This is a genomic window from Clostridium sp. LY3-2 (genome assembly GCF_024705715.1).
Classification (GTDB): Bacteria; Bacillota; Clostridia; order Clostridiales; family Clostridiaceae; genus Clostridium.
In genome coordinates this window covers 1-45374 of record NZ_JAMDLQ010000043.1, presented here as the reverse complement: position 1 = coordinate 45374, position 45374 = coordinate 1, and the positions used below count along the sequence as shown (strand labels likewise).

Below are 45374 nucleotides of genomic sequence, written 5' to 3'. Positions count from 1 at the left end.
ATGGTGAAAGTACTTCCGAAGGAGTGAACTAATGTGATTATTAATAAAGTAGAAATTTGCGGAGTAAATACAGCTAAACTTCCAATATTAAAAGAAAAGGAAAAGCGTGAGTTATTAAAACGCATTAAAAATGGAGACAAAGGCGCTAGAGAAACTTTTATAAATGGTAATTTAAGATTGGTTTTAAGTGTTATACAAAGATTCAATAATAGAGGAGAAAATGTTGATGATTTATTTCAAGTTGGCTGTATAGGCCTTATGAAATCTATTGATAATTTTGATTTAGCTCAAAACGTTAAATTTTCAACATATGCAGTTCCTATGATTATTGGTGAAATAAGAAGATATTTGAGAGATAATAATTCAATAAGAGTAAGTAGATCCTTAAGAGATATAGCATATAAGGCATTATTAGTTAGAGATAAATTAATAAAAGATAATAACAAAGAACCAAACATTTCACAAATAGCAAAAGAACTAGAGATACCTAGGGAAGAGGTTGTTTTTGCATTAGATGCAATTCAAGATCCTGTTTCTTTGTTTGAACCTATATACCACGATGGTGGCGATGCTATTTATGTAATGGACCAAATAAGTGATTCAAAAAACACTGATGAATCGTGGCTTGAAAATATATCTATAAAAGAAGCTATGAAAAAACTAAGCGATAGAGAGAAACTTATTTTAAACCTAAGATTTTTCAGAGGAAGAACACAGATGGAAGTTGCTGATGAAATAGGAATTTCGCAAGCACAAGTTTCAAGGTTAGAAAAAACTGCTTTAAAACATATGAAAAAGCATGTTTAAAAGAACTCGTTTGAGTTCTTTTTTTTTATGTGAATTAATATAATATAAGGACGAAATCTAAAGGAGGATTAGTATGGAAGAAAATTTACACTCAATTAACTCAATGAAAAATATGGAGATAATAGATATCAATAATGGAAGGAAAATCGGGTTTATCATTGATATAAAAATCGATTGTGAAAATGATAAAGTGCTATCGCTTGTATTACCTGGAGAAAGTAAAGGCTGGTTTAATAAGTCGGAGGAAATAGAAATTCCTTGGGAAAAAGTTAAGAAAATAGGTGATGATGTTATCTTAGTTTCACTAGATGAGTATAATTTTAATGAAACAGATAGGAATATATATTGATAACATCTAGTCAAGATAAAGAAAAATATGTATAATAACTGTATAGATTAGGAATTTATGTACAGAAAGGATGGGAAATTATGAAGTGCCCTTTTTGTTCTTTTAATGAAAGTAAAGTTGTTGATTCAAGGTCAACAGACGATAACACAACAATCAGAAGAAGAAGAGAATGTCTAAAATGTTCTAAGAGGTATACTACATATGAAAAAATTGAGGATATACCTATATTAGTAATAAAAAAAGATATGACTAGAGAAAATTTTAATAAAGAGAAAATTATTAATGGATTAATTATTGCATGTCAAAAAAGGCCTGTATCTAGAGGTCAAATTGAAAATATCGCAAATGATATTGAAAAAGCTATTTCTAATCAAATGATTGCAGAGGTCCCATCTCAGACTATTGGAGAGATGATTATGGATAGGTTAAAGGAAATAGACGAAGTTTCTTATGTTAGATTTGCTTCAGTTTATAGGCAATTTAAAGATATTAATACTTTCATGGAAGAAATTAATAGATTAATGAAGGAATAGTACATAAAAGACATTTCATAAATTGAAATGTCTTTTATGTTTTAGATAAGTATATTAAGTTAAACTTAGGTAAAAACTTAACTTAAAAATAGCATGAATAAATTATAAATGTTAAAATTATTTATATAGGTGTGGGAGGATATAATGGAAAAGGTAGAAGATTTTTTAGTAATTGATAATTTAGAAAGCAAGGTTGTTTTTTCTACAGCTGAAAAAAATAGAAGTTTTAATAGAAACACTGAAGAAGGAATAAAGGAATTAGAGAGTATTAAAAAAACATTTAACGTAAGTGAAGTATTATTTTTAAAGCAGATTCACTCTGATATAGTTAAAGTGTATAACGGTCAAAAAGATTTTAATGATAATGAAGGTGATGCTATAGTTACAAATAAGAGAAATGTTGTAATTGGAGCATTCACAGCGGATTGTGTACCAGTAATACTTGTAAATGAAGAAAAGTCTGCAATAGCTGCCATTCATAGTGGTTGGAAAGGAACTTTTAATTCTATAACAAGAAAGGCACTTAAGGTTATGGAAAGTGATTTTTCATGTGACCACAGTAAAACTAAAGCATATATTGGACCGCATATTATGGATTGCTGCTATGAGATTTCAGAAGAATTAAAAGAGAAATTTTTAAAAGAAAAAAAAGATGTTTTAAGTTTATTTAAAGGTAGAAATTTAAATATGCAAAATTGTATTTTATATGATTTAAAATGTGAAGGTGTGCTAAGTGAAAATATTATAACTATAAATAAATGTACATATTGTAATGAGGATGTAAAATTACATTCTTATAGAAAATCAAATGGATCTTATGGAAGATTATTTACATTTGTATTTTTAAAATAAGGGGGATATTCATGTCAAAAGATAGAATTTTAATAGTAGATGATGAAGAAAATATTTTAGAACTTTTAAGATTTAATTTAGAAAATTCAGGTTATGATGTTATCTGTGCTTCAAATGGTATTGATGCATTAAAACTAGTTAAAGAAAAAAGGCCAAAATTAGTTTTGTTAGATATAATGCTACCTGGAATGGATGGGCTTGATGTTTGTAAGGAAATAAAAAAAGATAAGGACCTTAAAAATACTTTTATTATAATGTTAACTGCAAAAGGTGAAGAACTTGATAAGATTCTTGGGTTAGAACTAGGTGCAGATGATTATATGACTAAGCCTTTTTCAATCAGAGAATTATTAGCAAGAGTTAAGGCGGTTCTTAGAAGGACAAATGTAGTAGATGTAAAAGAAGAAAATTTCTATGAAAAAGGAAGAATAAAAATAGACTTTGAAAGATACGAAGTATTAATTAATGGAGAGAAAATAGATACTACTTTAAAAGAGTTTGAACTTCTTGAAATGCTTATCAAAAATAGAGGGAAAATTTTAAATAGAGAGATACTTCTTGAGAAAATTTGGGGATACGAATATATAGGAGAAACAAGGACTGTTGATGTCCATATAAGATATTTAAGAAAAAAAATTGAAGAAGATGATAAGGCACCTAAATTCATAGAAACAATCAGAGGTGTTGGTTATAGATTCAACGGGTAGGTTATGAAAAAAAAGATTGTAACATCTGTAGTTATCACAGTCTTATTTGCACTACTTATTATAACTTCTTCATTTATGGCCCTTGTAAGTATCCAAGAAATTAAAAATACCAAAAGCATTTTAAAAAATTATAATGATATTGTTATTCATTCAAATAACTTAACAAAAGACTATTTAAAGACATTTAAGATTAATAATGTTGAGATTTCTTTTACTCTTATCGATAAAAGTGGAAAAGTATTATATGGTGATAAAGGAGATTTTTCTGATAATGAAATAAACGATGCCAGAAATAAGGGGCTTGGATACTCAGAGAGACATAATCCAGAAATCAAGCAAGACATGATATATTGTGCTACATCTTTTGATGATGGAATGGTTTTAAGAAGTGGGGTTCCAATTAAAACAATGGAATTTTTAGTTCATGAAGATATGAAATATTATTTAATCGTTTTAGGAATAGTGTTTTTATTATCGATTGCTTTAGCACTTAAATTAGTAAGGCTTATAGTTGAGCCTGTAAAAAATCTAGAAAATGTTACTTTTAAAATAGCAAATGGAGACCTAAATACAAGAGTTCATATTAATTCTAATGATGAATTAGGATCACTTGGTAAGACGTTTAATAATATGGCAGACCAACTGCAAAGCAAGATTCGTGAAGTTTTAGATAAGCAAAATAGATTAGAATCGATATTAAGAAGTATGCAAAGTGGAGTAATTGCTTTAGATAGAAAAAACAATATAATTACAATGAATCCTTATGCTAAAGATATATTTGGTATAAAAAAGAATATTGTTGGTGAAAATATTTCAAATTATATTGATGATAAAAATTTAAATAAAATAATGTTAAGTGATAACAATGAAGAAAAAGAAATAAAAATTAAAAAACCATATAAAAAAGTATTAAAAATAAAAAAGGATGCTATGATAAATGGTTATGAGCGCATTGGTGATGTTATAGCTATTCAAGATATAACTGAAATGAAAAGACTTGAAAATATGAGAACACAGTTTGTTGCTAATGTTTCTCATGAATTAAAAACACCATTAACATCTATAAAGGGTTTTTCTGAAACATTGCGTTTTGTTGAAGATAAAGAAACTCGAGATAAATTTTTAGACATAATAGATAAAGAGTCAACAAGGTTAACAAGACTTATAGATGATATATTAACTCTTTCAAATCTTGAAAATTGTGAAATAGAAGAACTTGAAGAGTTTTTACCAGATAAAATTATTGAAGATGCTGTAAATATTTTAAAAGATCAAAGTGAAAAGAAAAACATAAAAATTCATTTTGATAGCAGGAATAGACATAGCATTTTAGGGCGAGAAGATAAGTTCTTACAAGTTGCTATTAATTTAATAGAGAACGCTATTAAATATTCAGATGAAGATACTAATATCTATATAAAAAGCTATACAGATTCTAATGAATATATTTTAAAAGTAAAAGATGAAGGTATGGGTATTCCTAAAGAAGATTTACCTAGGATTTTTGAAAGATTTTATAGGGTAGATAAAGCAAGAAAACGAGGGGGAACAGGTCTTGGACTTGCAATTACAAAACATATAATAAAATCTTTTGGAGGAACAATAGAAGTTGATTCAGATTACGGTATAGGCTCAACTTTTACATTTAAGATTAAATATATATAGAATACGAAACTCTAGAGTTTAAACTCTAGAGTTTTTTTGTTAAATAAATTTAACAAAGTTAATTTTATTTAACATACAATATTTTGGAATTAACATTCGCATAATAATTGCTTAACTTTATGGAGATATTATATAAGTGTAAGATAAATAAAAATTAATTGGAGGGAAATTAATGAAAAAAAGAAGTTTAAAACTTATAGTTGGAGTATTATCGATAGCGATGATTGGGGGAATATTTGTAGGTTGTGGAAATGATGCATCTAAAGGAGAAGGAAGTTCTGAAACAATTACAGTAAGTGGTTCATCAGCTTTATTACCATTAATGGAACAATCAGTTGAAAAATATAAAGAAGTAAACCCTAATGCAATTGTTAGTGCTCAGGCTGGTGGTTCTGGTACAGGATTAACACAGGTTTTAGAAGGAACTGTTAATATAGGAAATTCAGATATTTTTGCAGATAAAAAATTATCAAAAGATCAAGCAAGTCAATTAGTAGATCATAAAGTAGTAGCACAAGGGTTTGGGGTAGTAACAAACAAAGAAGCTGGAGTTAAGTCATTAACTAAAGAACAAATACAAAAAATATTTAGTGGTGAAATAAAAAACTGGAAAGAAGTTGGCGGTAAAGATAAAGAGATTTTAGTTATTCATAGACCAGCATCTTCTGGTACTAGAGCCACTTTTACAGATAAAGTATTAGATGGTAAAAAAGAATTAGAAAATGATTCTATAGGAGCAACTCAAGATAGTAATGGAGCTGTTTTAAATGCTATGAAACAAAATGAAGGTGCAGTAAGTTATGTGGCTTTATCATATATGAATACTGAAGAAGCTAAAAACAGCTTGGATTTAGTATCAATAGATAAAGTAGAAGCTACAGCACAAAACATAATAGACGGAAAATACGATTTTTGGTCTTGGGGTCACATGTATACAAAAGGTGAAGCACAAGGGCTAACAAAAGAATTTATAGATTTTGTAGGAAGTGATAAAAATAAAGAGTCAATTGAAAGTTTAGGAATGATACAAGGTAGTTCAATAAAAGAAGATAAGTAAAAGGAATGAGTAATATGAAAAAAAGAAGTTTCAAAGAAAGGTTAATTAATGATTATATAGGAAAAGGACTAAGCAGCGCATGTGGAATCTTTATAATCGTAATAACGCTAGCAATAATATTCTTTATAGGATCTAAAGGAATTCAGACATTTACAAAAGGGAATTACGGGATAGCAGAGTTTTTATTTACAAATAACTGGAATCCTTCGGGATCGCCACAATCATTTGGAGCTCTTTCTTTCATATTAGGTTCCATATTTGTATCAATAGGTGCAGTTTTAATTGCAGCACCTATTGCAATAGCTCTTGGTATATTTGTAAATTTAATTTCAAAGAAATTAGGAGAGAGGTTTATTAAACCAACACTTGAAGTACTAGTTGGAATCCCATCAGTAGTATATGGTTGGGTTGGGGTTTCAGTTTTAGTTCCTCTTATTAAAGATAGTTTTGGTGGGATAGGATTTTCACTACTTGCTGGAATACTGGTTTTATCAATTATGATATTACCTACGATAGCAACACTTTCTATAGATGCGATAAAAGGAATACCAAATGAGCATATAGAAGCATCATATGGACTAGGGGCTACAAGATGGCAAACAATTAAAAATGTAGTAACACCAGGTGCTAAAAGTGGGATACTAACAGGAGTTGTTTTAGGTCTTGCACGTGCTTTTGGTGAGGCTTTAGCAGTACAAATGGTTATAGGAAATGCAATTAAAATACCAGATAGCTTAACTTCATCAGCTGCAACACTAACAAGTATCCTAACTATGGATATGGCAAACACTGTTACAGGAACTGCATGGAATGATGCCCTATGGACTATGGCACTGATACTACTTCTTATGTCATTTATATTTATATTGATTATAAGAAGAATTGATAAAGGAGGAAACTAAAGTGAACGCTAAGAAAATTGATAAAATAGCAACAGCTATATTTTATATAATAAGTGGATTTGTTGTTCTTCTACTTGCACTTTTTTTAGGATTTATATTTTACAAAGGAATCGGCATGATATCACCTAAATTTATTTTTAGTAATCCTAAAATGATAAGTGCAGGTGGAGGAATAGGACCACAAATTTTCAATTCACTATATTTATTAGTTATTTCTTTATTGATTACAGTTCCAATTGGAATTGGTGCAGGTATATACCTTGCAGAATATGCAAAAGAGGGTGTCCTTCTAAGGATAATTAGACTGTCTTTAGAGACTATGTCTTCACTTCCTTCAATTGTTATTGGGATGTTTGGTCTATTAGTATTTGTAAATATGGCTGGGTTTGGCTATTCTATATTAGCTGGTGCATTATCTGTCAGCATATTAAACATTCCGGCAATGACAAGAATAGCTGAAAATGCTATTAGATCTGCAAGTGTAAAGGTAAAGGAAGCGTCTTTAGGATTAGGTGCAAGTAAATGGCAGACTATTGTTAAAGTTACACTTCCAACTGCTATGAATGAAATTCTAACTGGAGTTATTTTGTCAGCTGGTAGAATTTTTGGAGAAGCTGCAGCATTACTTTATACAGCTGGATTAAGTTCAGGAAATTTAAATTTTGGAAATTTAAGCTTAACTGGTGAAACATCAGCATTTTCATTATTTAGACCTGCTGAAACATTAGCAGTTCATATATGGAAGTTGAATTCAGAAGGTGTAGTTCCAGATGCAGCAGCAATTGCAAATGGAACAGCGGCAGTACTTGTAATAATGGTTTTATTATTTAATATAATAGCAAAATATATAGGAAATAGAATGTTAAAGTCATATGGTGGACATTAGGAGGAACTTATGAGTATTATTGAAACTAAAAATTTAAACTTATACTACGGTACAAATAGAGCATTAAAAGATATTAATTTAAAATTTGATAAAAATGAAGTTACAGCTTTGATAGGTCCATCTGGTTGTGGTAAGTCAACTTTTTTAAGAACTATAAATAGAATGAATGATCTTATTCCTATAGTGAAAATAGATGGAGAAGTATGTTTTGAAGGACATAACATATTTGCAGATTACGATGAAATAGCACTAAGAAAGAGAATTGGAATGGTATTTCAAAAACCAAACCCGTTCCCAATGTCAATATACGATAATGTAGCTTATGGTCCTAGAATTCACGGAATTAAGGATAAAAAAACATTAGATCAAATCGTAGAAAAAAGCTTAAAAGGTGCAGCACTTTGGGACGAATGTAAAGATAGACTTAAAAAATCAGCACTAGGATTATCAGGAGGACAACAACAAAGGTTATGCATAGCTAGAACTTTAGCTGTTTCCCCAGAAATAATACTTATGGATGAGCCTACATCAGCACTTGATCCTATATCTACAATGAAAGTAGAAGAGCTTATAGGAGAATTAAAAAAACAATATACAGTAATTATAGTAACTCATAATATGCAACAAGCTGGACGTATTGCAGATAAAACAGCATTTTTCTTAAATGGTGAAGTTATAGAATACGGTAAAACAGAAGATATTTTTTATAAACCTAAGGATAAAAGAACAGAAGATTATATTACAGGAAGATTCGGATAATCGAGGTGAATTTATGACGAGGATAACTCAAAAACAAAAAATAAATTTAATTAATGAAAAATTATCTAATATGGCTACCCTTTTAAAAGAACAATTAGAAATGAGTATGGATGCTCTAGAAAAGAAAGATATAGCTTTAGCAAAGACAGCTATAAAAAAAGATGATGAGATAGACTCTCTTCAAAAGGAGATTGAAGAAGAATGTATTAAATTTATAGCGACTGAACAACCATTAGCAAAAGATTTAAGGCGAGTGTTTACAGCAAGCAAAATAGTTACCGACTTAGAAAGAATGGCTGACCACACGGTTGATATCTGCAAGATAGTCAGATTTTTAGAAAATTATAATAGAACAAACGATTTTAAAGAGTTATGGGATATGAAAGATAAAATAATCCATATGATTGATGTAGCAATGGAAGCTTATTTAAATCGAGATGCAGATAAAGCTTATGAAATATGTAATCTAGATGATGAAGTAGATGAAATCCATAAAAGGTTATTTAAAAAACTGCTTATTGAAATAAAAGAAGAAGACGAAGTTGAATCAGCAACAAGACTTTTATTTGTAAGTAAACATCTTGAGAGAATTGGAGACTATGTTACAAATGTTTGTGAATGGATAATATTCTCTAAAAAAGGGAAATATGTAGATTTAAATGATTAAAAGATAGGGTTACCTATCTTTTTTTCTTCTTAGATAAAGTGTGATTTAATAAATAAATTCAAAGCTTATATAAAACAGTCTAAAATATTTGACTAACAAGGTATATTAATGTAATATAACAAAGAAACACTAGTTTTGTTAAGGGAGTGAGAGACATGAAAAATATAATAAAAGAAGTACTTCCTGAAAGTATTGCAGAAGAAGTTGGAATCGAAGTTGGAGATATTTTACTTTCAATAAATGATACTGTAATAGATGATATTATAGATTATAGATTTTTAGCAGCTGATGAAGAAATAACTCTTCAAGTTCAAAAGGCTAGTGGTGAAATATGGGATATTGAGATTGAGAAAGATTATGGAGAAGAGTTAGGTCTAGAATTTGGCGGCGGTATTATGGATAAGGCAAAAAGTTGCAGTAATAAATGTGTTTTTTGTTTTATAGATCAGTTGCCAAAGGGAATGAGAGAAACTTTATATTTTAAAGATGACGATTCAAGACTTTCATTTTTACAAGGTAATTTTGTAACATTAACAAATATGAAAGAAGAGGATATTGATAGAATAATAAAATATCATATAAGTCCAATTAATATTTCAGTTCATACTACTAATCCGGAATTAAGAGTTAAGATGTTAACTAATAGATTTGCAGGTGAGATTTATGAAAGAATGGAGAGACTTGCAAAAAACGGTATAATGATGCATGCACAAATCGTATGTATACCAGATATGAATGATGGAAAAGAACTTGAAAAAACTATAAATGACTTGTATAAATTATATCCACAGGTTAATAATGTAGCTATAGTTCCTATTGGAATTACAAAATATAGAGAAAATTTACATAAAGTAAAAACTTTCACAAAGGAAACATCAAAAGAAACTATTAATTTAGTAAAGAAACTTCAAGATAAATTCTACAAAGAGGTATCAGAGCCGTTTGTAAGGTTATCTGATGAGTTTTATTTAGTAGCAAATGAAGAAATCCCAGATGCAGATTTTTATAATGGCTACTCTCAAATTGAAGATGGTGTTGGTGTAACTAGATACTTTAGAGAAAGTATTAATTCACAATTGAGTGAATTAGACTTAAGTAAAAAAGGAGAGTATACTGTAGTTACAGGAGACTTAGCTTATAATGAAGTTAAAAGTGCAATGGCATCAATAACTTCAAAAAACAAAAAAATCAAAATCACTGTAGAAAAAGTACTTAATAAATACTTTGGTGAGACTATAACAGTTTCAGGACTTCTAACTGGAACTGATATTATAAATCATTTAAAAAACAATATAAAAACTCCATATTTAATTATGCCAGATAACATGTTTAGAAGAGGATATGAATTAGCACCTGAAGAGTATATAATGCTTGATGATGTTACAATTCCAATGATAGAAGAGGCGTTAGGTGTTAAAGTAATACCTTGTGATTATAGTGGGGATGGTTTTATAGAATTATTAAATTCATATAACGAGGAGGAATAGAAAATGGCAAAACCGATAGTTGCTATGGTTGGTAGACCAAATGTTGGTAAATCAACTTTGTTTAATAGATTAGCCGGAAAAAGAATATCTATCGTTGAAGATACTCCAGGAGTAACAAGAGATAGAGTATATGCTGAGGCTGAGTGGTTAAATCATAACTTTACAATGATTGATACAGGTGGTATTGAACCTGAAAGAGGAGATATAATCCTTAAACAAATGAGAAGACAAGCAAATATCGCAATAGAAACAGCAGATGTTATTGTTTTTATTGTTGATGGTAAAGAAGGTTTAACAGCAGCTGATAATGAAGTTGCTACAATGCTTAGAAAAAGTAAAAAACCAGTTGTACTAGTTGTTAATAAAGTCGATTCATTAAAAGAAGAAGATAATGCTTGGGAATTTTATAACCTAGGAATGGGTGAACCTGTTACAATATCAGCATCACAAGGTTTAGGTCTTGGAGATATGCTAGATAGAATAGTTGAAAACTTTGACCCACACGCAAGCGATGAGGAAGAAGATGAATATATCAGAATAGCTATGATTGGTAAACCAAACGTAGGTAAATCATCACTAATAAATAAATTATTAGGAGAAGATAGAGTAATAGTATCTAACGTTCCAGGAACAACAAGAGATGCAATAGACTCATATCTTGAAACTGATGAAGGTAAGTTCATACTAGTAGATACTGCTGGTATTAGAAGAAAGAGTAAAGTTAAAGAAGAAATTGAAAGATATAGTGTTATAAGGACATATACAGCAGTAGAAAGAGCTGATGTTTGTATATTAATGGTTGATGCACAAGAGGGAATAACAGAACAAGACGAAAAAATAATAGGATATGCTCATGAATTAAACAAAGCTATTATGGTAGTAGTTAATAAATGGGATCTTATAGAAAAAGATGATAAAACTCTTGATAACTATAAAAAAGATATGCAAAGTAAGCTTAAATTCTTAAAATACGCACCATATCTATTTATTTCAGCATTAACTGGTCAAAGAGTACATAAGGTACTACAAATGGCTAGAATGTGCTATGATAACTATTCAAAGAGGATATCAACAGGTATACTTAATGATGTAATAAGTAGGGCTGTTTTAATGAAAGAGCCACCTGTTGTAAGTTTAAAGAGATTAAAAATTTACTATGCGTCACAAGTTGCTACAAAACCACCAAAATTCATTTTCTTTGTAAATGATTCTAACGCTAGACATTTCTCATATGAGAGATATTTAGAAAACCAAATAAGAGAAAGTTTTGATTTCGAAGGTACTGGGTTACAAATCGAGTACAGAGAAAGGAAAATGTAAAAATGAGTAAGGTAGCATTTATCGGTGGAGGTAGTTTTGGTACAGCACTTGCGATTCAGTTAGGAAAAAAAAATAACGATGTAAGGATATTTGATAGGGATAAATCAGTTTGTGACGATATAAATAAAAATCATAAAAATGATAAATATTTAAAAGATATCGAAATTCCTAAAAATGTTATTGCATTTAATAGTGCTGAAGAAGCTCTAAAAGATGCACAATATGTTGTTTTAGCAATACCATCTCATGTAATTAGAGATGTTTTGAGAAATATAAAAGACTTAATTGATGAAAAAGCAATAGTAATATCAATAGCTAAAGGAATTGAAGCTGGATCTAACAAAAGATTATCAGAGGTAATATCAGAAGAGGTGAAAAATCCTGTAGTAATACTGTCAGGACCAAGCCACGCTGAAGAGGTTGCAATTGAGATTCCGACTACATTAGTATCTACATCAACAGATATGAGATACGCAGAGACAGTTCAAGAGCTATTTATGACCCCAAGCCTTAGAATATACACAAATGATGATATTATTGGTGTAGAGATAGGTGGAGCCGTTAAAAATATAATTGCACTGGCTGCAGGTGTTGCAGATGGTGTTGGTTATGGAGATAACTCTAAAGCAGCACTTATGACTAGAGGGATGAAAGAAATCTCAAGAGTAGGAGTTGCATTAGGAGGTAAAGCGGAAACTTTTTATGGTCTTACAGGAATGGGTGATTTAATAGTTACATGTACATCAATGCATTCAAGAAACAGAAGAGCGGGAATTTTAGTTGGAAAAGGTTTAAAACTTGATGAAGCGCTTAATGAAGTAGGAATGATTGTTGAGGGGGTAAAAGCCTGCAAAGCATTTAATGAACTTAATAAAAAAATTAATGTAAGCATGCCGATTACAGAAGGGCTATACGAAGTTCTTTTTAATAATAAGAAACCTGATGAAGTTGTTACTGAACTTATGCTTAGAGAAAAGAAAAACGAAATACATTAAAATAAAAGCGTATCAGAGAAAAATCTGATACGCTTATTTCATATCTGAAAGTCGTGAATTGTAATATTTATAATATGATGATATATGAGATTTAACAAAAGAAAAGTACATTGAACTTCCAATGCGTAAAGAGTTAGGAAGTGAATTTTCAGTAAGGTTTGTACCTATAATTACTATCTTTTTTAATGATAAGGAACTTTTTATATATTTTCCTATAAGTTTTGGTTTAATAGAATTATACGGGAAAATAATTAAAATATCGTTTTCAAAAGTGTTATTATTTTTAAATAAATCTTTATTCAGTATATTAAAAGATAATGAATTGTTAAGTACAGAGTATTTAGTATTTTCTTTTATGTGATTTTTAAAGTTTGGAAAAGCTATGTTGAAATTAGCAATTTCATCCGAAAGAATTGTTATATTAAGATTTTTATTTGCATAATCTTTTGACAATAACTTAAAAATTATTTTAAAGATAGATTCTGTTTCTTTAAAGCTAGAAATATTAATTAAATAAAATAGTGACGAAGTATTTAAGAAATTTGTAGTTTCTTTTAAAAATTCAACCTTTGACTCCATATCATGAACCTCCTAAATGGTGTTAAATAAATTTTACCATATATTAATAAAATATGCTATTTATAGAAAAATATTTAAAGTTTAATTGGTAATTATTTTATAAATATTGAATATATATATATTGTTATAAAATAGTTAGGAGGAAACAAGGTGGATAACTTTAAAATTTATAAAGACATATCTGAGAGGACACAAGGAGATATTTATGTTGGGGTTGTAGGACCAGTTAGAACTGGGAAGTCAACTTTTATAAAAAGATTTATGGATATAATGGTAATACCTAAAATTGATAATTCTTTTAAAAAGGAAAGGGCAAAAGATGAATTGCCACAAAGTGGGTCTGGGAAAATGATTCATACTACAGAGCCGAAATTTGTACCAAATGAAGCCGTTGAAATAAATCTAGATGAGGAATTAAGATTTAAGGTAAGAATGGTTGACTGTGTTGGTTACATTGTTAAGGAGGCACTTGGATACTTAGATGGAGAAACTGCAAAAATGGTTAATACACCATGGTACGACTATGAAATACCTTTTGAAGATGCAGCAGAAATTGGAACTAGAAAAGTAATTACTGACCACTCTACTATAGGACTTGTAATAACAACAGATGGAAGTATTACAGGGTTAGACAGGGAAGATTATTTAGAGGCAGAGGAAAGAGTTATAAATGAACTTCAATCTATAAATAAACCTTTTGTAGTTGTTTTAAATAGTTCAAGTCCAAAATCTGCAGAAACTAAAAACATAAAAGATGAAATGGAAAAGAAATATAATGTATCTGTTAAGCCTATGGATATTTCGAATATGAATGAAGATGACATTGAATCTTTATTTAAACAAGTACTTAAAGAGTTTCCTATTAAAGAAGTAAATATTAATATGCCTGAGTGGCTAGAAAAATTAGAGGCAGATCATTGGTTAAAAAAGGATTTCTTCAACATAATTAAAGGAATGAGCAAAAACATATCAAAAATTAGAGATGTCAAAAACGTAATTGATGGTTTGTTTGACGAAGAAAATTTAGGTGATATTTCTATTAAAGATATAGACTTAGGTATAGGTACTGCAGATATTCTTATGAAGCCAAAGGAAGATATTTTCTATAAAATATTAAGTGAAATATGTGAATTAGATGTATCATCTGAAAATGATCTATTATCAATAATAAAAGAATTAAACCACGACAAAAAAGAGTATGATAAAGTAAAGGATGCATTAAAAGATGTTACTGAAACAGGGTATGGATTAGTTGCACCTCAGATTCAAGAAATGAAATTCGAAGAGCCTGAAATCGTAAAACATGGTAGTCAATATGGAGTAAAACTAAAGGCTAGCGCACCGTCATTACATTTTATAAAAGCTAATATTCAAACAGAGATAAGTCCTATAATGGGTTCTGAAAAAGAATCAGAAGATTTAGTTAAATCGTTATTAGAGCAATTTGAAAATGATCCTGCTATGCTTTGGCAAAGTAATATGTTTGGTAAATCTTTAGAAGTTTTAGTAAAAGAGGGTCTACAAAATAAATTATATAAAATGCCAGAAGATGTTCAAGTTAAAATTCAAAAAACATTACAAAAAATTATTAATGAAGGTAGTGGCGGATTAATTTGCATAATCTTATAGATATAAAAAAGTTACAGTTTTTGCTGTAACTTTTTTTATTTGTGTTTAAAAAGTAAAAATATGGTAATTATTATAAAAGGAGGTGATGATTTGAGTAAAGTCAATTTATTAGACTTAGATATAATAAGTAAATTACCAAAAAACAAAATCAAAGACATTAAATTATATCCTGTATTTATAGATAAAGATACATTAGCTTGTGTGGGTAGTTTGAACTCAGAGGATTTAAGTTACTTAAAATTTCTTTATAATAAAGAAATAATTTTAAAAGAATGTTGCTTTAGTGATTTAAATAAGATAAGAGATAGTATTTTATTAAATGAAACAGTTGAAAAAATTGAAGAATTAATAATTGAAAAAGCAATAAACCTACAGTCTAGTGATATACATTTTGAGCCTTTTCAAGATAGTATAAAAGTTCGATTTAGAATTAATGGTGATTTGATTACATTCTTCAAGATAAGAAAAGATAAGTACAAGGAAATGTTATCTAGAATAAAAATAACAGGAAATATGGATATGACAGAAAAGAGATTACCTCAAGATGGAAAACTTAAATTTGATTTTAATAATAAAACCTATAGTATTAGAGTTTCTACATTGCCTTTAGTTTATGGAGAAAAAATAGTACTTAGAGTATTGTACAAAAATCATAATTATACTATTGAAGGATTAAATTTAGAAGAAAGTCAAAGAGATAATTTAACTAAAATAATAAACTCTAAAAGAGGAATAGTATTAATTAATGGACCTACAGGAAGTGGAAAATCATCAACTTTATATACAATATTAGAATCAATAAAAGATACAAACACGAATATAACTACTATCGAAGATCCTGTTGAAGTATTAATTGAAAATATCAACCAGATTTCTTTAGACAGAAAGGCTGGACTCGATTTTTCGAATGGGTTAAGGAGTATATTAAGGCAAGACCCAGACATTCTTATGGTTGGTGAAATAAGAGATGAGGAAACAGCGAAAATAGCTGTTAGAGCTGCTATTACAGGGCATAAAGTATATACTACAATTCATACAAAGTCATCGAAAGAAGTTTATTATAGACTTGAAGAGATGGGAGTAGAAAAATATTTAATCAAGGATGCAATTATTGGATTGGTTTCTCAAAGGCTAATAAAAGTATTATGTAATAATTGTAAGGTTAAAGAAAAAGTTTTGTTTCAAAATCAAGAATTGGAAGTTTCTAATTCAAAGGGATGTTTAAAGTGCAATTTTACAGGAAGTTCAGGACGAAAGTTAATTTCGGCTGTACATTATATAGATTATTTCATGACTGAAGAAAAACTGAATAATTTAAGTAATAAACAAATGTTAGATATGGTTTTATCATTACTTAAAAAAGGAGAAATATCTTTAGATGTTTATGAAGATTTTATAAAAGGAGAATATATTATATGAAGTTTTTATCAAAAAAGGATTCTTCAAAAGAAATTAACATTATAGCCTCAAACTTAGCTATGCTTTATGGCGAAGGTATGAGCATAACATCATCAATATACATTTTGAAAGATTTCCCATTATCAAAACGTTATAAAAAGAGTTTAAATTCTATATATGGATACATTTTAGATGGAAGTAGTCTATATGATGCATTTTCTAAATTTAGAGAATTATATCCTAAATTCTTTACAGAGATGGTGAAATCCGGGGAGGAGACAGGCAACCTATCTAAGATATTATTTGAAGTTGGTGATTACTATTGGGAGATGGATAGGCTGAAAAAAGACGTAATAGGAGCGTGTATTTATCCATTATTTCTGATGATTACCATGTTTATTATAATAAATATTTTTGTATTTCTAGTAATACCAAACTTTTCTGATATGTTAAATAATAATCAAAGTATTCCAAGTCATACAAAGCTTATTTTAGATGCATCTTTATATTTAAAAGAAAATTTTATGAAAGTAATAGTTTTAATAGTTTTATGGGGAGTAGTTATTCCAATGATATTTTTAAGAGAACATATTATAAAATATATAAGTAAAACTATAAGCAAAAATAAGTTTGTAAAATCAATAATAGAATATAAATTAATTATAACCTTAAATATGATCCTTTCAAGTGGGATAAATTTATCTAAAGGCTTGATGCTTTGTACAAATAGCAATAATGATAGAAGTCTTAATTTACTAAATACTTATATTACAAAAGGTGTAAGTCTTAGTGAGGCTGCAGTTCATTGCAAGGAGTTAAGTGAATATTCTCTAGCTATGATAAAAATAGGAGAAAGCAGCGGAACTTTAGAAAAAAGCTTAAAAAAGACTACTAAAATACTGAAAGACAGAAATGCTGTATCTATAGATAAGCTAGGAAAATTAATACAACCTATAGCAATAATCCTAATGGCAATACTTGTTTTATTATTCTTAGTATCATTTATTTTACCGCTATTTGATAGTATGTATAACGTGGGGTGATTGGAATGAAAAATAAAGGATTTACTTTAATAGAACTTATAGCAGTTTTAGCGATAATGTTAATTTTATCATCTATTGGATCGCTGACATTTAAAGGGCTAAATAATATAAAAAATGATAATGCTAACGAACAATTTATATCAGAACTTAGAATGCTTATATCAACTGGTAAAAAGATTTCTGTCTCAGAGAGTATGAACACAAATATAATAATTGACGAAAATGCAAAAAAGATAAAGTTATCTATAAGTAGCAAAGTTAAAGATAGCATAAAAATACCAAGTAATTTGAGATTTAACAGTATAAAAAGGGATATCTTGATTAAAAGTGATGGGAGAATTGAGCCATTTACTTGGATGTTTAAAGATGGGGATAAAGAATATTCTATATCAAGGCCTGTGGAAGGAGATTATATCAATGTTAAAAAACCATAAATCTAGAGGGTTTACGCTAATCGAGGTAATTGTAGCTTGTTCTATTTTAGTTTTAACCTCTTCATTTTTAATTAAAGTTGTTTCAACAGATTACAATCATATAAAGTTTCAAAATATTTTAGAAGAAGAAAAGAAGAATATCGAAATAATTAAAAATGAAATTAAATATAATATTAGCTTATGTGATTTATCTAGTTTAATAAATACAAAGGGAGAATTGTTTATAAATTTAGACCATTTTAGCGAAAATATTCTTACAAAGAAATTAGAAGATTTAATTACAAATGAAGATAAACTAAAAAGACAGTTTAAAGTTAAGGCAAATGAAGAAAGTGATACTAGTATAAATATCTCACTTGAGATAATAGAAAAAGGAGATATTGCTTATAAAGATGATTTTAAAAAAGAATTTTGGATGGAAAAAGTGTAGAGGATTTACTTTGATAGAATTAATAATTTCTATATCAATGATATCTATAGTTTTGTTCATTTCAACTACGTTATACTTAGATTCACTTAAGCATAATAAATATATTCAAAGTTTAAGTTTGAATGAATGCAAGGTGAATGATATAAGTGTAGACATTAAAAACAGATTAAATAGTGAAATTATTGATTCCCATGAAGTATATAGAAAACAGATAATAAGTAGAATTAAAAAAACAACTTCATACGATGATTTTTTTGTTTTAATTATTAAAAATAATAATTTAGTGCAGGAAAAATATACTTTTAAAAATGGGTACCAATACCTAATTGGAGAAATTGTTATTGCAAAAGATGTTAAAGATATAACATTTTATAATAAGGGAAAACTTATATATGCAAAGGTGAATATAAAAGGAGTTGAAGAAATTATATGGTTATAAAAAGAAAAGGTATAGTATTAATCAATTCAATATTGATTTTATTTATTATAATAACCATTGCGTTTTCAACTAGTGTTCTAATAATTCGAAGAGGGAAGATTATGACTGAAAACATAAGTAAAGGGACATTATATTATGAAAATATAGAATTACAAGATGCGATAACAGTTGTAAATAAAGAACTTGTAAAGTTAGATAAAGAGAACGTACTTAAAGATGGATTTGAATTGAAAATTTCTGATTCTAAACTTGTTTATGTTAAAAAAGAAAATAATTTTAGGTTAGATTATAAAGATAAATATTACTATACTTCAAGAAACTTAAGATACATAAATGGGGAGGTATGTTCTTGTAATATAGAAAATTGCAAATTCAAAAAGGGTGATAGTGTAATACTTTTACCGTCTGTGGAGGTGAAATATGAAAAAATTAATAATTGATGAAAACAATTCATATAAAAATCTAGACTATCTAGACTTAAAGATAAAAGAAATAAAAACTATCATTTTAAATTACTCAGAACTAATAATTTTTAAAATAAGTAAAACTAAGAGAGACGAAATTGAACAATATATAGAAAGAGAAATAATATCTAAATATGAAAATATACTTTTGCATTATGAAATTAATAAAAGAAGTAAAGAAACTTACATTTATATGTATAAAGAATGTGAGCTTTTAAATGATATATTAACTAAAAAAAGTGTAAAAGTAATACCTATAGAACTTTATATTTCAAAATGTATTAAGCATAAAGTTAATACAAAAATAAAAATTTCAAATAAAACATCTATATTAGAATTTAGTAGCAAGTACTTAAGTGGTGTTAATTATAAATTTGATAATGAAGATGTTAACAAAGGCTATGTATTTGACACGGAAGATTTAAAACTTAAGGAGAGTTAGATGGATAAATATAAAAATTTTACTTCTTATAAGAATAGAGAAAATTTATTAAAACAATCTGAAAAAACTATATCAACCTATATAAAAATTTTCATTTTAATAAATATAATACTTTTATCATTTAATATATCAAGTAAGAATGAAAATAATACAGTAGAAACGATAAATAAAGAAAGTATAAAAGAAGAAGCTATTTCCAAAAATAACGAAATATCAGAAATTTTAAAGTTTATAGATAATCACGGAAGTCAATCAGAAATAAAAGATGGAGCTGGGAAGATTAAAATAAATACATTAGATTCATTAAAAGAACTATCTAAAGTTAAAAGTTATAATATAGTAAAAGTTGAGGGAGATGGGTATGAAGTTACATTTGAATAAAATAAATGTTATATTATTTTTTTTAATGAGTTTATCAATATTTCAGGTGCTTATCTATATAAATGAAGATTCTAAAGAAAAAAATGTTGAAACCAAAAAAGTTATAGAAAAGCATCCAGAATTAGATTTTAATTATACTATAACAGAATTAAAGAAAATTAAAAATTTAGATATAATTGAAATTACCAATAAAGAAAATAAGAAAATTGGAGTAAATATATCAGGCAATTATGAGGAATCAATAGAAAGTATAACATTTCTCGAAAAATACAGAATAACAAATTATATGATCAATTTTGACGGAAAAAATTATGATGTGTTTGCAGAAATATCCTAAGAATAATCAACAAAATAATTAGATATAATAATGAATATAAATGTTTTAAATTTAAATAAGTATTAAATAAAATTATTAAGTAATTGCATTTGTACTTTAGTTTTGATAAAATATCATTGTTATGTCAGAAGAAACCAAAATATGATTATAATTGTTATAAACATATATAGTTGGAATGAATTTATACTTTTGGAGGGATATTTTATGATATCAGCAGGAGATTTAAGAAAAGGTACAACTTTCGAACACGAAGGGCAAGTGTACACAGTAATCGATTTCTTACACGTTAAACCAGGAAAAGGTGCAGCATTCGTAAGAACAAAATTAAGAAACGTTATTTCAGGAGGAGTTACTGAAACAACTTTTAACCCAACTGCTAAGTTCCAAGAAGCAGTTATAGAAAGAAAAGAAATGCAATATCTTTATAATGATGGAGAATTATACTATTTCATGGATCAAGAAACATATGAGCAAATTCCATTAAACTTTGAAAAAGTAGAAGAAGCTATCAAATATTTAAAAGAAAATATGTTTGCAATTATTAAATTCTACAAAGGTGATGCATTCTCAGTAGAAGCTCCAAACTTTGTTGAGTTAACTATAACTCATACTGAACCAGGAGTTAAAGGGAATACTGCAACAAATTCTTTAAAGCCAGCTACAGTTGAAACTGGTGCTGTTATTAACGTACCTATGTTCATAAACGAAGGTGACACTATAAGAGTAGATACTAGAAGTGGCGAATACATGGAAAGAGTTTAATAACGTAAATTGCTAAGTTCAATAGAACTTAGCAATTTTAATATTAAAGGAAGTGTTAAAATGGATAATTTTAAAAATAAGATTTCATCTTTAAGAGTCTCTGTAGAAAACTTAGAAGAGTCTAAGGAAAAGATGATTTTTGATTCACTTTTAGAAATTATAGATGGATTATCACTAAAGGTTGAAGAGTTAACTGTTAATCAAGAAGCTATTCAAGAAAATATTCAATATATGGATGATGATCTATCAGGAATACAAGAAGAATTATTTGAAGAGTTATCATTTGAGGATTTAGATGATATTGAAGATGAATATGTTGAAATTACATGTAATTCTTGCAATAAGCCAATTTTTATTGAGAAATCCGCTATGAGTAAAAATGAAAATATTCCTTGTCCCTATTGTGGGGGAAATATTAAGTAAAAAGCGCAGAATAATCTGTGCTTTTTTTTATTTTACATATTTTTATTATTTATAGTAATAATTCTAAGGTTTTTTAAATATTAATTATAAAGAATAATCTTTAGAGGAGGAAGTGAGTAGATGGATGAGTTTTTTTTAGAAATATTACCAAATGATTTAAGGAAAAAAATTTCAACCTTTAAAAAAGAACACATTCAAGAAATAAGAGTTAGAATAAATAAACCAGTGATAATTATAAAAGAAGGCACAGAATGTATATTAGATAAAGTAATAAGTACAGATGATATTAAATTTATAGTACAGAGAATATCAAATTATTCGTTGTATGCCTATGAAGAAGATATTAAAAAAGGGTTCATAACAATTAAAGGTGGACATAGAATTGGAATTGCAGGGGAATGTGTAATGGATAAAGAAGGGGTAAAGACTATAAAGAACATATCCTCACTAAATATAAGAGTGACAAGAGAGTTTATTGGATCTTCATTGCCGCTTCTTAATTATATTGTAGAGGATAATAAAGTGAAAAATACATTGATAATATCTCCTCCAAAGTGTGGTAAAACTACTATTCTTCGAGATTTATCAAGATTAATTTCAAATGGTAATAGTAGGTTTAAGTTAAGTGGCAAGAAGGTAGTAATAGTTGACGAAAGAAGTGAAATTTGTGGTTCATACCTTGGAGTACCGCAAATGGATGTTGGAATAAGAACAGATGTATTAGATAATTGTCAAAAAACAGAGGGTATGATTATGGCAATCAGATCCCTTTCTCCAGAAGTATTAATTTGTGATGAAATAGGAAGTTTTGAAGATGTTGAAGCACTTAAGATTGCATTTAATTCAGGTGTAAATATTATTGTTTCAATACATGGTAAAAATTACGATGATATTTCAAAAAGAAGTAATATGAGGAGTTTAATTGAAGAAAATATAATTGAAACAATAGTGGTTTTAGGTAATATAGATAGGGTTTCGAATATTATTAATATCTATTCATTAGATAAAAGTGAGGGAGTATATAAATGTTTAAGATAGTTATTTTATGTATTATAACTGCTCTTTCAACATATCTAGGAATAATAATCTCAGATAGATTTAGGAGGAGAGTTATACAGCTAAAAGAAATACAAAAAAGCATTATGCATTTAGAAAATGAGATTTTATTTAACAATACGAATTTACCAGAAGCACTATTTGTGATAGGAAGCAAAGTAAATTCACCGATAAGTGAAATACTCATAAAAGTAGCTGACAAGCTCTTAAAGGGAGTCAGTAATAATGTAAAGGATGCTTTCAAAGAAGAATATTTAAATGAAAAAGAAAAGTTATATTTACTAAAGGATGACTATAGTATTATAGATGATTTCTTGCAAAGTTTAGGGGATACAAATTTAGAAAATCAAGATAAAGTTTTTAGACTTATAAACAAAAGGCTTTCATTGAATATAGTAGAGGCAGAAGAGGAATTAAAAACAAATAGTAAAGTATATAAAAGCTTAGGTTTTTGTATAGGAAGTATGATATCAATATTTTTAATTTAGGAGGCATTATGATTGATATAGGAATAATATTTAAAATTGCAGGTGCTGGAATAATAATGATGGTACTTGACAAAGTTCTTGAAGCTGGTGGGAAAAAAGAAATAGCAACTATAACAAATTTAGTTGGGATAATAGTTATATTAATAATGGTAATTTCGTTAATTGGAGACTTATTTAATTCAATTAAAACAATGTTTATTATGTAGGTGGGTTTATGTTGATTTTAAGAGTTATTTCCATAGCGTTTATAGCTTTATTTATTTTTCTTATCCTAAAGGAAAGAAAAAATGATGTAGCGATATTAGTAGCATTAGCAGCTGGGGTATTAATTTTTACATTAATGCTTGGAGAAATAGGAAGCATAATAAATTTTTTAAAAGAAATTTCAAGTAAGGCTGGAATTGATACAGTCTATATAGGAATTGTTTTAAAAATAATAGCTATTGCATATCTAGCATCCTTTGCAAGTGAAATATGTAAGGATGCAGGAGTTAGTTCAATTGGATCTAAAGTAGAATTTGCAGGAAAAATAATGATACTTGGTTTAGCAATACCAATATTAATGGCTGTTTTAGATTCTATTATTAAAATAATATAGGTGATTTTATGAAAAATAAAAGATTTAGTCTTTTTATTATGTTATGTATTTTATTATGTCAATTTGGGTTCTTTTTAAAGCCAGAAAAAGCTTTTGCGATTGAAAATAATAGTGATACTACAGAAGAATACATTTTAGAAGAAAATTCTGAAAAACTTAAATCTCTCTACGATTATATAAACAAAATAAAAGGGGACAATAAAACCCTTGGAAATATTAATCCAGAGGAATTGATAAATAATTATATGGAAAAAGGTGAAAGTGGAATAGAGTTAAATGACATAATAACACTAATTTTAAATATCTTATTCAAAGAAATAAAAGTCATATTAAAGTTAATGTTATCGGTTTTAACAGTAGCTATATTATGTTCTCTTTTAAAAAATTTACAAGATGCATTTAAAAATGAAAGTATATCTAATATAGCTTTTTTTGCATGTTATTCAATTTTAATAGTTATATTATCAAGAAGTCTTTTGATTTCTATAGGTGTGGCAACAGATGTCATCAAAAATATTTGTGATTTTATGGCAGTTTTACTTCCAGTGCTCGTTTCTATGATAGCTATATCTGGTGGGATTGTACAGGCAGCCACCATGGATCCATTAGTACTTGGAGCAGTAGCTTTAATTCCTAAAATATATAAAGCTGTAATTATTCCATTAATTTTAATTCATTGTGCACTTCAATTTGCAAATAATATTTCAGAAGAGCATAAAATAGATAATTTATGTAAGCTTACAAAACAAACAGTTCTCTTGCTTCAAGGAATAATTATTACATTTTTCATTGGGTTATTAACCATAAGAGGAATAACGGCAGATACTATGGATGCAGTTGCATTAAAAACCACTAAATTTGCAGTAGATAACTTTATTCCTATAGTTGGAAAAGCATTTTCAGATGCAATCACATCTGTTGCGGGATATTCTTTAATAATTAAAAATGCAATTTCTGGACTTGGGTTAACAGTAATATTATTAATTATCCTATATCCTATAATAAAATTAATAACAATGACTTATATATATAAAATATCAGCGGCATTGATAGAACCTATAAGCGATAAGCGAATAACTTCATCTATTTCTGTTGTTGGTGATTCTATGACACTCTTACTTTCGTGTGTAATTTCAGTTAGTTTTATGTTTTTTATACTGCTTGGAATTATTGCACAAGCAAGTAAGTTTGTGGTTGGAGGATAAAATGGATTTACTTAAAAATTTTACTATAACTTTAATTACAATAATAATATTTATTTCTGCAGTTGAACTTATTTTGCCGGATAATAGTTTTAAAAAATATGTAAAGTTTGTTATGGGTTTAATTTTAACGGCTGTAATACTGAATCCTATTATTTCATTTATAGATGGAGGAAGCAGTACTATGACAAGTTCAATTTCAAAATATATATACAAAAGTGAAGTAGAGGCAAATGCCAGGGAAAAGGAGCATTCAAAGGTTAATGAAAAAAGTTTCAATGATAATTTAAATAGAAACATTGAGAGTTTATTAAAAAAAGAATTTGAAGATTATAATTTTGAATGTGAATCTAAATGCAACGTAGATTACGAAACACTTAATTATACAATAGAAAAAATAGATGTTTTTATAGTTAACAAAGGAATAAAGAAAATAAAAAAAGTTGATTTATCTAAAGAAGAAGGAATTTTACGAAATGATGAATATAAATCAGTGAAAAAATTTATCCAAAAAGAACTTGATTTAAAAAGTGGGAAAGTGAATATTTATGAAGGAGAAAGTGAGGGGAAATAGTGGATTTTTCAAAATTAAAAAACGAAATAAAAAGTGTATTTAAGCAAAAAAATTTTACTATGATTTTAGTTGTATCTCTAATATTGATTTTTATATTAATATCAGTAAGTTTTTTTAGTCCTAAAAAACAAGAATTAACATCAAAAAAAGATAAAACTTCAGAAAATGTAATTAATGAAATGAACATTAAAGATCAATATGAAAAAGAACAAAATGAAAAATTAACAAGTATATTAAAAGAAATGCAAGGCGTAGGTGAGGTATCTGTAATGATGACTTTTGAAGGTGGAGAAGAAAAAATTCCAGCTTATAATAGTGATATTCAAAAATCTACAACTGAAGAAACAGATAAGGAGGGAGGAAAAAGAAAAACGAATCAAGAAAATGGTGGGGAAAACATAGTTATGAGTACAGAAAATGGTGAAAATAAACCATTTGTAACTCAAACTATTAAACCAAAGGTTATAAGTGTAATTGTTATAGCTGAGGGTGCTTCAATAAGCAAAATTAAATATAATATTGAAAAAGCCGTTTCAGATTTATATAATATTCCACTTAGTAAAGTTAATGTATATCCAAAATCTAATTAGCATATAAATTAATAAGTAAATGATTGGAGGTTTTAATAAATGAACAGTAAACAATTTGGAATAATATTTACACTATTGGGGTTAATAGTATGTGTGAGTATTTTAGCAATTAAATTAAACAAAGGTGGAATAAATAACCCTGGTGATTTAGCATCTATAGCCCCACAAACAAAGGAAGTTTCATCTAAAGAGAAAGCCCAAGAGGAAAAAGATTTCTTTTATGATTCAAGAAGCGAAAAAGAACAAGGAGATGCAGAGGTTGTAGATAGTTTGAAAGCTGTAGTTGCTGATAAAAATACATCAAAAGACCAAAAGAAAAAGGCACAAGATGAATTAGTTAAAAAAAGTACTCAAACTAATAGTGAAAACAGAATTGAAATTAATGTAAAAAATCAAGGTTTTGAAGATGCTATATGTTATATTGAAGGTGATAGAGCAAAGGTGTTTGTAAAGTCTAATAAAGAACTTGATACTAAAACATCAGTACAAATTCAAGAAATTGTAGAAGACGTTGCAAATATAAGTGATGTATATATAGAAGTGAAAAAATAATTCATTGTAAAGTAAAAATTTATTTGTTATAATATTCATAAGATAAAGAGTTTTGAATTTCAAAACCTAGGAGGTTAGACGTAATGGATAATTTCAATAACGAAAACATCGGTGTTGTAAAAATTTCTGATGAAGTCGTAAGTGTTATAGCTGGTATTGCAGCTGAAGAAATTGAGGGAGTTATAGAATTCCAACATGGAGTTACAAATAACATTTCACAATTACTTAAAGGAAAGAAATCATCAGGTAAGTCAGTTAGAGTTACTTTAGAAGAAGATAGAGCAACTATAGAAATGGAAGTATCTGTTGAGTATGGTGTAAAGATTTTAGAGGTTGTAGCTCAAGTTCAAGAGAATGTTAAAAGAACTGTTGAGGCTATGACGGGGTTAGTAGTAGATGGAGTTGATGTTTTTGTACAAAACATCTACTTACCGAAAGACCACGAAAAAGAATTTAAGGAAAAATAATTTCGCCCTCTGAATTTCAGAGGGTGTTTCCTTGTTAAAAAATTAATTTAGTCAATGCGTAACTTATAGGAGGAAAAAAAGTGAGTAGAAAATTATCAAGAGAAAAAGCAATGGAATTAGCATTTAGTGTGATGTTATCAAAGGAGTCGCCAGAAGAAGCAATAGAAACTTTTGTTGATAATTATGAAGGTAATATAAAAAGTTTAGATTTAGAATATATTAAAAGTACTTTAAATGGGATTGAAGAGAAGAAAGAAGTATTAGATGATTTAATAAAGCAAAATTTACAAAAATGGTCATTAGATAGAATTTCTAAGATAAATCTTGCAATTTTAAGATTAGGTGTTTATGAAATGAAATTTGTTGAAGATGTTCCAGATAAAGTTGCTATAAATGAAGCTTTAGAACTTACAAGAAAATATTCAGATGAGAAATCAGTATCATTTATAAACGGTGTTTTAGATAAGATATTAAAAATGTAAAGTGGGGGATTTAGGTGTATAAAATAATAGATGGAAGAGAAGTTGCAAAAAAAATAAAATTAGATATTAATTCTATCGTAGAAAAAAGAAAAGAAGAAGGAAAAAAACTTCCTAAAATTGCTTCGGTTTTAGTAGGTGATGATGCAGGGTCTATTTATTACATCAATAGTCAAGAGAAAGTTTCAAATTCTGTTGGTGTGTTATTTGAAAAAGTGATTTTAGATAAAAATATATCTGAAGAAGATTTAATTATGAGAATAGAAGAACTAAATAATGATAAGACTATTAGTGGTATAATGCTACAATTACCATTACCTAAAGAGATTAATGAAAAAAAAGTTATTAATACAATATCTCCGTTGAAAGATATAGATTGTTTAACTTATGAATCGATAGGTAAACTTTTTTCAGGAGAAGCATCCTTCCTTCCATGTACACCTAGATCCGTTGTTACACTTGTTGAAAGTTTAGATGTGAATTTAGAAGGCCTTGAAGTTGTTATTTTAGGTAGAAGTAATATTGTTGGAAAACCTGCAATAGAAATGTTTCTAGAAAAAAATGCTACAGTTACAGTATGTCATTCTAAAACTAAGAATTTAGAATCTGTTTGTAAGAGAGCAGATATTTTAGTAGTTGCAATAGGAAAACCTAAATTCATCAACTCTAATTATATAAAGACCGGAGCCATTGTTATTGATGTAGGAACATCAGAGTTTGAAGGGAAAATTACTGGGGATGTTGATTTTGAAAGTGTAAAAGAAAAAACATCTTTTATTACACCTGTTCCAGGTGGGGTAGGAGCATTAACAACAACTTTACTGATTAAAAATTCATGTGAGGCATTAAAAAATTATGAAGATTAAGGTTTTAAGTGTTTTTGAAGTCAATAACTACATAAAAAAAATTTTAGATAATGATTTTATATTAAATAATCTCTCTGTAAAAGGAGAGATTTCTAATCTAAAATATCACTCAAGTGGACATATATATTTTTCTTTAAAAGATGATTATAGTAAAATAAATTGCGTTATGTTTAAAAATGATGCATATAATTTAGATTTTGTTATGAAAGATGGTATGAGTGTAGTAGTAAAGGCTAGAGCTTCTGTATACAACGCTAACGGAAGTATGCAGCTTTATTGTACAGAAATACAAAATAGTGGTCTTGGAGAATTATATATAAAATATCAAGTTCTCAAAGAAAAATTAGAAAAAGAAGGTTTGTTTGATATATGTAATAAGAAGCCTATACCAGATGATGTAAAGAGAATAGGGGTAGTCACAGCAGAAACAGGTGCTGTGATTCATGATATTATTAATGTAACAAAGAGAAGAAATAAGACTATTGATATTGTACTCTTCCCAGCTAAAGTTCAAGGAGAAAGAGCATACTTAAGCTTAATAGATGGATTAAATTATTTTAATAAGAGCAAATCAGTAGATTTAATTATAATAGGCAGAGGTGGAGGCTCTATGGAGGAACTTTGGAATTTTAATGAAGAAGGTCTTGCTAGAGCTATATTTAATTCTAAAATTCCTATCATCTCTGCAGTTGGTCATGAAACAGATTTTACCATATCAGACTTTGTTTCAGACATGAGAGCAGCAACTCCATCCCAAGCTGCTGAGATAGCAGTAAAAGATATTGAAGATTTAAAAGGAAAAGCCCAAAATTTAAAAACTTTGCTAATAAAAAGTATGGATAGTATAATAACTAGTAAGAAGAGTTTGTTAGAGATTTCAACTCATAGATTAAATTTAAACTCACCAGAATATAAAATATCTAATGAAATGATAGAGATTGATAGGTTAAAAGAAAAATTAAACTCAAATATAGAAAATAAATTATTTGCATTTAGGTCAGAACTTCAAATTATGAGTGGTAAATTAGATGGATTAAGCCCTTTAAGAATATTAGACAAAGGCTACTCAGTAATAAAAAAAGAAAATAAAATTATAAGTTCTAGGAAAGAGCTACTAAAAACAGGTGAAATTGAGATAGTTTTAAAAGATGGTTCTGTCATTGGGGAGTTTATATCAAAGGAGTAGGATTGTAATGGCTAAGAAAGTTAGTTATGAAGATATGTATAAAGAATTAAATGAAATAATTGATAATTTAGATAATAATAAATTGTCTCTAGAAAATTCAATGAAAGAATATGAAAAAGGTGTTAAACTTATTAACAAATTAAATAAAACACTAAGTGTATACGAGGGAAAGTTATCGATAGTAAGAGATAATGAAGAAGTGGAGTTAGATGAAAATGGTAAAAATTAATGATTTAAAGCTTGAAATAGATAAATATCTAAAAAACTATTTTAAGAATAAAGAAGGCTTTAATGATATTATATATAAAGCACAGGATTATAGCTTAAATATTGGTGGGAAGCGTGTTAGGCCTATATTGTTGCTACTAGTTTACAATTCTTACATGAATGAATATGAAAATGCAATGAAAATGGCATCAGCTGTAGAAATGATTCATACTTATTCGTTAATTCATGATGATTTGCCTTGTATGGATGATGATGATTTAAGGAGAGGAAAACCTACAAATCATAAAATTTATGGTGAAAATATAGCTGTTTTAGCAGGTGATGCACTATTAAATGAAGCCATGGTAAATATGTTTGAATCAGCAATTGAACACGGAAAAGATCATTTAGTTGCTGGAATTATAATATCTAAAGCAGCCGGGGCTGATGGAATGATAGGTGGTCAAATTGTAGATATAATAAGTGAAGGAAAAGTTATCCCTTTAGAAGAACTTAATTATATGCATATGAAAAAAACAGCGGAACTTATTAGAGCATCCATTGTAGCTGGTGCAGTAATGGGGAAGGCACCTGAAAAGGATTTAAAAAAACTGAGTGATTTTGGATATAAGCTTGGTTTGGCATTTCAAATTAAAGATGATATATTAGATGTAATTGGAAATGAAGAGAAGTTAGGAAAAAAAACTGGTGCTGATTCTGAAAAAGATAAGAGTAATTTTATTACTTTTTATGGATTAGATAAATGCAAAGCTCTTTGTAATAATTTAACTTTAGAATGTTTGGAATTAATCAATTCTATCTCAGTTGATTGTGAGGAATTAAAAGAATTAACAAAGTTATTATTAAATAGAGACTATTAAAGAGGGTTTGGATATATGGAAAAGTTAATAGAAAAAATTAAAACTCCTAATGATGTTAAGAATCTTGGTTTGAATGATTTGGAAAATTTATCTTGTCAAATAAGGGGATTTTTAATAGAATCAATTTCTAAAACAGGAGGCCATTTAGCATCAAATCTTGGAGTTGTTGAACTTACATTAAGTATATTTAATCAATTTGATTTAGAAAAAGATAAGATAGTTTGGGATGTAGGACATCAAACGTATGTTCATAAGATATTGACAGGTAGACTAAATCAGTTTGATAAGTTAAGAATGTATAATGGAATGAGCGGATTTCCCAAAAGGCAAAAGAGTGAATATGATTCTTTTGATACTGGACACAGTAGCACAAGTATATCTGCAGCACTTGGAATGGCGAGAGCTAGGGATATAAAAGGTGAAGATAATGAAATAGTAGCTATAATTGGAGATGGTGCTTTAACAGGTGGAATGGCATTAGAAGCTTTAAATGATGTTGGCTATAATAAAACAAAGATGATTATTGTTATTAATGATAATCAGATGTCTATTTCAGATAATGTAGGAGGTCTTTCATCATATTTAAATAATCTAAGGATGGAACCTAAATACAATAAGCTAAAAGAAGATGTAAATCACAAATTAAATGAATCTAAAGTTGGCAAAAATATTGCAGGAAAACTATCAAAAGTTAAAGATAGTATTAAACAATTAGTTGTTCCTTCAATGCTTTTTGAGGATATGGGACTAAAATATTTAGGTCCTATCGATGGACATAATATTGCAGCTATGAATGAGGTTTTTAGGAAAGCTAAGATGATCAATGGACCTGTTATTATACATACTATAACTAAAAAAGGAAAAGGGTATGATTTAGCTGAGGCTAGTCCTTGTAAATATCATGGAATTTCACCTTTTGATGCAGAAAGCGGTAAAATAATAGGAAAATCTTCAAAAAGTTATTCGAAGGCATTTGGAGATGCGATGATAGAACTTTCAAAGAAAGATAAAGATATTGTTGCTATAACTGCAGCTATGCCTGATGGGACTGGTTTAAACGAATATTCAAGGCTATTCCCTAATAATTTTTTCGATGTAGGAATTGCAGAAGAACATGCAGTAACACTTGCAGCAGGTATGGCATGCGGAGGCTTAAAGCCGGTATTTGCTGTTTATTCAACTTTTTTACAAAGAGGATTTGATCAAATCTTACATGATGTATGCATTCAAAACTTACCAGTTGTATTTGCAATTGATAGAGCTGGTTTAGTTGGTGAAGACGGAGAAACACATCAAGGAATATTTGATTTATCATACCTATCTATAATACCTAATATGACGATAATAGCTCCGAAGTGTTTAGATGAAGTTAAAATACTTTTAGAGTATGCACTACAAAAGAACTCACCGGTTGCTATTAGATATCCTAGAGGTGGAGATGTAATTAAAGGATTAAGACCTTTAACAAAAATAAAAGATGGTAAATGGGAAGTTGTAGAATCAGGCGGAGAGAGTAAAGTTGCAATAATATCTGTAGGAAAGATGACCCAACATTCACTATTAGCTGTAGAACTTTTAAAAGAATTAGGCGTCGACGTTATGGTAATAAATGCAACCTTTGTAAAACCACTTGATGATACTTTATTGAAAAAATTAAGTGACGAAAGTTATAAAATAATAACCATTGAAGATAATATTTTAAGAGGTGGATTTGGATCTAGCGTTTTGGAAAGATTAAACGAGTTTGAGTTTAAAGGGAAATTTAAGGCGTTAGGTTATGAAAAATTTATTGAACAAGGAAATGTTAATATTTTATATAAAGAAGAGTGCCTTGATTCAGAAGGTATTAAAAACGAAGTATTAAAGATGATTTAAAGGAGTTTAAAATGGCTGATAAGAAAGAAAGACTTGATATACTATTAGTAGATAAAGGGATTATAGAGTCAAGAGAAAAAGCTAAAACAAGTATAATGGCAGGACTAGTTTTTATTGATGGACAAAGAGTAGATAAGCCAGGTGCTAAAGTGAATGTCGATTCTGAAATTGAGTTCAAAGGAAAAAAATTAAAGTATGTAAGTAGAGGTGGGCTAAAACTTGAAAAAGCGCTTAAAGAATTTCCATTAACATTAGAAGGTAAAGTTTGTATGGATATTGGTGCGTCAACTGGTGGCTTTACTGATTGCATGCTTCAAAACGGAGCAAAAAAAGTATTTTCAGTAGATGTTGGTTATGGACAATTTGCCTGGAAATTAAGAACTGATGAACGTGTTGTTTGTATGGAAAGAACAAATATAAGATATGTAACCCCAGAGGACATAGGCGAAAAGATTGATTTTGCATCAATAGATGTTTCTTTTATTTCACTAAAAACTATTATGCCAGCAACAATTAATCTACTAAGTGATGTGGGAGAAGTCGTAGCATTAATCAAACCTCAATTTGAAGCGGGAAAAGGTAAAGTTGGTAAAAAAGGTGTAGTTAGAGAGCTAAGTATTCACAAAGAAGTAGTATATGGAATTGTTGATTTTTTATTAGAAAATAATTTGAATATTATAAATCTTAGTTTTTCTCCAATAAAAGGACCAGAAGGGAACATCGAGTACTTAGTTTATTTTAGTAAAGATTTAAATAAAGAAACCAATTTTAAAAGAGAAGATGTTGAAACAATAGTAACTGCATCACATAATGATATCTAAGAGAGGAATTTATGAGGAAAATAGGGGTTGCGGTTAATCCGCACAAAGATAAAGATGGTAATATAACGAATATGGTTGTAACTAAGCTAAAATATTATTTTATTAATTCTGACATAGTAGTTTTAGATGCTTTAAATTTGAATATTGAAAATTTATGCTTAGATTTAGTTGTTACACTAGGTGGAGATGGAACTCTTTTAGGTGTAGCGAGAAATATATCTAAAATTACTAATGCTCCAATACTTGGGATAAATATTGGTAATTTGGGCTTTTTAAGCAGTATAGATATAGATGATATAGATTATGCTTTCGAAAATCTAAAAAATAATAATTATAAAGTTGAAAGTAGAATGATGCTTCAATCAAAGATAGGTAGTTTAGATGATAAATTGACAGCACTTAATGATGTTGTTATTACAAAAGGAACTTTATCTAGAATGGCTAAGTTTAAAATTAACATTGATGGTAAATACTATACAGAATTTAAAGGTGATGGTCTAATTGTCGCAACTCCAACAGGGTCTACAGCTTATTCATTTTCAGCAGGAGGGCCGTTTATCTATCCTAATTTAGATGTAATATTGTTGACACCTATATGCCCTCATCAGAGAAGCATGCAGACAATTGTTTTAAACGGGTGTAGTGAAGTTGAGGTTATTTCCGATTATGATGAATCAGGTGAAGGTGTATATTTATCTGTAGATGGTCAAGAAGTTTACAATGTTGAAAAAATGGATATAATTAAGGTGGAAAGAGCCAAGGAAGAGTTTAAAATTATTCAATTTAATAATTACGATTATTTTCAAGTGTTGAGAAAGAAAATACTAAATAATTAAGAGGGTGGTACATTTGAAATCAAAAAGACATGATAAAATACTAGAAATAATAAAATTAAAAGATATAGAAACTCAAGAAGATTTAGCAGATGCTTTAAGGAATGAAGGATTTGACGTTACGCAAGCTACAGTTTCTAGAGATATAAAAAATTTAAGACTAATAAAAATGCAAGCTGCAAACGGTAAATATAAATATGCAGTACCAACTAATGAATCTAGTAAACTTACAGATAAATTAGAAAACATACTGGCTAATGCAGTTACGCATGTAGAGAATATAGATAAAATGGTTGTAGTTAAAACTTTTACAGGTGGAGCATCAGCTGCTGCAGAGGCAATAGATAGTTTAGGATTTGAAGATATTGCAGGAACAGTTGCAGGTGACAATACTATCTTTATACTTGTAAGAACTACAGAGAGTGCAGAAATTATTGTACAGAGAATTAAAAGTAGAATAAATGGTTAATAGGTGGAAAAAATGTTATTACAGTTATCAATTAAGAATTTTGCGTTAATTGAAGAAATTTCATTTGATTTAGACAAAGGATTTAATATTTTATCAGGTGAGACTGGAGCAGGTAAATCAATATTAATCGATGCTATTGATTATGTCCTTGGAGGAAAATTTTCGAAAGATTTAATTCGTACAGGAGAAGAAAGAACATCCGTAGAAGCAATTTTTCAAATAGATAATTGTCACTTAAAGGATATACTTGATGTTTATGAAATAGAATATGAGGATACACTTATAATAAGAAGAGAGACACTTTTAAGTGGTAAGAGTATCGTTAAAGTTAATGGAAAAGCATTGATAGTTTCTCAGTTGAAAAAAATTGGCGAAAAGCTATTAGATATACATGGTCAACATCAAAACGGTGCACTATTAGATAGGTCAACTCACATAAATTACTTAGATGATTATATCGGTCAAGAAATTAAAGAAATATTAAAAAAATTCAAATTTGAAATGGAGAAATACTCATCTATTAAAGCAGATATTGATAAACTAAAAAAATCTGTCGATAGTGAGAAAATGATTGACTACATAAAGTTTCAACTTGAAGATATTGAGAAAGCAAACCTTAAATTAGGAGAAGAAGAAGATTTAAAATTACAATATGAAATTTTAAATAATTCTGAAAAAATAAATAAATCACTTAATATAAGCTATGATTTATTAAATGGAACTAGTAATTCTGAAAATGTTTTATCAGCTTTATCTAAAATCATAAGTGAATTAAATTCAATAGATGTAAATCATTCAGATATAAAAGAGAAGCGCAACATAATTGAAGAAGCTTTTTATAATATAGAAGAAGCTACTAGAGATATTAGAAGTATTGCTGATAGCATACAATACGATGAGGGATTGTTAGCTGATATAAACGAACGTTTATTTGCGATAAATTCGTATAAAAAGAAGTATGGTGGTTCAGTTGAAGCTGTTCTAAGCACCTATAAAAGTTTGAAAAAACAATATGATGATGTAACTAATTCAGAAGAGATATTAAAGGAACTGAATGAAAAACTTGAAAATACTTTTAAAAAGATGAAAACAATCGGAGATAGATTGACAAAAATCAGATTGAAAAACAAAGGTGAACTAGAAAAGAAAATATTAAATGAACTTGCATACGTTGGATTAGATAAATCACAAATGATAATTGAAGTTGAAAATACAAATAATTTCAACGAAAATGGTTTTGACATTGTAACATTTATGATTTCAACAAATCCAGGAGAACCAGTAAAATCATTAGAGAAAGTTTTATCAGGTGGTGAACTTTCAAGAATAATGCTTGCTTTTAAATGCGTATTTGCTGATAAAGATAGAATACCAACTTTAATTTTTGATGAGATCGATACTGGTATAAGTGGTCAAGTTGGCCAAAGTGTGGGTGAAAAGATGTATCAAGTTTCAATTAATCATCAGGTTCTATGCATCACGCATTTACCTCAGATAGCAATTTTATCTGATAATCATTATTTTGTTTCAAAAAATGTGAAAAATGGTAAAACCTTTACTAGTATTAGATTATTAAATAAAAAAGAAAAAATACTTCAAGTTGCTTCTATGTTAGGTGGAGATAATCCAACTGAAACAACAATTAGCAATGTAGAAGAAATGCTTTCAAAATCTGAATCTAAAAAAAGTCAAATAAAATCAAATATAGGTACATAAAGTATCAAAATAAGGAAAAAATAAAACTATGTTAAAGTGGTTTTATTTTTTTTTATTATTAAAAATTGTCTTTTATAGAAAAGGTTTAAGAGGATATGAAATTCTAGTTGAGGGAAAAGTAAAGATAGAGGCAAAGGAGGAGACAATATGATTAAGAGATATGTTAGTAAGGTTAGTTTAGTTGTAACTTTAATTTTAGTAGTATTAGTGCCATCAATCTTTACAATAAAAGATTTACCAGACAAGATATATATTTCTGACTCGGTTTGTTCAAAGAGTGTTTTTAAAGATTTAAGTCCATTTAATAAAGTTACGTACTCAAAAGACTCCTTAGATATTAAATTTATGGGTCTAATAAATCTAAAATCAGTACAATTAAAAAAATATGAAAATCTAAAAATTATACCTGGAGGAGATAGTGTTGGTGTAAAAATAGCGTCAGATGGTGTATTAGTTGTTGGTTTTTCTAAAATTAATTGTAATGGTAACGAACTTGATAGTACAGCAAAAAAATCTGGTATAGAAGTTGGAGATAGAATTATAGAAGTAGATAATAAAAGTGTAATAAATTGTAATCAATTGTCTCAAAAGATATTAGAATCAAAAAACAAAAGTTTAAATATAAAACTCATAAGAGATGGTGAATTGTTATCTAAAAGAATAGAAATTATTAAAGAAAAATCTGAAAATAAAATCGGGCTTTGGGTAAGGGATTCTACAGCAGGTGTAGGAACAATGACTTTTATTGATAAAAACACTAAAAATTTTGGAGCATTAGGACATCCAATAACTGATTCAGATACAAATAAACTTTTCAATATTAAAGATGGTGATTTATTTGATTCTGCGATAATTAGTTTAAGAAAAGGAGAAAAAGGGAATCCAGGAGAATTGAAAGGTATATTTACTAATGAGAATAATCCTCTGGGAGATATAAAGAAAAACACTTCTAGTGGAATTTTTGGTAACTTAGAAAACAATGAGAAATTTACTAAAAATAAAGAACTCCAAGTGGGGTTTAGGGATGAAGTTAAAGAAGGCAAGGCAAAAATAATAACAACAATAGATGAAAAAGGACCAAAGGAATATGAAATTGAAATCATAAAAAAGTTAGAACAACAGGAAGCTGGACCAAAGAGTATGATAATAAAAATAACAGATGAAAAACTACTAAAAGAAACGGGTGGGATAATTCAGGGTATGAGTGGAAGTCCAATCATACAAAATAATAAAATTATAGGAGCAGTAACCCATGTACTTATAAACAAACCAGATGTAGGTTATGGTATATATATAGAATGGATGCTTCAAGATGCTGGTGTGATTAATTAGGGATTTTATCCCTAATTAATTTTTTTATCACTTAAAAGATAAAAATGGAAAATATTCACACAAAACTATAGACTAAATCACATTTATAGTGTATAATTTACAAATAGTGGAAGATAATTAAATTATCCTATTCATTGGTACAGCATTTAGCAAATAATAATTTATTTATTCCTTAAGAACAAAATAAATAAATTTAAAAGAAGGATTTAAAGTTTCAGTGTCGAATAAATAAAATAGACTTTAAAACCTATTTTAACCTATATTCAAGGATAAATGAATTGATTATATAAATTAAGTGGATAAAGGGGAGAACAAAATGGAAGATTCAAAAATATCAGTACTTATAGCAGATGATAATAAAGAATTTTGTAGTATTCTAAATGATTACTTGTTAAATCAAAAAGACATCGTAGTTACAGGAATAGCACAAGATGGAAGAGAGGCATTAGAATTAATTCAAAGTAAAAAACCAGATTTAGTAGTATTAGATATAATAATGCCTCACTTAGACGGATTAGGGGTTTTAGAAAAATTAAATAGCCTAAATATAGATAAAATGCCTAGAGTTATAATTTTATCAGCAGTTGGACAAGATAAAATAACTCAAAAAGCTATCACGTTGGGTGCAGATTATTATGTAGTAAAACCTTTTGATATGGATATATTTACAAAAAGAATTAGGGAGATGTTCCAAACATCAACAGACTTAAATCAGTCTATAAAAAGAACTTCTCAAGTAAGTGAACTTTTATCAACAAATACTAGTTCGGTAAATGAACCAGTTGATTTAGAAACTGAAATAACAACTATAATCCATGAAATTGGTGTTCCTGCACATATCAAAGGATATATGTACTTAAGAGAAGCAATTACAATGGTTGTAAATGATATGGAGTTATTGTCTGCTGTAACAAAGGAACTATACCCTTCAATAGCTAAAAAATACAATACTACAGCTTCAAGGGTTGAAAGGGCAATAAGGCATGCAATAGAGGTTGCTTGGGGAAGAGGACAAATAGATGCTATAAACAAGCTATTTGGCTACACTATCCATAATGACAAAGGCAAACCTACAAATAGTGAATTTATAGCTATTATAGCTGATAAGCTAAGATTAAAAAATAAGGTATCATAATTATTTCAAATAGACATTATCTATTTTATAGGTAATGTCTATTTTTATATACTTATATAAAAACTACTATACTATTGTATGAAAGTGAAAAGTTATATACAATATAAATAATAGCTATTATGTATATAAAGATAGAATTAATTATATGTTTGCAAAATTATTTATGAATATAAAAAAACAAGGATTAGAACATGAAATTTCTGTTATTGATTAACAGTTAATGTATTAGAAGATTAAAAAAAAGTAAATCAAGATAAGCTTAATAATCCATAGGAAAATGTGAATATCCTTTCGGAGGAGAGTATAGTTATTAGGCTTATTAATTCAATAAATAAATCTAAGTAGAAACATAAGAGGTGTTTTATGAAATACAAAATGATTTCAAAAGAAACTTTGAACAACAATTATATATTTGAAGCTGAAAGGTTTGGAGATAAAATTATAAAGATTTATTCTAAAGTATCAACGAACATGAAACTAAATTGTGAATTATATTTTGATGAGGGTATACCAAGTTTTGTTGTAGAATCTTTTATAGATTTATTTAAACAGATTTCTATAGAATTTATTGATAAAAAAATTATATATTTTGATAAAAATTTTAATACAAATAGAGAAGTAAAATTACTTTCAAGTAAAGTATTTGATGAATATTATCTGTTAAACGATATAGCTGATATCAAAGTATATAGGACTAAAGAAAATGAATTAGAAGAATTAAATTTATTTGGATAAGGTGAGAAAATGAAATTAGTAGAAAAAATTTTAAAAGAGACAATTAAATACGAAGGGAATTTTTTGAAATTTGCTAGTGTTGACGTAGAATTACCAGACGGTAATGTAAGTAATAGGGATATAATAAGACACCCAGGTGCCTCTGCTATAATACCTTTTATTGATGAGGATACTATATTATTAGTTAAACAGTATCGTACTGCTGTTAAAAAGGTATTATTAGAATTGCCAGCAGGAAAACTAGACCTAAATGAAGATCCATTGCAATGTGCTAAAAGAGAATTAGAAGAGGAAACTGGAATGAAATCAAATGATTTTATTTATTTAGGAACAATTGCTACAGGCGCAGGCTTTACAGATGAAGTAATTCATATATATAAGGCAACAAATCTTTATAAAGGAACTAAATCATGTGATGAAGACGAGTTTATAGATATATACAAATATAAACTAAGTGAAGTAAAAAATATGATAAGAGAAGGTAAAATAATAGATTCAAAGACTATAGCAGCATTAATGTATTTATAGTATAAGAAAAATTTAAGTTTTATTTTAGGTTATTTTAATAATTTACAAATATAATTAAAGTGAAGTTATTATTTAGTGAGGATAAAAATATGAAAATTAAAAAGTTAATTATTATTTTAGGAATAAGTACTACTATATTTTTTAGTAGTTTTGTTAATTCTTTTGCAGACCAATTTAATGTTGTAACTTTAGGTGCAAATTTAACTCAGCAACAGAAAGATAGTATGTTAAAGTATTTTAATGCAAAGGATGGTAGTTATCAACTAATAACTGTTAATAATAAGGAAGAAAGAGATGCGTTAAAAGGGATAGCACCTTTATCTGAAATAGGAAATAAGACAATATCATGTTCTTATGTTCAGCCAACATCTTCAGGCTCTGGAATAAATGTTAAGACAGCTAACCTAACTTGGGTAACTGCATCAATGATATCTAACACATTAGTAACAGCTGGAGTTAACGATGCAAATGTAATTGCAGCTGCACCTTTTCAAGTTTCAGGAACAGGCGCGTTAACAGGTATTTTAAAAGGATTCGAAGATTCTACTGGTGAAAAATTAGATAAAAATAAAAAAGAACTTGCAAACCAAGAACTTGTTACTACAGGTAACATAGCGAATGATTCAAAAGTTGGACAAGAAAAAGCAGCTGCAATCGTTAATGATGTTAAGAAGGAAGTAATAAAAGATAAAGCTCAAGATCCAAATAAAGTTGAAAAAATTATAAATAATGTAACAAATAATTATAATATAACTTTACCAGAAGCACAGCAAAAGGAATTAAATGATCTTATGGTAAAAATAGGTAAAGAGGGCTATAATTATGATCAATTAAAAAGTACATTAAATGATATTGGAAATAATATTAAAAATGTTTTAGAACAGTCTGGTCAAGCTATAAAAGATTCGGGATTCTTTCAGAATTTATGGCAGAATATAAAAGATTTCTTTGGTAGTGAGAATAAAGGTAACGGAAATGATAAAGATTTAGGAATAATAAATCAAACAGATAACTCAGCTTTAGGAGATTCAGCTGTTGTTACAGGAAATAACACAGAAATCAAAGATACATCAAATAATACAAAAGACAGTCAAAACAATAACCAATCACAAGCATCAAATGATGAAGGATTCTTTGAGAAAATTGCAAATTGGTTTAAAGGATTGTTTAACTAATTAATAAGATGATATTGAATAATACCATTATAATAATATGTGATTAAAATGTTTCAATTAAGAATATTTTCAATTTTACTTTCATAATATTACATAGAACTATGTTAGGAGGAGAAAGTGAAATGAAAGATATAGCTAAAAAATTGAGAGACATTTTCGAAAATCAAAAAATATATTATTTAATGGTATTATTATTTTTTTGTGTAGGAATAGTAATAGGTGTTTATGCAGTTAAATATATGAATATGCCAGATAGACAAGATATTTCAAGTTATTACTCTAGTTTTGTTAATAGTTTAAGCAATAAGCCTATTAATTATGGTGTATTATTAATAGAAGTTATTAAAAAAAATGCACTAATAATTATTCCAATAATTATATTAAGTTTTACTTTTTTTGGAGCTCCATTTATTTTAGCGCTTAACTTAATAAAAGGTTTTTCTCTTGGTTATTCATTTACATTCTTATTAACAACATTTAGTGGTAAGGGTATTTATTTAGCATTATCATCAATTATTCCTCAGAATTTAATTTATATTCCATGCTTAATAGCAATAAGTATTGTAGCATTAAATTCTTCTACTGAAAGATTCAGGGATAGGTTTATAACAAAGAAAACTTATAAAAAGTCAAGTAATAACGGGTTAGCAAACATATTAATAATACTATTATGCATATTTATATTAGGAGTAGTAATTGAGACGTATGTTTCACCAAATCTTATGAAGTTTGTATTAACAAGATTTTATGTATAAAAAGTGGATTTCTAATGATAAAAATGAAGGGAATGAAGTGAAATTGTCGAATATATAAATATAGTAATGGTATAGGAGAGAGTAATGTTAGAAATTATTGAGAATTATAAGGAGTATTTACTTAGAAACGATAAAAGTGAAAATACCGTTTATGCATATGTGACAGATGTAAATCTTTTTTCAAAATTCCTTAAAAATAATAGTATGGAATTATATACATCAGATAACGTATCAATAATAGCTTATATTCAATATTTATTAGATAACGGTAAATCAGAAAGGTCTATAAATAGGATTGTTATAAGTTTAAGAAGTTTTTATGGATTTTTGAAGGGTAAATCATTAATTAATGAAATTCCTAAAATAACATATAAAAGCAATAGAGCTAATAAAAAATTACCACAAATACTTACTGTTGAGGAAGTAGATAAGATTATAAAATCTGTCGATAAAAATGGTATAAAAGGTGTTAGGGATAATGCTCTACTTGAACTTATGTATGCAACTGGAATGAAGGTTTCAGAATTAATATCATTAGAGGTTGAGGATATTAATTTAGATTTATCTTTTGTTAAATGCACAGATAATAAACATTATGAGAGACTTATTCCTATAGGTAGAAGTGCAAATAGAGCCTTAGAAGAATATGTTTTAGTAAGAGATGAAGTAGCTGAAACTGGGGAGAGCAAATTATTTGTAAATTTAAATGGAAAAGGATTAACAAGACAAGGAATTTGGAGAATAGTTAAAGAATATTCACACAAAGCAGGAATAAAAAAAGATGTTAATTTAAATACTTTTAGACATTCATTTGCTGTGCATATGCTTCAAAATGGTGCTAATGTTCGTGCAGTACAAAAATTATTAGGAAACCAAGTCTTAACTTATATGGACACGTATTATGAAATAATAAATAGCGATAAAATAAACTTAGTTTATAAAAATGCTCATCCAAGAGCATAGAAGATGTTGTAATGAGGGATATAATATTAGCTTAGAGCGAGAAATCGCTCTTTTTTTTTATTTAATCAAGTTTTAAAATACTAAATATTTTTATTTTTTATGGAAATAATAATTTAGAAAGGAGGAATTTATATGTTTAATAAATTGAAGAAAATAACGAGTTTTGTACTAATCTTAACAATCATGTCACCTTTACTTGCAAAAAATACATTTGCAGTTTCAGAAGATTCAGGAATGAAAGTAGAAGCTAAATCTGCATTATTGATGGAACCTATAAGCGGTAAAATAATCTATGAAAAAAATTCAAATGAAAAATTTGCACCAGCATCTGTTACTAAAATAATGACAATGCTTTTAGCAATGGAGGCTATTGATTCTGGAAAAATAAGTTTAGCAGATAAAATAACTTGTAGTGAAAATGCTAAAAAAATGGGCGGGAGCACTATGCTTCTTGATACTGGTGAAATAAGAAGTGTATCTGATATCTTAAAAGGTATTGCGATAGCATCAGGAAATGATGCTGCAATTGCTATGGGAGAATATTTAGCTGGATCTGAGGAGGCTTTTGTTAAAGCAATGAATCAAAAGGCTAAAGATCTTGGAATGAAAAATACAACTTTTAAAAACTGTACGGGTTTACCAGCAGAAGGGCATCTATCTACTGCATATGATATTGCATTGATGTCCAGAGAACTTCTTAAACATAAAGATATATTAAAATTTACAGGTACATATATGGAAACTATTTCTGAAGGTAGAAAAACACCTATAGAACTTGTAAATCACAACAAGTTGGTTAGATTTTTCAAAGGTTGTGATGGACTTAAAACTGGTTACACTCAAGAAGCTAAATATTGTATATCAGCAACTGCAACTAGAGATGGAGTTAGAATGTTATCAGTTATAATGGGAGCACCTACTTTTAAAATAAGAAATAGAGATGCAGGTATACTTTTAAATCATGGATTTTCAATGTTTGAAGGTAAAAAATTATTGAAAAAGGATCAAGAACTTGGAGAAATAAAAAGTATAAATAAGAAAAATAAAGCATTTATAGCTAAAGTTAAAGAAGATTTAAACGTTGTTATGGAAAAAGGACAAAACGGTGAATTAACAAACAAAATAATATTAGATGAAAGTAAAAATGAATTTTTAGCGGGAGAAGTAGTTGGAAAGTGTGAAGTATACTGTGGTGAAGTTTTAGTAGGGCAAGTAGAAATTTATACAGACCGCGACATTGAAAAACCTAATATATTTGATAAGTTAAAATTTAAAATAACTAATTCATTTAATCGTTAATAAGAAAGGAGTTACTTTGAGTAACTCCTTTCTTATTTAAAATAGTACCAAAGTAGTGTATAATTAGATGAAAATAATTAGAAGGTGGTATAGTATGGAATTACCTAAAATTAAGGTTGCAGATTTCGAAGGGCCATTTGATTTACTACTCCATCTTATCAGAAAGAATAAGATGGATATAAACAATATAAAGTTAAATTTGGTAACTAATCAGTATTTAGAATACTTAGATAAGATGAAAGAACTGGATTTAGAGGTGACATCAGAATTTATAGTTATAGCTGCAACTCTTATCGAAATAAAATCAAAAAGTCTATTACCTAAAATTAAGGATCAAATAATAGAAGATGACGAAGATATTGAAAAGAAATTACTAGAAAAATTGCTTTTATATAAAAAGATTAAATTGTCAACGGAGTATTTCAAGAAGAAAGCAAATGTGAGTGGATTCACTTATTCAAAAAAACCAGAAATTATAGAAGAAAAACAAAACCCAAAAGAGAGTAATAAAGTGCTTGAAAATATTTCGCTTATTGAATTATATAACATTTATAATAAACTAATTGAAAACTATGTTAGTAAACAAAACAAATCAGACTTTTTACAAAAGAGAATTTCAGTAGATAAATACAAAATTGAAGATAAATATGATTATTTATTAAATTTAATTTCTAATAGGGAATTAATTCAATTTACTAAAATTATGGAGGAATGTGATTGTAAACTGGAATGCGTTGTAACTTTTTTAGCTTTGTTAGAATTGATGAAACAAAGAAAAATAGTTGTTTACCAAAAAGAAAATTTCAGTGAAATAATTTTAAAAGGAAGTGAAGTAGAAAATGTCT

55 protein-coding genes are annotated in these 45374 nt (G+C 27.9%); 54 read left to right on the top strand and 1 reads right to left on the bottom strand.

The window, feature by feature from the left end:
- Nucleotides 1–33: 33 nt before the first annotated feature.
- The 14 genes from sigG to M4I33_RS13535 all read left to right on the top strand — a co-directional run bounded on the left by sigG (nucleotide 34) and on the right by M4I33_RS13535 (nucleotide 12986).
- Nucleotides 34–807 carry an RNA polymerase sporulation sigma factor SigG gene (sigG, locus tag M4I33_RS13600; RefSeq protein WP_257917312.1) on the top strand — a complete coding sequence of 258 codons (774 nt, stop codon included), beginning with the start codon at nucleotides 34–36 and terminating at the stop codon, nucleotides 805–807.
- Nucleotides 808–880: 73 nt separating this feature from the next.
- Nucleotides 881–1156, top strand: a complete 276-nt coding sequence (locus M4I33_RS13595; protein ID WP_194190261.1) for a YlmC/YmxH family sporulation protein — start codon at nucleotides 881–883, stop codon at nucleotides 1154–1156.
- Nucleotides 1157–1236: 80 nt separating this feature from the next.
- Complete coding sequence (gene nrdR, locus M4I33_RS13590) at nucleotides 1237–1689, top strand: transcriptional regulator NrdR (protein WP_194190262.1); 453 nt, start codon at nucleotides 1237–1239, stop codon at nucleotides 1687–1689.
- 144 nt (nucleotides 1690–1833) lie between these two features.
- Nucleotides 1834–2541, top strand: a complete 708-nt coding sequence (gene pgeF, locus M4I33_RS13585; protein WP_257917311.1) for a peptidoglycan editing factor PgeF — start codon at nucleotides 1834–1836, stop codon at nucleotides 2539–2541.
- Between the two features lie 11 nt (nucleotides 2542–2552).
- A complete protein-coding gene (locus M4I33_RS13580) occupies nucleotides 2553–3248 on the top strand; it encodes a response regulator transcription factor (protein WP_257917310.1) in 696 nt (231 codons plus the stop codon).
- 3 nt (nucleotides 3249–3251) lie between these two features.
- A complete protein-coding gene (locus tag M4I33_RS13575; protein WP_257917309.1) occupies nucleotides 3252–4913 on the top strand; it encodes a HAMP domain-containing sensor histidine kinase in 1662 nt (553 codons plus the stop codon).
- Nucleotides 4914–5085: 172 nt separating this feature from the next.
- Complete coding sequence (locus M4I33_RS13570; RefSeq protein WP_257917308.1) at nucleotides 5086–5970, top strand: phosphate ABC transporter substrate-binding protein; 885 nt, start codon at nucleotides 5086–5088, stop codon at nucleotides 5968–5970.
- A 14-nt stretch (nucleotides 5971–5984) separates the two neighbouring features.
- The gene (gene pstC, locus M4I33_RS13565; protein WP_257917307.1) at nucleotides 5985–6872 is read left to right on the top strand and encodes a phosphate ABC transporter permease subunit PstC; all 888 of its coding nucleotides are present in this window, start codon (nucleotides 5985–5987) and stop codon (nucleotides 6870–6872) included.
- Between the two features lies 1 nt (nucleotide 6873).
- Nucleotides 6874–7758, top strand: coding sequence for a phosphate ABC transporter permease PstA (gene pstA, locus M4I33_RS13560; RefSeq protein ID WP_194190268.1), 885 nt, complete (start codon nucleotides 6874–6876; stop codon nucleotides 7756–7758).
- 9 nt (nucleotides 7759–7767) lie between these two features.
- Nucleotides 7768–8517 (top strand): phosphate ABC transporter ATP-binding protein PstB, encoded by a 750-nt coding sequence (pstB, locus tag M4I33_RS13555; RefSeq protein WP_257917306.1) that lies wholly within the window; start codon nucleotides 7768–7770, stop codon nucleotides 8515–8517.
- Between the two features lie 13 nt (nucleotides 8518–8530).
- Complete coding sequence (gene phoU, locus M4I33_RS13550) at nucleotides 8531–9184, top strand: phosphate signaling complex protein PhoU (RefSeq protein ID WP_257917305.1); 654 nt, start codon at nucleotides 8531–8533, stop codon at nucleotides 9182–9184.
- Between the two features lie 155 nt (nucleotides 9185–9339).
- On the top strand, nucleotides 9340–10671 hold the full coding sequence (locus M4I33_RS13545) for a DUF512 domain-containing protein (RefSeq protein ID WP_257917304.1): 1332 nt from the start codon (nucleotides 9340–9342) through the stop codon (nucleotides 10669–10671).
- Between the two features lie 3 nt (nucleotides 10672–10674).
- Nucleotides 10675–11991: a ribosome biogenesis GTPase Der gene (gene der / locus M4I33_RS13540; protein WP_257917303.1), complete on the top strand. Its 1317-nt coding sequence runs from the start codon at nucleotides 10675–10677 to the stop codon at nucleotides 11989–11991.
- Between the two features lie 2 nt (nucleotides 11992–11993).
- A complete protein-coding gene (locus tag M4I33_RS13535; protein ID WP_257917302.1) occupies nucleotides 11994–12986 on the top strand; it encodes an NAD(P)H-dependent glycerol-3-phosphate dehydrogenase in 993 nt (330 codons plus the stop codon).
- A 33-nt stretch (nucleotides 12987–13019) separates the two neighbouring features.
- On the opposite strand, the gene M4I33_RS13530 is transcribed toward M4I33_RS13535, so the two are convergent.
- Entirely contained in the window at nucleotides 13020–13565 is a 546-nt protein-coding gene (locus M4I33_RS13530) for a hypothetical protein (RefSeq protein WP_257917301.1), read from the bottom strand.
- A 150-nt stretch (nucleotides 13566–13715) separates the two neighbouring features.
- Between M4I33_RS13530 and spoIVA the strand changes: the two genes are divergently transcribed.
- The 40 genes from spoIVA to M4I33_RS13330 all read left to right on the top strand — a co-directional run.
- The gene (gene spoIVA, locus M4I33_RS13525; RefSeq protein ID WP_257917300.1) at nucleotides 13716–15194 is read left to right on the top strand and encodes a stage IV sporulation protein A; all 1479 of its coding nucleotides are present in this window, start codon (nucleotides 13716–13718) and stop codon (nucleotides 15192–15194) included.
- 90 nt (nucleotides 15195–15284) lie between these two features.
- Nucleotides 15285–16613, top strand: coding sequence for a GspE/PulE family protein (locus M4I33_RS13520; protein ID WP_257917299.1), 1329 nt, complete (start codon nucleotides 15285–15287; stop codon nucleotides 16611–16613).
- The gene (locus M4I33_RS13515; RefSeq protein WP_257917298.1) at nucleotides 16610–17635 is read left to right on the top strand and encodes a type II secretion system F family protein; all 1026 of its coding nucleotides are present in this window, start codon (nucleotides 16610–16612) and stop codon (nucleotides 17633–17635) included. Before M4I33_RS13520 ends, M4I33_RS13515 begins: the two co-directional genes overlap by 4 nt.
- A 5-nt stretch (nucleotides 17636–17640) precedes the next feature.
- Nucleotides 17641–18069 (top strand): prepilin-type N-terminal cleavage/methylation domain-containing protein, encoded by a 429-nt coding sequence (locus tag M4I33_RS13510; RefSeq protein WP_257917297.1) that lies wholly within the window; start codon nucleotides 17641–17643, stop codon nucleotides 18067–18069.
- Nucleotides 18053–18499, top strand: coding sequence for a type II secretion system protein (locus M4I33_RS13505; RefSeq protein WP_257917296.1), 447 nt, complete (start codon nucleotides 18053–18055; stop codon nucleotides 18497–18499). Before M4I33_RS13510 ends, M4I33_RS13505 begins: the two co-directional genes overlap by 17 nt.
- Nucleotides 18500–18509: 10 nt before the next feature.
- The gene (locus M4I33_RS13500) at nucleotides 18510–18938 is read left to right on the top strand and encodes a hypothetical protein (protein WP_257917295.1); all 429 of its coding nucleotides are present in this window, start codon (nucleotides 18510–18512) and stop codon (nucleotides 18936–18938) included.
- A 101-nt stretch (nucleotides 18939–19039) separates the two neighbouring features.
- Nucleotides 19040–19378, top strand: a complete 339-nt coding sequence (locus M4I33_RS13495) for a hypothetical protein (RefSeq protein WP_257917294.1) — start codon at nucleotides 19040–19042, stop codon at nucleotides 19376–19378.
- The gene (locus M4I33_RS13490; RefSeq protein WP_257917293.1) at nucleotides 19359–19844 is read left to right on the top strand and encodes a hypothetical protein; all 486 of its coding nucleotides are present in this window, start codon (nucleotides 19359–19361) and stop codon (nucleotides 19842–19844) included. The genes M4I33_RS13495 and M4I33_RS13490 overlap by 20 nt, the downstream gene beginning before the upstream one ends.
- Nucleotides 19845–20225 (top strand): hypothetical protein, encoded by a 381-nt coding sequence (locus M4I33_RS13485; RefSeq protein WP_257917292.1) that lies wholly within the window; start codon nucleotides 19845–19847, stop codon nucleotides 20223–20225.
- Nucleotides 20206–20562, top strand: a complete 357-nt coding sequence (locus M4I33_RS13480) for a hypothetical protein (RefSeq protein ID WP_257917291.1) — start codon at nucleotides 20206–20208, stop codon at nucleotides 20560–20562. Before M4I33_RS13485 ends, M4I33_RS13480 begins: the two co-directional genes overlap by 20 nt.
- A 204-nt stretch (nucleotides 20563–20766) precedes the next feature.
- On the top strand, nucleotides 20767–21324 hold the full coding sequence (gene efp, locus M4I33_RS13475) for an elongation factor P (RefSeq protein ID WP_194190285.1): 558 nt from the start codon (nucleotides 20767–20769) through the stop codon (nucleotides 21322–21324).
- Between the two features lie 60 nt (nucleotides 21325–21384).
- Complete coding sequence (locus M4I33_RS13470; protein ID WP_257917290.1) at nucleotides 21385–21747, top strand: CD1247 N-terminal domain-containing protein; 363 nt, start codon at nucleotides 21385–21387, stop codon at nucleotides 21745–21747.
- 120 nt (nucleotides 21748–21867) lie between these two features.
- Entirely contained in the window at nucleotides 21868–22785 is a 918-nt protein-coding gene (spoIIIAA, locus tag M4I33_RS13465; RefSeq protein WP_257917289.1) for a stage III sporulation protein AA, read from the top strand.
- Nucleotides 22773–23291, top strand: a complete 519-nt coding sequence (locus tag M4I33_RS13460) for a stage III sporulation protein AB (protein WP_257917287.1) — start codon at nucleotides 22773–22775, stop codon at nucleotides 23289–23291. The genes spoIIIAA and M4I33_RS13460 overlap by 13 nt, the downstream gene beginning before the upstream one ends.
- Before the next feature lie 8 nt (nucleotides 23292–23299).
- Nucleotides 23300–23497, top strand: a complete 198-nt coding sequence (spoIIIAC, locus tag M4I33_RS13455) for a stage III sporulation protein AC (protein ID WP_257917286.1) — start codon at nucleotides 23300–23302, stop codon at nucleotides 23495–23497.
- A gap of 8 nt (nucleotides 23498–23505) precedes the next feature.
- Entirely contained in the window at nucleotides 23506–23889 is a 384-nt protein-coding gene (spoIIIAD, locus tag M4I33_RS13450; RefSeq protein WP_257917285.1) for a stage III sporulation protein AD, read from the top strand.
- 8 nt (nucleotides 23890–23897) lie between these two features.
- Entirely contained in the window at nucleotides 23898–25094 is a 1197-nt protein-coding gene (spoIIIAE, locus tag M4I33_RS13445) for a stage III sporulation protein AE (RefSeq protein ID WP_257917284.1), read from the top strand.
- 1 nt (nucleotide 25095) lies between these two features.
- Nucleotides 25096–25665: a stage III sporulation protein AF gene (gene spoIIIAF / locus M4I33_RS13440; protein WP_257917283.1), complete on the top strand. Its 570-nt coding sequence runs from the start codon at nucleotides 25096–25098 to the stop codon at nucleotides 25663–25665.
- Entirely contained in the window at nucleotides 25665–26255 is a 591-nt protein-coding gene (spoIIIAG, locus tag M4I33_RS13435; protein WP_257917282.1) for a stage III sporulation protein AG, read from the top strand. Before spoIIIAF ends, spoIIIAG begins: the two co-directional genes overlap by 1 nt.
- 39 nt (nucleotides 26256–26294) lie before the next feature.
- Nucleotides 26295–26807 (top strand): SpoIIIAH-like family protein, encoded by a 513-nt coding sequence (locus M4I33_RS13430; protein ID WP_257917281.1) that lies wholly within the window; start codon nucleotides 26295–26297, stop codon nucleotides 26805–26807.
- An 83-nt stretch (nucleotides 26808–26890) separates the two neighbouring features.
- Nucleotides 26891–27274: an Asp23/Gls24 family envelope stress response protein gene (locus M4I33_RS13425; RefSeq protein ID WP_194190293.1), complete on the top strand. Its 384-nt coding sequence runs from the start codon at nucleotides 26891–26893 to the stop codon at nucleotides 27272–27274.
- A gap of 80 nt (nucleotides 27275–27354) precedes the next feature.
- Nucleotides 27355–27756: a transcription antitermination factor NusB gene (gene nusB / locus M4I33_RS13420; protein ID WP_257917280.1), complete on the top strand. Its 402-nt coding sequence runs from the start codon at nucleotides 27355–27357 to the stop codon at nucleotides 27754–27756.
- Nucleotides 27757–27770: 14 nt separating this feature from the next.
- Complete coding sequence (locus tag M4I33_RS13415) at nucleotides 27771–28619, top strand: bifunctional 5,10-methylenetetrahydrofolate dehydrogenase/5,10-methenyltetrahydrofolate cyclohydrolase (RefSeq protein WP_257917279.1); 849 nt, start codon at nucleotides 27771–27773, stop codon at nucleotides 28617–28619.
- Nucleotides 28609–29805: an exodeoxyribonuclease VII large subunit gene (gene xseA / locus M4I33_RS13410; RefSeq protein WP_257917278.1), complete on the top strand. Its 1197-nt coding sequence runs from the start codon at nucleotides 28609–28611 to the stop codon at nucleotides 29803–29805. The genes M4I33_RS13415 and xseA overlap by 11 nt, the downstream gene beginning before the upstream one ends.
- A 7-nt stretch (nucleotides 29806–29812) precedes the next feature.
- Nucleotides 29813–30034: an exodeoxyribonuclease VII small subunit gene (gene xseB, locus M4I33_RS13405; RefSeq protein ID WP_257917277.1), complete on the top strand. Its 222-nt coding sequence runs from the start codon at nucleotides 29813–29815 to the stop codon at nucleotides 30032–30034.
- Nucleotides 30021–30893 carry a polyprenyl synthetase family protein gene (locus M4I33_RS13400; RefSeq protein ID WP_257917276.1) on the top strand — a complete coding sequence of 291 codons (873 nt, stop codon included), beginning with the start codon at nucleotides 30021–30023 and terminating at the stop codon, nucleotides 30891–30893. Before xseB ends, M4I33_RS13400 begins: the two co-directional genes overlap by 14 nt.
- A gap of 15 nt (nucleotides 30894–30908) precedes the next feature.
- Nucleotides 30909–32768, top strand: coding sequence for a 1-deoxy-D-xylulose-5-phosphate synthase (gene dxs, locus M4I33_RS13395; RefSeq protein WP_257917275.1), 1860 nt, complete (start codon nucleotides 30909–30911; stop codon nucleotides 32766–32768).
- Nucleotides 32769–32779: 11 nt separating this feature from the next.
- Nucleotides 32780–33589 (top strand): TlyA family RNA methyltransferase, encoded by an 810-nt coding sequence (locus tag M4I33_RS13390; protein WP_257917274.1) that lies wholly within the window; start codon nucleotides 32780–32782, stop codon nucleotides 33587–33589.
- An 11-nt stretch (nucleotides 33590–33600) separates the two neighbouring features.
- Nucleotides 33601–34425 carry an NAD(+)/NADH kinase gene (locus M4I33_RS13385; RefSeq protein WP_257917272.1) on the top strand — a complete coding sequence of 275 codons (825 nt, stop codon included), beginning with the start codon at nucleotides 33601–33603 and terminating at the stop codon, nucleotides 34423–34425.
- A gap of 13 nt (nucleotides 34426–34438) precedes the next feature.
- The gene (locus tag M4I33_RS13380) at nucleotides 34439–34891 is read left to right on the top strand and encodes an arginine repressor (RefSeq protein ID WP_257917271.1); all 453 of its coding nucleotides are present in this window, start codon (nucleotides 34439–34441) and stop codon (nucleotides 34889–34891) included.
- Between the two features lie 12 nt (nucleotides 34892–34903).
- Nucleotides 34904–36607: a DNA repair protein RecN gene (recN, locus tag M4I33_RS13375; RefSeq protein WP_257917270.1), complete on the top strand. Its 1704-nt coding sequence runs from the start codon at nucleotides 34904–34906 to the stop codon at nucleotides 36605–36607.
- A gap of 147 nt (nucleotides 36608–36754) precedes the next feature.
- Entirely contained in the window at nucleotides 36755–37939 is a 1185-nt protein-coding gene (spoIVB, locus tag M4I33_RS13370) for a SpoIVB peptidase (protein WP_257917269.1), read from the top strand.
- Between the two features lie 316 nt (nucleotides 37940–38255).
- A complete protein-coding gene (spo0A, locus tag M4I33_RS13365) occupies nucleotides 38256–39074 on the top strand; it encodes a sporulation transcription factor Spo0A (protein WP_257917268.1) in 819 nt (272 codons plus the stop codon).
- A gap of 363 nt (nucleotides 39075–39437) precedes the next feature.
- On the top strand, nucleotides 39438–39809 hold the full coding sequence (locus tag M4I33_RS13360; protein ID WP_257917267.1) for a hypothetical protein: 372 nt from the start codon (nucleotides 39438–39440) through the stop codon (nucleotides 39807–39809).
- A gap of 9 nt (nucleotides 39810–39818) precedes the next feature.
- Nucleotides 39819–40337, top strand: coding sequence for an NUDIX domain-containing protein (locus tag M4I33_RS13355; protein ID WP_257917266.1), 519 nt, complete (start codon nucleotides 39819–39821; stop codon nucleotides 40335–40337).
- A gap of 89 nt (nucleotides 40338–40426) precedes the next feature.
- Entirely contained in the window at nucleotides 40427–41512 is a 1086-nt protein-coding gene (locus tag M4I33_RS13350) for a DUF1002 domain-containing protein (RefSeq protein WP_257917265.1), read from the top strand.
- A gap of 122 nt (nucleotides 41513–41634) precedes the next feature.
- The gene (gene spoIIM, locus M4I33_RS13345; protein WP_257917264.1) at nucleotides 41635–42267 is read left to right on the top strand and encodes a stage II sporulation protein M; all 633 of its coding nucleotides are present in this window, start codon (nucleotides 41635–41637) and stop codon (nucleotides 42265–42267) included.
- An 84-nt stretch (nucleotides 42268–42351) separates the two neighbouring features.
- The gene (locus M4I33_RS13340) at nucleotides 42352–43230 is read left to right on the top strand and encodes a tyrosine-type recombinase/integrase (RefSeq protein WP_257917263.1); all 879 of its coding nucleotides are present in this window, start codon (nucleotides 42352–42354) and stop codon (nucleotides 43228–43230) included.
- Between the two features lie 132 nt (nucleotides 43231–43362).
- Entirely contained in the window at nucleotides 43363–44529 is a 1167-nt protein-coding gene (locus tag M4I33_RS13335; RefSeq protein ID WP_257917262.1) for a D-alanyl-D-alanine carboxypeptidase family protein, read from the top strand.
- 94 nt (nucleotides 44530–44623) lie between these two features.
- On the top strand, nucleotides 44624–45374 hold a 751-nt coding region (locus tag M4I33_RS13330), incomplete at its 3' end, for a segregation/condensation protein A (RefSeq protein WP_257917261.1).

Bases quoted from the DNA above. Each gene is read 5' to 3' on its own strand.
- spoIIIAD (WP_257917285.1), top strand. From the start codon at position 23,506: ATGTTGATTTTAAGAGTTATTTCCATAGCGTTTATAGCTTTATTTATT.
- M4I33_RS13480 (WP_257917291.1), top strand. From the start codon at position 20,206: ATGAAGTTACATTTGAATAAAATAAATGTTATATTATTTTTTTTAATG.
- spoIIIAA (WP_257917289.1), top strand. From the start codon at position 21,868: ATGGATGAGTTTTTTTTAGAAATATTACCAAATGATTTAAGGAAAAAA.
- M4I33_RS13545 (WP_257917304.1), top strand. From the start codon at position 9,340: ATGAAAAATATAATAAAAGAAGTACTTCCTGAAAGTATTGCAGAAGAA.
- M4I33_RS13530 (WP_257917301.1), bottom strand. From the start codon at position 13,565: ATGGAGTCAAAGGTTGAATTTTTAAAAGAAACTACAAATTTCTTAAAT.
- nrdR (WP_194190262.1), top strand. From the start codon at position 1,237: ATGAAGTGCCCTTTTTGTTCTTTTAATGAAAGTAAAGTTGTTGATTCA.
- spoIIM (WP_257917264.1), top strand. From the start codon at position 41,635: ATGAAAGATATAGCTAAAAAATTGAGAGACATTTTCGAAAATCAAAAA.
- M4I33_RS13360 (WP_257917267.1), top strand. From the start codon at position 39,438: ATGAAATACAAAATGATTTCAAAAGAAACTTTGAACAACAATTATATA.
- efp (WP_194190285.1), top strand. From the start codon at position 20,767: ATGATATCAGCAGGAGATTTAAGAAAAGGTACAACTTTCGAACACGAA.
- M4I33_RS13485 (WP_257917292.1), top strand. From the start codon at position 19,845: ATGGATAAATATAAAAATTTTACTTCTTATAAGAATAGAGAAAATTTA.
- M4I33_RS13460 (WP_257917287.1), top strand. From the start codon at position 22,773: ATGTTTAAGATAGTTATTTTATGTATTATAACTGCTCTTTCAACATAT.
- M4I33_RS13535 (WP_257917302.1), top strand. From the start codon at position 11,994: ATGAGTAAGGTAGCATTTATCGGTGGAGGTAGTTTTGGTACAGCACTT.
- der (WP_257917303.1), top strand. From the start codon at position 10,675: ATGGCAAAACCGATAGTTGCTATGGTTGGTAGACCAAATGTTGGTAAA.
- M4I33_RS13595 (WP_194190261.1), top strand. From the start codon at position 881: ATGGAAGAAAATTTACACTCAATTAACTCAATGAAAAATATGGAGATA.
- M4I33_RS13505 (WP_257917296.1), top strand. From the start codon at position 18,053: ATGTTAAAAAACCATAAATCTAGAGGGTTTACGCTAATCGAGGTAATT.
- M4I33_RS13470 (WP_257917290.1), top strand. From the start codon at position 21,385: ATGGATAATTTTAAAAATAAGATTTCATCTTTAAGAGTCTCTGTAGAA.
- pgeF (WP_257917311.1), top strand. From the start codon at position 1,834: ATGGAAAAGGTAGAAGATTTTTTAGTAATTGATAATTTAGAAAGCAAG.
- dxs (WP_257917275.1), top strand. From the start codon at position 30,909: ATGGAAAAGTTAATAGAAAAAATTAAAACTCCTAATGATGTTAAGAAT.
- spoIVB (WP_257917269.1), top strand. From the start codon at position 36,755: ATGATTAAGAGATATGTTAGTAAGGTTAGTTTAGTTGTAACTTTAATT.
- pstC (WP_257917307.1), top strand. From the start codon at position 5,985: ATGAAAAAAAGAAGTTTCAAAGAAAGGTTAATTAATGATTATATAGGA.
- pstB (WP_257917306.1), top strand. From the start codon at position 7,768: ATGAGTATTATTGAAACTAAAAATTTAAACTTATACTACGGTACAAAT.
- M4I33_RS13495 (WP_257917294.1), top strand. From the start codon at position 19,040: ATGACTGAAAACATAAGTAAAGGGACATTATATTATGAAAATATAGAA.
- M4I33_RS13335 (WP_257917262.1), top strand. From the start codon at position 43,363: ATGTTTAATAAATTGAAGAAAATAACGAGTTTTGTACTAATCTTAACA.
- M4I33_RS13385 (WP_257917272.1), top strand. From the start codon at position 33,601: ATGAGGAAAATAGGGGTTGCGGTTAATCCGCACAAAGATAAAGATGGT.
- M4I33_RS13350 (WP_257917265.1), top strand. From the start codon at position 40,427: ATGAAAATTAAAAAGTTAATTATTATTTTAGGAATAAGTACTACTATA.
- M4I33_RS13355 (WP_257917266.1), top strand. From the start codon at position 39,819: ATGAAATTAGTAGAAAAAATTTTAAAAGAGACAATTAAATACGAAGGG.
- M4I33_RS13390 (WP_257917274.1), top strand. From the start codon at position 32,780: ATGGCTGATAAGAAAGAAAGACTTGATATACTATTAGTAGATAAAGGG.
- spo0A (WP_257917268.1), top strand. From the start codon at position 38,256: ATGGAAGATTCAAAAATATCAGTACTTATAGCAGATGATAATAAAGAA.
- M4I33_RS13580 (WP_257917310.1), top strand. From the start codon at position 2,553: ATGTCAAAAGATAGAATTTTAATAGTAGATGATGAAGAAAATATTTTA.
- M4I33_RS13430 (WP_257917281.1), top strand. From the start codon at position 26,295: ATGAACAGTAAACAATTTGGAATAATATTTACACTATTGGGGTTAATA.
- M4I33_RS13400 (WP_257917276.1), top strand. From the start codon at position 30,021: ATGGTAAAAATTAATGATTTAAAGCTTGAAATAGATAAATATCTAAAA.
- M4I33_RS13425 (WP_194190293.1), top strand. From the start codon at position 26,891: ATGGATAATTTCAATAACGAAAACATCGGTGTTGTAAAAATTTCTGAT.
- M4I33_RS13570 (WP_257917308.1), top strand. From the start codon at position 5,086: ATGAAAAAAAGAAGTTTAAAACTTATAGTTGGAGTATTATCGATAGCG.
- M4I33_RS13340 (WP_257917263.1), top strand. From the start codon at position 42,352: ATGTTAGAAATTATTGAGAATTATAAGGAGTATTTACTTAGAAACGAT.
- M4I33_RS13515 (WP_257917298.1), top strand. From the start codon at position 16,610: ATGAAGTTTTTATCAAAAAAGGATTCTTCAAAAGAAATTAACATTATA.
- spoIIIAC (WP_257917286.1), top strand. From the start codon at position 23,300: ATGATTGATATAGGAATAATATTTAAAATTGCAGGTGCTGGAATAATA.
- spoIIIAE (WP_257917284.1), top strand. From the start codon at position 23,898: ATGAAAAATAAAAGATTTAGTCTTTTTATTATGTTATGTATTTTATTA.
- M4I33_RS13490 (WP_257917293.1), top strand. From the start codon at position 19,359: ATGAAAAAATTAATAATTGATGAAAACAATTCATATAAAAATCTAGAC.
- xseB (WP_257917277.1), top strand. From the start codon at position 29,813: ATGGCTAAGAAAGTTAGTTATGAAGATATGTATAAAGAATTAAATGAA.
- M4I33_RS13575 (WP_257917309.1), top strand. From the start codon at position 3,252: ATGAAAAAAAAGATTGTAACATCTGTAGTTATCACAGTCTTATTTGCA.
- spoIIIAF (WP_257917283.1), top strand. From the start codon at position 25,096: ATGGATTTACTTAAAAATTTTACTATAACTTTAATTACAATAATAATA.
- M4I33_RS13510 (WP_257917297.1), top strand. From the start codon at position 17,641: ATGAAAAATAAAGGATTTACTTTAATAGAACTTATAGCAGTTTTAGCG.
- xseA (WP_257917278.1), top strand. From the start codon at position 28,609: ATGAAGATTAAGGTTTTAAGTGTTTTTGAAGTCAATAACTACATAAAA.
- phoU (WP_257917305.1), top strand. From the start codon at position 8,531: ATGACGAGGATAACTCAAAAACAAAAAATAAATTTAATTAATGAAAAA.
- recN (WP_257917270.1), top strand. From the start codon at position 34,904: ATGTTATTACAGTTATCAATTAAGAATTTTGCGTTAATTGAAGAAATT.